The sequence below is a fragment of the Segatella copri genome (genome assembly GCF_009494395.1).
In the GTDB taxonomy this organism is placed as follows: domain Bacteria; phylum Bacteroidota; class Bacteroidia; order Bacteroidales; family Bacteroidaceae; genus Prevotella.
In genome coordinates this window covers 1-57,671 of sequence record NZ_VZCB01000083.1, presented here as the reverse complement: position 1 = coordinate 57,671, position 57,671 = coordinate 1, and the positions used below count along the sequence as shown (strand labels likewise).

Here is a 57,671-nt window from a genome sequence, read left to right as displayed (position 1 = left end):
GCTCTTTGCCAGCATCGCTACGGCTGGTCGTTTGCCGAGGCGCAGCAGATAGAGCAGGTTCGCAAGAGCACCAAACCGATGCTCTTTATCCATGGCGATAAGGATGCCTTCGTGCCCTACGCCATGCTTCATCCGCTTTATGAGGCAAAGACGAAGGGCAGAAAAGCTATTTTCATCGCCAAAGGTTCCGTTCATGCTATGGCATATCGCGACCATCACGAGGAATACACCCGCATCGTGAAAGATTTTGTTTCTAAAGAAGAATAGGCTATTCTCTAATATGCTGGCCTACCACATATCCTGTGGTCCAGGCAGCCTGCAGATTGAAGCCGCCGGTGATGGCATCGATGTCGAGCACTTCTCCGGCAAAGAAGAGGTGAGGGCACAGCTTGCTCTCCAGGGTATGCAGGTCGATGTTGTTGAGGCTGATGCCGCCGCAGGTAACAAACTCCTCCTTGAAGGCTCCCTTGCCGTTCACCTGATAGAGGTCGTTGGTGAGGGTTTCTATCAGCAGGTTGCAGCCCTTCTTTCCCATTTCGCTCCATTTCTTCTCGGGTGCATATCCCATCTTCTGAATCAGGAAGAGCCAGAGGCGGGATGGCAGATTGTAGGGGCGGATGCTTGCCAGCTGCTTCTGCGGGTTGGCGATGATGATGCCCTGGATGTTCTCTTCCACCAGCGAGCGGTTGCTCTCGTGTACCCAGTTCACGGAAATCTTAATCTGATAGTTGTTCTTGTGCAGATAGCGGGCTGCATGGGATGAGAGCTTCAGCACGGCAGGACCGCTCATGCCCCAATGGGTGATGAGGAGCGGACCCTCTGCCTTCAGCTTGGTGCCCGGAATGCTGGTATATACCGGCTCCACCACCGTGCCCATCAGGTTCTTGAAAGCCTTGTCGGCGATGTTGAAGGTGAAGAGCGATGGGATAGGCAGCTCTATCGCATGTCCCAGGTCTGAGAGATGCTTGAAACCCTCCTGCTTGGGATGACCGCCCGTGGTGATGGCTACCCGGTGGAAGGCAATCTGCCTGATTTCGGAAACGGGATGAGAGGTCTTGAAATCCAGGAGCAGGCGCTCATCCTCCAGTTCGGTGATGGCGGTGAGCTGGTGGTTGCATTGTATCTTCACGCCCAGTCGCTTGGCGGTATTCACCAGACAGTCGATGATGCTGTGCGAATCCTGCGATTGCGGAAACACGCACTGGTCTTCCTGCGTAACCAGTGGCACGCCGTTCTCCTCAAACCAGTCGAAGGCATGCTGGTAGTCGAATCTTTTGAAGAGTCGCTTCATCAGTTTATGTCCGCGAGGGTACGCCTGTTTCAGGTCGGAAATTTCGTCAAAGGAATTGGTAAGGTTACATCTTCCTCCTCCCGTGATTTCCACCTTGGCGAGAACCTTCGAATTCTTCTCGAAAATCGTGATGTCGGCGTGAGGGAAGTTGCGCTTGGCCTCTATCGCCGCAAAGAATCCTGCGGCACCCCCACCAATAATTGCAATATGTAGTGATTGTGGCATATCGTATTTTTTGGATGATTAGGGTGCAAAGGTACTGCTTTTCTTTGATAAAAGAAGAAAAGTTCCCCTTTTTCTTTTGCAGATACGATAGATTTTTGTAACTTTGCGCAAAAATCATAGTATATCAAGTATCAAATAGATTTATGGCAAAAAGAGAATATGTTGAGGCCAACAAGCGTTGGCTGGAGGAAAAGGCAAAGGAGGAGGGCGTTTTGGCGCTGCCTCGTGGTATATATTATAAGGTGTTGAAGCAGGGCGACCCGAAGGGAGCACAGCCTAGCCGACGCAGTATCGTGACGGCTCATTACACCGGTTGGACCATCAATGGCAAGAAGTTTGATTCCAGCCGTGGCGGTACGCCGTTCGCTATGCGATTGAGCGACCTGATTGATGGCTGGATTGTTGCCATGCAGCAGATGCACGTGGGCGACCAGTGGGAACTTTACATCCCTGCCGAGATGGGCTACGGCAAGTTCTCGCAGCCGGGCATCCCAGGCGGTTCTACCCTGATATTCGAAGTAGAACTGCTGGGAGTGGGATAACCCGGATACTTGAAATTATAAAGATCATTACGATAAGAGAGTCTTGTCCGGCTAAAGTCGGTTCAATTCATCTTCCGCACTGTTCATGCCGTTGTATCTTCCCTTGCGCTTGTTGAATTTCCAGGTTACGGTCAACTTGTAGCTCCATAGCTTGTAATCCTCAGTCTGGGAGAAGTCAACGGCATGCTCGTGGGTTCGCTCCTTGAAGAGCTGCTGATGGAAGAGGTCGTTGGCACTGAAGGCAACCTGTAATCTGCCGTCCATCCACGATTTGTTGGCACCAAGACTCCAGTTCTGAGTGGGGCTGAACTTCGTTTTGCCCACTTGTCCTCCGTTGTCAAAACTGTAGGAGAGCGACAGCTGATAGTCGTTTGGTAGCGTGAAGTAATTGTCAAACGATGCATCCCAAGTTATTCCGTTGTAACAGATTAGCTCTCCTTGATCGTTTGCGGAGAAGCGCTGGTAAGTGATGCTTGCATTGATATTCGGACGCCAGCAGCCGAAGACGTGTCCCCAGTTGAGATATGCCATGTATTTCTGCATCTTGTTGAAGTTCATGAATGTACTCACGTATCTTACGGGCTTGTCCTCCGGCACTTCATGAATGTACATGATGGAGTGTTCGGTACGGGTGTATCTCAGCATTCCCATGAAATCTTTCCACTGCACGGAGTAGGTCAGACGATAGGTGTTGACAGGCTGCAGCTTCGGATTACTGATCTGATACTGAAAGCGCGAGATATAGTAGATGTTCCCACTGAGCTGACTGAAAGAAGGTCGGGCGGTGGTAGTTCGGAAGCTGAGCGAGTGATGCCACGATGGTTCGTTGAGAGTGATACCGAACGATGGAAACCACTGGTCGTAATGGCGCTCCATATTGTCGGGAGATTCCTCCGACAGATTGGTGTATCGGGAGGTGAGATGCTCGTATCGGATGCCTGCCCACCAGCTCCATCTGCCAGCTTCACCCTGATATTGCAGGTAAGCAGCCGTCTTGGTATCGTGGTTTTTGTATTCCGTAGTTCCAAGCATATCGGCAGAACTTTCGGTTCTACCCTTGCCTTCCATCAGGCTCCATTCGCCACCATAGTTGATGGAATGTTTATCAGAGAAGAGTTGTTTGACTTCGATTCTTCCACTATAGATATCGTAGTTGGAATTAGAGCGGTTGAGGGTTTCCTGCATCTCGCTACCTTCTTTCTCCGTGATAGGCTGGCTGTCAGAATCCTTGTTCCTGGCATAGTCCAGATAAATCTGTGATGAGAGATGTTTCGACCATTTAGCCAGATGGAAGAGGTTGAAGTGGTGGCTGCGCTGGTGTCCCCATTGCTGGCTCTCCGCATCAAAATACTTCATTTCGCCATCCGCATCAGAAAGCTTCATCTCGCTATTTGTATCTTCTCCTGCTGGGTTAGGATAGCGATAGTACTGCTGCTGTTTCTCGCTTCTGCCGCCATTCAGCCAAAGCCCTTCCCATTGTATTCCCACTTCGTGCTGCTTGCTGATTAACCAGTCGAAGTTGAGTTCCGTAGCGTTATAATTTGCCTTGTTCTTGCCATGGCGGTCGGCTCCGAAGAGATATTCGCCATCATTAGCTCTTACGAGCGCTTCCTGTGGCTGATGCACATTGTAACGGTTGTCTGTGTAACCGTAAAATCCTGTGAGCGAAATTTTCTTCGTTACCCAACCCAGAGTCAATTCCTCGTGGTTGGTGTTCACCTCGCTCAATTCATCATACACCTGCATCTTGCCGAATATACCCTCGTCTGTTCTTCTCGTCAGGATTCTCAGTACGGCTCCCGTCGTTGCATCATATTTTGCACCAGGAGTGGTAATGAGTTCTATTTCATCTATCAGCTTCACATCGAGATGAGAGAGTTCGGCAGAAGTCGCCTTCTTGTCGTTGAGATAGATGATGGGTGCTCCCAGTCCGTTTACTTCCAGAGTTCCATCGGCGGTTTGTTTCATGCCGGGGATGTGCTTCAATACATCTTCCAGCGTTGGCTCCTTTGCCAAGGGAGTGTTGCGGATACGGGTAACCAGGGCATCGTTTCTCATCTTGTACATCGGGCGATGACCTGTTACGGTTACGGCTTGAATCTCGGCCTCCTTATCAGCTTTAATCTCAGCTTCTTGGTTAGCTTTGATCGAATCTTTTTCCGTCTGTACCGAGTCTGCGGAAACTCCAGATGTCGGGAATTTCCCATTTTGTGCAGTTGCACAGGTGGCGGTGGCTAGCATCGTCCATAAAACTGTTTCTTTCTTCATATTCTTCCTTGTTTTTTGTTTTCGTTTGCAAAGGAACAGCTTTTCGGGCTCAAAATCGCAAATAATCATTACTGAAACATTACGCTGGCAAAATAATAGGACTCCACCTTTTTATATATAGTGAAATCTTTGTACCTTTGCACTGAAAAAAGAAAAAATGATATGAATAGAAGAATCAAACAAGTCTGGCTGCTCGCCATCCTTTCCTCTTTCCTGCTGATAGGCTTGCAGACCTATTGGCTCTATAATAGCGTGACCTATTCGATGGGAGAGATGGGGAAGAAAAACGCCGAAAAGGCGGAACAGGCGATTATTGCCTATCTGACAAATATCGGAGCGGCGGTAAAAGAAAAATCACATATCGGTTATGTCGTCTCGGCATATTTTTCAGACTTCAAGGGTCCCTGTACTACGGTTTGCTCTCCGCTGGATACGGATACAATCATTGGTGGAGTGGTGTATAGCAAGCCGGGATTCGGCAATGTGATGGAGAAGAGAGATACTTTCGATTTGCGTGAGACGGATTCCAATAATTCTTTTGATTGCCTGAATACTTACATCACTTACCAGCTTACCCGCTTTGACAAGGCGCATTTTGATCGTTTCATCAGTAGGAAACTGGGCAATGATTTCATCGGGGCAGAGATGAAGACGGGCAAGCATCGTCTGTGGCAGACAAGAATCGTAGAGCCTCCTACCTTGTTTCATCACGAAATGCTGGTGGAAGTGCCTTTCAATCCTATCCAGTATCAGTCGATGCAGATGAGGATGCAGGTGCCGATGCTGCCCATCCTGAAGGGAATGATGTGGCAGATGATAGGAAGTCTGCTGGTTACCATCATGCTTCTCCTGAGTATAGCTTATCTCATCAAGGTGATGCTCCTGCAGAAGAAGGTGGATAAGATGCGAAGCGACTTCGTGCATACGATGATTCACGAGTTGAAGCGCCCCGTGCAGACGCTGAAGATGTGTGTATCCGTATTCTCTGCTCAAAAGACAGATGAGAAGGATGAGAATGCCCTTATTATGGAGACCGTAAGAGAGGAGAGCGATAACCTGACCGCCTATCTCGCCAAACTCCGTGAAGTAATCAGGGCAGAGGAACAAATCCCGCTCCAGATAACTTCTTTCGATATCTATGCCGCTTTGCTGAATCTGGTGGCAGTTTATCGAAAGAATAAGCAGAAGGAGGTGAATGTTTCGCTCGATTACCAGCGCACTTCCGATAGGATGATGGGAGATAGAGACCAGCTTCTGAATGTGGTCAGCAATCTGATGGAGAACTCGGTGAAGTATTCTGGCGACATTGTCAATATCCATGTTGCCTGCCGAGATACCGAGAAGGAGGAAGTCATGATTTCTGTATCAGATAATGGTATCGGAATTTCGCCCGACGAGCAGCAGAGAGTCTGGACGAAGTTCTATCGCAGCAATGCTTACCCGGATATGATGCAGCCGGGCATCGGCTTGGGTTTGAGTTTTGTTGATATGATTGTGAAGGCCCATGGGGGTAGAAAAATGATGCAGAGCGAAGTGGGCAAGGGAACCAGGATTTCGATCATCATCCCGCAGCACTCCTGATGCATCCGGTTTAACGCTATAAACAATAGAAAAAATGATCAAGATATTATTTGCAGACGATGACTTGAAATATTCCATGTTGCTGAAGAGTTTCCTGCAGCAGCATGGCTACGATGTGACTTATGCCGGCAATGGCAAGAAGGCATGGGAGCAGTTCCCGGAAGTGAAGCCCGACCTGGTATTGCTCGACATCAATATGCCGGAGATGGATGGCTATGAGGTGGCAGAACGCATCAGAACCATCGACCCGAAGGTGCTTATCTTCTTTCTCACCGACCGTACGGAGAAGAACGATCGACTGAAAGGTTTCTCCCTGAAGGCAAACGATTATCTTGCCAAACCCTTCTATCCGGAAGAGTTGCTGGCAAGAATAGAGGAGCGGTTCTCCATGAATGAGAGTGAGACGATAGAAGAGGAGGTGTATCATTTCGGAGAAACCACCTTCTGCTATAACAACAATGAGCTTCGTACCCGTTCCTCTCGTGTGCTCATCACCAGCCGACAAGCCGACATCCTCCGTCTGCTGGCGATGAATATCGGCAATGTGGTAAGCAAGGAGATGATACAGGAGGCGGTGTGGGGTACCGTGAGCTATGCCAACTCCCTGGCTGTGAATGTGCAGATGACGTATCTTCGCCATGCTCTTCAGCATGATGTGACCGTTAAGATTGAGTCGCTGAAGAAAAAGGGATATGTTTTGTCTGTTATTTCTTCAGAGTAACGATGATGTAGCTTCTGCCATCCTCTTTCAGACCTCTATCCTGAATGGCTTTGGTGCCCTCTTTCAAAATCTCGATGGCTTTGATCTTGCTGGGAGAAATCTTGTTGAATTCCTCTTTAGTCAGCTCCTGTTCTCTGCCCTTGATCAGATAGTGAGGGTCTGGCTTGGGGGCAGGAGGTGTGGTAGTGGTGATGATATGAATTTCTATCACATCGCTTTTGGGTGCCGGCAAGACGGTGGTGTTTACCCGGTAATTCTTGATGGTTTTACCGATAAGCTCCTTGCCGGTAAAGTTTGGGATGCGCTCACCGTCAATGCTGTAGATACGCAGGGTATCTGCCTTCGATGCCATACTGCTGGTTATGCCCAGCAGGGCAAATGCAATGGTGAAAATATACTTTTTCATAAGCGTGAAATGTTTTATCATTCGTTTAACTGTGCCAATGGAAGTAGTTGATAACTACCATCTTGCGTTTCTGCCATGTTGATGGTGTAATGCTGCATGTTGCCTTCGTTGTCCAGGGTTGAGATAACGATGTTATCGCCTTGGCGGTTGATGGTCAGCTGCTCGGCAGAAGGCAGCGCGGCAGAGGCTATTTCATAAATCTGATTAAAATCTTCATGAATGCTTCTTTCTGTTTCAGAAGAAGTCTTCCCCGTATTTTCTGAAGTCTTCTCCGTATTGCCAGAAGAGGTCTCTTCTGTATTTCCTATAGTCTTCCCTGCATGTTTCTCGCTTCTTTCTGCAATATTCTTTCTTTTGTCAAGGGCCATCTTGCTTGACTTCATTTCCTGCGGAGTCACGATATCCCGGGTTGCTGCCAGGAAGAGGGAGTCGGCACGTTCCATCTTTTCGTATGCGTTCAGGTTCCCGTCTTCATCCTCGGAAGATGGCTGCGAGCGAACCACCTGCTCTGTAGGAACCAGGTTGGCAAGACCAGGTTGTTGTTCAGAAGAGGATGAGAAATAATCCTTGATAGGGAAGAGCAGGAAGATGAGGCCTGCCAGCATCGCCGTAGCGAGAAGTATCGCAGAGAGGCGTACCCATCTTGTTTCGTGCTTCTTAGAAGCAGCAAGGGACATCTCTTTCATTTGCGGCTGTCCATCAGCTTCTTCCACCTGATGAATATTCGGAGTATAGTTCTCCATTCCCAGCATCAGGTTTCTGATGTCGAGATCCTCATCCGTTAAATCCTTATCCTCGCAATGGCGATAGAAATCAGCCAATGCCTGTTCTTCCTCCACGCTGGTATCAGCATCGAGGTAGCGCTCTATCAGCTCGTGGCGATAGGTTATATCTTCTAGTTTCTTCATTTCTTTCCTTTTTAGAGTTTATGACTTCATCATTTTCAACAATGATCTTCTTGCTGCAGAAATCATCGTCTTGGTGCTCGTCTTGTTGGCTCCGCAGATTTCGGCAATCTCATCGAGGCTCTTTCCCTCGCTTCTCAATAGCAGCATTCTTCTCTGCGTATCCGGAAGCCTGTCCATCGCCCTGTTGAGTCGCCTTTGCGTATCCTCGCCGATGATGGTCTGGTCGGTACGTTCGGTTGCCGTACAGATTTCTGCAGGATGCTTCATCTGTTCCAGCGATGCCGTTTGGGCTTTGTTGCGTCTCAGATGGTCGATACAGAGATTCCTGGCTATCGTCATTCCGAGCGCCTCGATGCTCTGGTATTCAGAGAGCCTTTCGCGCATCTTCCAGAGCTTCACCAGGGTTTCCTGCACGATGTCATCAGCTTCTTCGGCAAGGGTTCCTGCCGAGAGATAGCGTTGACAATGTGCCGTCAACCTAGGGCGCATTTCCTGGGCGATATGTTCAAATTCTGTTTCTTCCATTTGTTTCTTTTTATGTGTATGACGCAAGAAGAGGCGGAAGGTAAACAAAAAAATGCTACCTTCGCACATTTCTGTGCAAAGATAGCATAAAAACTTGAGATATTGACATATCTTTTATTTTATTTGTGGATGAAGTGGTTTATTCCTCTGTTTTTGCCATCATCTTCTCGTAGAGTCCATCCACGATGGAGTCGGCGAGCGAGATGTTGGGCACCATGATGCTTTCACACTTCAGGTATTCGCATGCCTTGAGGAAGATTTCTGCGGCAGGAATGATTACATCGGCACGGTCTTCCTTCAGAGAGAAGGAAATCTCGCGCTCCTCGATGCTCAGGGGCTGCATCATCGAGTAGAGACGCTTCAGCTCGGCAAGCGTCAGGTTCTTGGCGTCCTGCTTGCTGTGGCGTGCCAGTTTGTTCAACTTGTTGATGTTGCCACCCGAACCGATGATCCTGATGTCGCCGTATTGCTCGGCATATCTCGTAAGGTTCTCCTTGAAGAGCTTTTCGGTATCGGAAGTCACCTTGCCGCTCAGCATTCTCAGCGTACCCATGTTGTAGGAATAGCTCTCGGCGAGCACACCATCGTGGATGATGCTCACCTCCGTGGAACCACCGCCCACATCGATGTAGGCAAAGCTGCCCTCGTTGGAGTCTGTTTTCTCTACCAGGTTATTGTAGAGGAGCTGAGCCTCCTCCTGACCCTTGATGATTTCGAGTTTGATGCCGGTTTGCTTCTCTATCTTCTTGAGCACCTTCTTGCCGTTCTCGGCATCGCGCATTGCAGAAGTGGCACAGGCGCGAAATGCCTCTACGTCATTGAGTTTCATGAATTGCTTGAAGCCCTTCATCATGTGGAGCATCATCTTCTCACGCTCCTTGGAAACCTTTCCAAGGGTGAAAACATCCTTACCCAATCGCAGTGGGATGCGGATGAACATGAGTTTCTTGATGCGGTCTTCCTCACGGATAGCCTCGGGATCGAAGCGCTTGATGAGGAGTCGGGCTCCGTTGGAGCCGATATCTATGGATGCTAAATTCATCATTATTATAGTGTTTTATGTTTAGTGTTATCAATAATCATTAATCAATAATCATTAATTATTAATCATTATTTATATGCTTTATAAAGTTCTTCCTGACTGCGGAATGGCTCGCCTTCCACAAATTCCTTGCCGCCCTTGCCATCTACCACTCGGCCGTTCATCGTATCTCTCATACCATAGGAGATGGTGCGGAGCAGGTCTGCCTGCATATTCTCGTCATATACCGGGGTGAGTACCTCGATGCGGTTGATGAGGTTTCTAGGCATCCAGTCGGCTGAACCAATGAAGTATCTTGGCTTGCCTCCGTTGGCAAAGATGAGGATGCGGCTGTGCTCCAGATAGCGGTCGATGATGCCCACGCAGCGGATGTTGTCGCTGAGCTTGGCGATGCCTGGCACCAGCGAACAGTTGCCACGGATTACGATGTCGATCTTCACACCTGCCTTTGACGCCTGATAGAGCTTGGTTACCATATCGGTATCGGTGATGTGGTTGATCTTCATCTTCACCCAAGCCTCCTTGCCCTCGTTGGCATTCTTGATTTCGGTGTCGAGCATGCGCAGGATGCGGCTCTTCATGGAGTTAGGAGATACGAGGAGCTCGTTGAAGCGGAATGGTGAGAATGGACGGTCGATGAAATCGAATACCTTAGCCACCTCGTTTACCAGCTTAGTACGGGCGGTCATCATCAGATAGTCGGTATAGATCTTGGCATTGCCCTCGTGGAAGTTTCCGGTTCCCACGCAGGCGATGTTGCCCTTCTTTGACTCGATATAGAGCAGCTTGGAGTGAATCTTCAGTCCTTCTACACCGAAGATTACGTTCACGCCCTCTTCCTGCATGCGCTTGCTCCACTTGATGTTGCTCTCCTCGTCGAAACGTGCCAGAAGCTCTACCACGGCAGTCACCTTCTTGCCGTTGCGGGCAGCAGTGATGAGTGCCTTCACTACCTTTGAATCCTTGGCCAGGCGATAGAGGGTGGTCTTGATAGCCTTCACCTCGGGCTTGGTGGCAGCCTCACGGAGCACACGGATGTAGCCGTTGAAGCTATGGTAGGGTACATGGATAAAACGGTCTTTCTCACGAATCTGGTCGAGGATACTCTCGTTTGAGAGGAATTCCGGTTTCATGATAGGAGCCCATTTTTCGTACTTCAGTTCCTTGTGGCCGCAATCAGGGAACGACATCAGATCCTTGTGGTTCTGGTATCTTCCGCCAGCCAGAGAAGCATCCAACTCCTTGGTGTTCAATCGCTCACGCAGCTTCTTCTGAAGTTCCTTCGGCATCTCCTGGTCGTAGATTACGCGCACGGCTTCACCCTTTTTGCGGCTGCTTACACCCAGGGCAATCTTCTCCATGGTTCCGAAGTCGGCATCGTTGTCCATCTCCATCTCGGCATCCTTGGTAAACTTGAAACTGAAGGCACGGTAGGTGCTCTTCTTGAAACCGAGGAATACCAGTGGCAGACAGTATCTGATTACATCGTCCAGATACATGATGTTGTCGAAACCATCGCTTGCCGGTACCTTCACCCAGCGTCCATAGACTCTATCCGGTACCTTAACTACGGCATATTTCTTCTTCTTGTCATCCTCAGCCTTTTCTACGGCTAGGTAGATGCGGTTGTCCTCCAGTGTGGAGAGGTCGTCTATCTCGTTGAGCCAGATAGGGTTGACAGAACCATTGAGCTTGTCGTAGAAGAACTGCGTGAGGAACTCCTTCTGCTCGTCGTTGAGCAGGTCTTCGGTGAGCAGGCGAACCTTGTGTACTTCAAGTTCGTGGAAAACTGTATCCACCGCTTCAGTGTATTCTTTCGAATAAGATTCATTGAGCTTATTGATCGTTTTAAGAGATTTCTTAATCTGCTGTTCGGTATCCTTGTCGAGTTTCTGGTCGAGCATACGGTTGAGCGATGCCACACGGACACGGAAGAACTCGTCGAGGTTGTTGGAGTAAATACCGAGGAAAGAGAGGCGCTCCAACAGTGGCACATACTCTTTCTCTGCCTCCTGCAGAATGCGATGGTTGAAGTACATCCAACTGATGTCGCGTTCTACATAAGCTTTCTTCATCATATCTTCTTTAGTCATGATTGCACGAGTTGATTTTTTGAGTTACTTTACTTTTGCAGGCTCTTTCTTAGACTTGTTTCCAGAAGTTTCAGCCTTCTTCTCAGCCTTCTTTTCTGTCATTTCTGCTTTCTTCTCAGCCTTCTTGTCAGTCATCTCAGCTTTCTTTTCAGCCTTCTTTTCTGTCATTTCAGCTTTCTTGTCAGCCTTCTTTTCAGGAATCTCCAAAACCAAATAGTCGGTGTCTCCATCGATAAAGTGGAGTTCCTTGCGGAAGAACTTGCTGCTTCCTGCTGGCACGATGATGTCGTGCAACTGATCGCAGTCGTCAAAGGTATGACGGCCTATCTTTTCTGGGGTACCAGCGAAGGTAATCTTCTTCAACTTGTCGCATTCTGCAAAGGCATAGCTTCTTACGACCTTTACGCCCGCAGGTACATAAACGTTATTCAATTCATCACAATCGTAGAAAGCATCGTGCTCGATTTCCTTTACGCTGTTGGCGATGATCACGTTCTTGAGGACCTTCTTGCCACGGAATGCCATCTCGCCGATAATCTCCACTCCCTCTGGAATGGTGAAGCTTGTCTCCTGACTCATGCAATATACCAGGCGCTTCTTGTCGTTGGTATAAACTGCATCGCCATCGTACTCGAAACTGTCGCTGTCTATCTTCTGCAAAGCGAGATTGAGCACTAAGTTTTCAAACTTGCCGTCTTTCTTGGAGCTCTTCTTAAGAATCTCCAAGATTGCTTTCTTGTTTTCCTTCATCCTAATATATATTTTAATGTTGTTTACCTGAACTTGATTGTAAAGCTTTTGCCCTTCAGATGGCGTTCACTTTAAAGAAATACCTTTTTCTTTTCGGCTGCAAAGATACGGTGATATTTTCAGATGTGAAAGAAAAAGCGATTACGTGTTTGTGACGATGATGTTACGACCATATTACTGATATTACAGAAACATTACGGGTGTTACAAATGCGTGATGTAACATCTTTGTAATACTTATGTTTTACGGTAGAAATATCTTCTCCTTACCTTTGCAGTCGAAATGAAGAAGATGCCTTCCTATGTCAATGAGGAGGGTTTCATTCGGAATAAGCAAAATCAGATTTACGTGTATATATAATAAGGTAAGAAATGAAGAAGAAAACGTATTTGTTGATGGCACTCACGATGGTGTCGATGGGAATGAATGCCCAGAATTCAGGGAACAGCTCTTTTGAGAAGGGCATCGGGGAATTCACCAAGACCATGACCATTGGTGGAACCATCCGCTCTAAGTATGAGTACCAGACCGAAGAGGGGGAGGGACGATTCGAGGTGCGTACAGCCCGCATCAACGTGACTGGCAATGTAACACCTCAGGTAAGCTATAAGGCGGAAATCGATCTCTGCGACGAGGGTAAGATCAAGATGCTGGATGCCTATACACGCATCAAGCCTTGGAAGACCCTGCAGTTCACCATCGGTCAGGAGCGTGTGCCATTCACCATCGATGCTCACCGTTCTCCTCATCAGCAGTACTTTGCCAACCGTTCGTTTATCGCCAAGCAGGTAGGTAACGTTCGCGACGTGGGTGCAGAAATCGGATACACCTGGAATGTTGGCTTCCCTATCGTGGTGAATGCCGGTATCTTCAACGGTTCTGGCTTGACCAACCAGAAGGATTACTGGACCAAGGGTGTTAACTATTCTGCCAAGGCTCAGTTCCTCTTTCCGAATGTGAATCTGGTGTTGAGTACCCAGAAGATTAAGCCATCTGATGTTACGGTAACGATGTATGATGGCGGTATCACCTTCCACAAGGGTGGTTTCATAGCTGAGGCTGAGTATCTTTACAAGCACTACAGCAAGGATGCCTTCCACGATGTGCATGCGTTCGATGGTTTCGTATGCTATGATATTCCGGTGGCTAATCCTAAGAGCCTCATCAGAAAGGTTTCGCCATTGGCAAGATATGATTTCATGAGCGACCACAGTGATGGTACCCGATATGGCGGTTCTGATACAGAGCTTGGTGCCTTGAAGATCAATGATTACAAGCGCCATCGTGTTACGGGCGGTGTAACCCTGAGCCTTGCCAAGCCATTCATCTCGGATATCCGTATCAACTACGAGAAGTATTTCTATCGCAAGGGTGGCATAGCCAAGACTTCAGAAAAGGATAAGATTGTTGTTGAGTTCATGACAAAATTCTAAAATCCCATTGTGAGAAAGTTATATGTTTAGAAAAAAGCCCAGCAAGGTTCGTTGAATCCTGCTGGGCTTTCATCTTTATAATCACTAATAATTAATCACTAATAATTAATCACTATTACAGCATTCCCTTAGAGCTAGGAAGCTCGAAATGGTAGATGTCTCTCTTTACCGCCATTTTCAGCGAGCGGGCAAGCGCCTTGAAGATGCCTTCTATCTTGTGATGCTCGTTCTCGCCCTCAGCCTTGATGTTGAGGTTCATCTTTGCCGCATCACTCAGACTCTTGAAGAAATGCTTGAACATCTCGGTTGGCATTTCGCCCACCTTCTCTCTGTGGAACTCTGCATCCCAGATCAACCATGGACGGCCACCGAAATCCAATGCCACCTGACAGAGACAATCATCCATCGGCAGACTGTAGCCGTATCTTTCTATTCCACGCTTGTCGCCCAACGCCTGCAGCAGGCATTCGCCCAGGGCAATACCCGTATCTTCGATGGTGTGATGCTCATCCACATAGAGGTCGCCCTTGGTATGGATGGTGAGGTCCATCATGCCATGCTTGCCTATCTGCTCCAGCATGTGGTCGAAGAAACCAAGACCTGTAGAGATGTCGCATTTGCCTGAACCATCGAGATTTACCTTAATGTAGATGTCCGTTTCCTTGGTGGTGCGCTTCACTTCTGCGATGCGGTCGCCGGCAAAGAGAATCTCGGCTATCTTGTCCCAGTCCATACCGTCCTTTCCGAGAATCAGACTCTTGCAACCCAGGTTTTCAGCAAGCTGGGCATCGGTTTCACGGTCGCCAATCACATAACTGTTTGCCATATCGTATGCCGGGTTGTCGATGTATTCGGTCAGCATGCCTGTGCCTGGCTTTCTCATTGGCGAGTTATCCTCCGGGAAGTGGCGGTCGATGTGCTGCTTGGCGAAGTGGATGCCTTCGCTCTCCAGGGTCTGGATGATGAAGTTGTGGACAGGCCAGAAGGTATCTTCCGGAAAGGAGTCGGTGCCCAAGCCATCCTGGTTGCTCACCATCACCAGCTCGTAGTCAGTGTGCTGGGCAATGAAGGCGAGGTTGCGGAACACGCCCTTGGTAAATACCAGCTTCTCGAAGCTGTCAATCTGCTCATCTTCTGGTTCCTGAATCAGAGTTCCATCGCGGTCGATGAAGAGTAATCTTGTCTGTTTCATTTTCTCTTAGTGTTTTATGCTAATATGATTAATACTTTTCTATTTCTGTGGTTGTCATCTGTTGGCTGTCCTTCTGTTTCTGCTTTTCTTCATCTGTTACCTTGTACGAACCATAAAGGTAGGCCAAGGATATGCCAAGCCAGCTCAGTGCATAGATGATAAGAAGGCTGGTGATGGTGAAGACGAGGAAGAGGAGTGGGGTGAAGTACCCTGGTACTCCCAGTGGGTCGCCATCAAGTGCACCTAGCTGTGAGTAGAACTGGGCGATGATGAGGATGATGGAAGGCAAGGCTGCGATAAAGGTGGCAATGCCTACAATCATGATGCCGAGGAAGCAAGTCATGAAGAAACCTCCGAAATGGCGGAGAATACGTATCAAAGACTTGCCAATCTTGCGCTTTTCGCCTTTCGCACACAGTTGCTTTCGTGGCATGAGGTGCCAGAACGAAATGACTGCCATGACGATGGTGGCTAAGTAAATGATGGTTTGCAGAATGAATGATGCCATCGGATTTACTACTCCCCAATCGTGAAGCGACTTGTTGGGGAGGAGAAAGTAGAGTACGATAGCCAACAATACCGCAAACGGAACATGTGTAGCCCAAGTTTGCTTGACAAACGATTTAATGTCGCTCGTCACTGTATTGTAGGATGCTTTCATACAAGCAGTTATGCTGCGCTGCTTAAATAATTCATTTACTTCCATAACTATCTTGTTTTAATTTCTAATTATCGCTTTTTACTTTTTACCCTTAAAAGTTTCTTCTGAATTCTGAACAAGTGATGGCTGTTGCGATAGCCACGTTCAGGCTATCAGCAGTGGCCCTTCCTTCAGGGAAGTTCGGGATAAGCAATTTGTGGTTCACCTTTTTTGCCAAAGCAGGCGAAATGCCCTTACCTTCGTTTCCCATCACGATGAGTCCACGGTTTTCGAGCGTTTGCTGATAGATGTTGTCACCGTCCAATAATGTTCCGTATACGGGAACATCATCTGGAAGAGATTCTACCAGACCCAGCAAATCGCCATATTCTACCTTTACTCTTGCAATGCTGCCCATCGTAGCCTGCACCACCTTTGGGTTGTATACATCGGCAGTATCCTGACTGCAATAGATATGGGTGATGCCAAACCAGTCGGCAATGCGGATGATGGTACCCAGGTTGCCTGGGTCTTGTACGCCATCAAGAGCCAGATTCAGTTCATTGGTGTTGATGCTGTAATCTCCTGATGTTGCCTGTTTGAATACGGCAAGAACCTGTTGCGGATGCTGCAGGAAACTTACTTTCTTCAGCTCCTCTTCAGTAACCTCTATCACCTCTGTTTGAACAGGGAAATGTTTGCCTTTGAGCCATTCACCTGTTGCCACAATGAGGTCGGCAGGTTGCAGAACGAGTAAGTCGTCTACCACCTTATGACCTTCGGCAACAAACTTGCCTTCCTTATTACGATTCTTCTTCAGTTCAAGTGAACGAATGTATTTTATCTTATTCTTGCTTATCATTATGCGTGCAAAGATACAGCAAAAAGCAGACAATACAAAATAAATTAAGATTTCTTTTCGCATTTAATTTTGTATTGTCTGTGATTTGCATTATCTTTGCAGTCTAAAATGGATATTTACATTGTCTTATTAGGCAAATAACGAATAAGATTAGTGAAGAAACAAACGATTTTCATCCTTTCTTTGCCGTTGCTCCTGGGGGCTTGTTCTTCCAGCAAATACGTGCCAGAGGGAGAGTATATATTAAATAAGGTAGAGATGGAGAGCGACTCAGATGATTATGATGCTGGGGCGCTCAAGCAGTATGTGCGCCAGAAAGAGAAGCCGAAACTCTTTTCGCTCTTTAAGAACCCTTTCAGCAGGAAGCCGGTCATCTACGATACCTTGCAGGCTCGGCTTACTTGTCAGGACCTTGTCAAGGCGATGCAGAACCAGGGATTCATGCATGCTGGCGTTTCGCTCAATACCACCACTGAAGGCAAGAAACTGGATGCAAAGTATATTTTGCATCCCGGCATTCCGTATGTGATGGGTAAGGTGGAGTATGATGTTGAGGATGAGAACATACAGAACATTCTGCATCTCGATGACCCCGACAACCAGAACCTCAAGCCAGGGATGCGATTCTCGGTAGAGGCGCTTGATAATGAGCGCAAACGCATTGCCAACCTGCTGATGGATGACGGTTATTTTAGGTTTAACAAAGACTTTATCTATTTTAGTGCCGATACGATAGCTGGACAGAATGATATTGCTTTAACCTTGCATCTTACGAAGTATAAGGCTAGCAGCAATGCACCCGAAACCGATCATCCCCGTTATCAGATTCGCAATATCAACTATCTCAGCAATGATAGCGACCGTATTCACCTTCGCCGTCAGGTATTGCTCAATGCTACAGCCTTGAAGGAGGGCAGACCTTATAGTGCCTCTGCTTTGCAGCGCACCTATAATAATTTTGCCCGTTTGCAAGCGGTGAAGTATACCAATATCCGATTTGCTGAAGTTCCGGATAGTAACAGAATTGCTTATGTAGGAGAAAGTCAGAATACTGGTGATGATGATTCCAACCGTCTGCTGGATTGTAATATTCAGGTTAGCACTAATAAGCCTTCTACTATTTCTTTCCAGCCTGAAGGAACCAATACGGCAGGCGATTTTGGTGCAGCTGCATCGCTCACTTATACCAACAGAAATCTATTCCGTGGCAGTGAACAGTTAAGCATCGAACTCCGTGGAGCCTACGAGGCTATAACCGGTCTGGAGGGATACCAGGACCAGAACTATACCGAGTATTCGGTAGAGGGAAAGCTGGTGTTTCCACGATTCGTGGCACCTTTCCTTTCCAAGAATTTCCGCCGCAGACAGACGGCAAACAGCGAGTTGTCGGTAAGTTGGGATTTACAGAACCGTCCGGAATTCCATCGCCGCGTCTTCTCAACGGCATGGCGTTATCGCTGGGCTGAACCACGTCATCATCTGGCTTGGCGTTTCGACCTGCTCGATCTCAACTATGTGTATATGCCTTGGATTTCGGAGACTTTCAAGAAGGATTATCTCGACAATGTCGATAACAGAAATGCCATCTTGCGCTATAATTACGAAGATATCTTTATCATGAAGATGGGATTTGGACTGACCTATAGCAATGGTGTGGATGCTTTCCGATTGAATGTGGAGTCGGCAGGTAATCTGCTTGATGGTTTCTCTAAGACTCTGGGATTCAGAACCAATTCGCAGGGACAGCATACGTTCCTGAACATCGCATACGCTCAGTATGCCAAGTTTGATTTCGATTATACCCATCTCCTGCAGTTGGATAAGCGTAATGCCCTGGCGCTGCATGCCGGTCTTGGTGTGGCGTATCCGTATGGCAACAGCACCGTGCTGCCTTTTGAGAAGCGATACTTTTCCGGTGGTGCCAACTCGGTGAGAGGATGGGGAGTCAGAGAATTGGGTCCTGGTAAATATAAGGGAAATGATGGCAGAATCGACTTCATCAACCAGACGGGAGATTTTAAGCTGGATTTGAATGCCGAGTATCGCACCGCTCTTTTCTGGAAGTTTGAAGGAGCGCTGTTCCTGGATGCCGGTAATATCTGGACGCTCCGCAATTATGCAGAACAGCCAGGAGGACAGTTCAAGATAAATGAGTTCTATAAGCAGATAGCTGCAGCGTATGGTTTGGGACTCCGATTGAATTTCGATTATTTCATCCTACGTCTGGATATGGGTATGAAGGCTATTAATCCTGCCTATGAGAGTGGAGATGAGCATTGGGCGATTATTCACCCAAAGCTTAGTCGTGATTTTTCTTTCCACTTTGCGGTAGGCTTGCCATTCTAACCTTCCATACCCCTTCTTCCATACACATTGGCAACAGGAAGTCGGCCTCTTCTACGAGGTGGGCTTCCTCGCCAATGCTATCCATCTGCAGGAAGTTCCGCACGGTGATGTCTGCGATGGCGCTTACTTCGTCATCACCGAAATCGATGTCGTTGATTTCTACCGTAGCATCCGTTTCCTTGTTCCTTAAAAGTTCTACATCTGCCTCGTGTACATTGCTGGCAGCATACTTCAGCCATGGTTCTGAACTGGCAGTACAGAATTTGACAGCCTTTGGAAATTGCCAGTTATAATAATAGGTGGCAAATGAATCCAGGTTGTTTTCCAACTGTTCTTCGCTACCTTCGTGTGCCTGACATCCAGTAAGGGTGTAAAGGCTTGTAGTTATGGCTACTACAGCCATTCCTATGGCAATTATATGTTTTTTTATCATGATTCCTATTTCTTAAAATATCTATTTATTTGCTTATTTTGTGCACAAAGATAGTAAAAAACTTTGTAATAAGAATCTTTTTTGCTAACTTTGCAGTAAAATAACAATTAAAATGCTAAGATTTATATCCTTTGGCAGTGGAAGTAGTGGCAATAGCTACTATCTTTACACTGATACGGATTCGATATTGATAGACGTAGGAGTAGGAATCAGAACACTGAAGAAGCACTTCCATAACTATGGATTACGCTTCGAGGATGTACATCATATCCTCATCACTCATGACCACGCCGACCATGTAAAGTCGGTGGGCAGCTTGAGTACTGATTATAAACTACCAGTATATACAACCCGTAAAGTTCATGTAGGTATCGAGCGCAATTATTGCGTCCGAAAGAAAATTGCGCCCAATCATGTGCATGTCATCGAGAAAAATGTACCTTTCTATGTGGGGGAATTTAAGGTGACTCCTTTTGGGGTGCCTCATGACAGTACTGATAATGTGGGCTATTTTGTAGAGTGTGGAGGCGTAACCTTCTGTCTCATTACTGATGTGGGGCATATCACCGAGGAGATGCACGATTTTATCAGTCGTTCCAACTATCTGGTGATAGAGGCAAACCATAGCGTGGAGATGCTTCAGCAGGGACCTTATCCTCAGTATCTGAAGGATCGCATTCTGGGACCTAACGGTCATCTCAGCAATGATGACTGTGCCAATGCATTGGCCGATTATGCCACACCAATCCTTCGCCATGTCTGGCTCTGCCATCTCAGCGAGGAGAACAATCATCCCGAACTGGCGAGAAAGACCGTGGAGCAGATTCTGAGAAGCAAAGGCATCGTAGCCGGAAAGGACTTCGAACTCGAAGTGCTGAAGCGGAAGACGCCTAGTGAAATTTATAAATTGGTATAAATACCCCCTAAGCCAATGTTCATCGGCTTAAGAGAAAGGAACGGAGGTTCTATTCCCGTCACGCCCTGAAAGGGCAGAAGCTTGTAGCCCAGGGTAACACCCTGGGGGCTTATGACCATTTGCAAAGACGCCCTGTAAGGGCAAAAGCTTTAATTTTGAATGCTTTTGCGCTTACAGGGCGATTTTTTTATTTTTTCTAGATCTTATCCAGTGCCTGCTTGATATCATCCAGAATATCTTCAACATCCTCGATACCTACTGACAAACGAATCAAATCTGGGGCAATACCTGCCTCTTTCAACTGCTCGTCTGAAAGCTGACGGTGGGTATGGCTGGCTGGATGGAGCACGCAAGTACGGGCATCAGCCACATGAGTCACGATATTAATCATATCGAGCGAATCCATGAACTTGATTGCTGTTTCGCGGTCACCCTTTAGTCCGAATGCGATAACACCGCAGGTGCCGTTTGGCATGTACTTCTGGGCAAGATCATAATATTTATCACCCTTCAGTCCACTATAGTGAACCCAAGCCACACGCTCATCGTTCTGCAGGAATTCTGCTACCTTCTGGGCATTCTCGCAATGCTGACGCATACGGAGATGCAGACTCTGAAGACCTAAGTTCAGGATGAACGAATTCATTGGTGCTGGGATAGAACCCAGGTCGCGCATCAACTGAGCCACCAGTTTGGTAGTATATCCCATCTTGCCGAAAGCCTTTACGTAGGTCAATCCGTGGTAGCTCTCATCCGGTGTGCAGAGACCAGGGAACTTATCGGCATTCGCCATCCAGTCGAAGTTGCCGCTATCCACAACAACGCCACCTACCTGAGAGGCTGTACCATCCATATATTTAGTGGTAGAGTGAGTAACGATGTCGGCTCCCCATTCAAATGGACGACAGTTGATAGGTGTGGCAAAGGTGTTGTCTACGATGAGAGGTACACCGTTCTTATGAGCAATTCGTGCAAACTTCTCAATATCGAGTACGGCACAGCCAGGATTACTGATGGTTTCACCAAAAACTACCTTGGTATTTGGACGGAAAGCCTTCTGGATTTCCTCCTCGCTGTCGTTAGGATTTACGAAGGTGCACTCGATACCGAGTTTCTTCAAGGTTACACCGAAGAGATTGAAGGTGCCACCGTAAATCTCGTTAGAGGTGACGATGTGGTCGCCTGCCTCGCAGATGTTGAACACAGCGTAGAAGTTGGCAGCCTGACCGCTGGAAGTCAACACTGCGCCCACGCCACCTTCGAGCTGAGCGATTTTCTTAGCCACGGCATCGTTGGTAGGGTTCTGGAGTCGGGTATAGAAATATCCCTCTTTCTTCAAATCGAAGAGCATCGCCATCTCCTCAGAGTTGTCATATTTAAATGTAGTACTCTGAATGATAGGCACTTCGATCGGCTCTCCGTTCTTTGGTTCATAGCCTCCCTGCACGCAGAGGGAAGCAACACGTAATTTCTTTTCCATTGTCGGTTATGTTTTTTATGTTGTTATTATATGTTTATTTCATAAATACGAAATATACTGCCGCTATCAGGCAGACGAATGCTGCCAGGTGATTCCAATGCAATCCCTGTCCCTGGAAGAGGATGTTGGCAATGATGGCAAAGACGATAAGCGATACGCATTCTTGTATCACTTTCAGCTGTACCAGATTGAAAGGACCGCCATTGTCTATGAATCCGATGCGGTTGGCTGGTACCTGACAGCAATATTCAAAGAAGGCTATGGCCCAACTGAAGGCGATGACTCCTATCAGAGGCCAGTTGCTGCTCACCCCTGTCTGCTGAAGTTTGAGATGCCCGTACCAAGCCAAAGTCATGAAAATATTGCTCAGTACCAATAATAATATAGTATATATACCATTCATAACAATAATTGTTTAATGTGTGCAAAGGTACTACAAAACATCGAAAATACGAAGGATTTGTCCGAAAACATCGTGTTTTAGATGAAAAAAAGTCTATTTTGAGCGTTTTATACTATTTTTTTGCATAAAAAGTGAAAATAATTGAGAAAAAATTTGGTGGTTTCAAAAAATAGTAGTACCTTTGCACTCGCTTTTACGAAATGGATGCACCCTTAGCTCAGTTGGTAGAGCAACTGACTCTTAATCAGTGGGTCTAGGGTTCGAATCCCTAAGGGTGTACAAGAGAAAACTCCGAGGAACTTTTGTTCTTCGGAGTTTTTTTATTTTCAGCGATGCTTATTGTTTTGAATAAGCATTGCTTCTTGTTTTGAATAAGCATTGCTTTCAGCGATGCTTCTTCCTACACTCAGGGCATTCCCCCTTGATGACGAAAGAGATGGAGTGGGGGAAGAAACCTTCGGGCAGTTGGAAAGTCGGAATATGGATGTCTTCCATACAGAAAGAACGCTGGCAGGATTCGCAATAAAAATGAATATGACCATCGTGATGATCACATGCACCTTCCTCTTCGCATATCTCATAATTCAGGATACCTCGTCCGTCCTCAAAAGCATGAACCACGTCATGCTCCAGAAAAAGCGTAAGCACACGGAAGATGCTCGATTTGTCCATCGTCACCATCTTTCGTTCCAGCATGCTGAGGCTCTGGGGATGAGAGTCGCTCTTCAAAGCTTTCATCACGAGTATACGGTTGGCTGTCGGTTTGATACCCTTTGCCTCCAATTTTTGGATAATATCTTCTGTTTCCACCTTATTATATATGTATTTGTTATTATTCTATCTATCTAGGTGCAAAGATACGAAATATAATAAGATATTTGCGCTTTTTTATTATAAATATTTGCTTTTTTCTTCTTTATGTTCTCTATTCTCTATTTTTTGAAGTACCTTTGCACTTCAGAACGCAGAATAAGAATTTATAAAAGAGATAACAATGAATCAGAAAACTTTTAGAAACCGAATGAGCAGCGTGAAGTCTGCCTTCGGACTGATGCTGCTTTTGTTGATTCTGCCTTTGCAGATATTGGCGGCAGAATTAGGAGAGGCTGGTAAGCGATTGGCAGCTTTGCCAGGAGTAAGTGATGTGGAAACACTGAAGAGTACACATTTCCCGGAGAAATATGTGTTCTTCATCAAGCAGCAATTGGATGGCAAGGATGCTTCCAGGGGTACCTTTGAACAGAGAGTAGTTCTGTGCCATCGTGGATTCGACCGTCCTACCGTTCTCGTGACAGAAGGATATGATGCCAACTATGCCTTGCGTGAGGGATATATCGAGGAACTTTCCAAACTCTTCGATACCAATATCATCACCGTGGAGTATCGCTATTTCGATAAGTCGATGCCTAATCCTTGCAACTGGGATTACCTTACCGTAGAAAATTCGCTTTACGACCTGCATCATGTGAACAAAACCTTGCATGCGATGTATAAGGGCAAGTGGATTGCTACCGGTATCAGCAAGGGTGGACAGACAACAATGTTCTATCGTTCTTATTTTCCTGATGATGTAGATATCTCAGTACCATACGTAGCACCGCTCAATAAGGGTGTAGAGGATGGCAGACATGAAAAGTTCCTGCAGTATCAGGTATCCACAAAGGAGAACAGACAGAAGGTGCTCAATTTCCAGTTGCTTCTCTTTAAGCGCAAGGCAGCCTTGTTGCCAATGTTCGAGAAGTATTGCAATGAGAAGAAGTATGTCTTTAATGCTTCATTGCCAGAGATTTTCGACTTCTCGGTATTTGAATATGCTTTTGCTTTCTGGCAGTGGGGTGAGGATATCAATCAGATTCCTGCAAGTGATACGGATGACAAAAAGGTGTTTGATTACTGGATCAATATGTGTGAGCCAAGCTATTTCACCAATTATAATGCTACCGCTTCGTTTGACGTGCAGGCTGCAAGAGAGTTGGGATATTATGGCTATTATACCAAACCGTTCAAGAAATATCTCAGCATCAAGACGGCTAAGGGATATCTGAAGCGATTGATGGTACCAAAGGGTGCTGAGAATGTGAAGTTCTCGCCAGCGCTTTACAATCATACTGTCGACTTCCTGACCAAGAACGATCCGAAGATGGTATATATCTATGGTGACATTGACCCATGGGGAGCATCCGGTATCTACGGTTTGCCGTTCACCAAGAACAAGAAGAACCTGCATGTATATATGTGTCCTGGTGGTTCGCACAAGGCTCGCATCCTTTCATTCCCTGAGCCAACAAGACAGGAAATCATCAACTTGATTAGTGGATGGTTAAAGGAATAAGTCTTACGCGAAAAAGTTTTTTTCTCGAAAAAAGTCTCATAGTCTCATTTTCTGTTGAAAATATTGACTTAAAGGCTTGATGGATAGAGAAATAACAAAATGATACTTCTCGGTTTTAGAGCCGAGAAGTATCATTAAAGTATCATAGAAGTATCATGATTTTCACTTTTTCTTTACAAGATACTTCGTTTTTTATTCTTTTTTACTTCGTTTTTTATTCTTTTTTAATTCGTTTTTAATGTTTAAAATCAAAATGACAATCAATCAACTCACTGGCATTGAGTGCCCAAATTTAGGCTCTCAATTTGGGCACTCGACGCCCGCTGTACGGGCAATCAGTGCCCATCACTTGTTCTCTCGATGCCCACCACTTGGTCTCTGAGTGTCCGTCTGATGGGCACAGATAGACCGCTTAACGGGCTGTAACAGACCTCTTTATGGTCATTATTCCTAGTCCTACTTGTCAGTTTTTTACCTTATTCCTAGTTTGTATTGACATGCTTTATAAACTGGAAAAGTAGACACTATCGGTTTTATAAAACTGAAATACTAGACACTTCTAGAAAGGTTAGATTTTAGTGAAGTCAATCTCATCAGAGAAGTGCTCGAACTCAACATCCTTATATCCGTATCGAGCGAAGAGTTGCTTGATATATTTCTGCTGTTCCGGCAAGAGTTTGAGTTGTCCCAGTTTGTATCGATAGTATTGTCCTTTGCTGCCGAGGTAGTCTCTCATTTCAGCGCGCAAGGCAGGAGCGTCTTTCACTTTCATTTCAGCAAAGAGTTTGTCGAATCCCCATGCCATTTTCACGACACGGAGTGGTGCGAAGTACTTGCATTTCCCGTTTTTGAGAGCATTAGGGAAGATGGCATCTCCTCTATCAGTCTCCTCGTTTTTGTAGAGGGCAGAGAGATAGTGTATGCATTTGTCTTTCATCGGACATGGTTCGGTGAAGCAATAGGTGATGTTGCTAGGTACGTTTCCGTACTTAAAAGCCTTTTTCAATAATTCCTTTTCATCCATGTTTCGTAAGTATTTAAATAAATAACTTTCTCTCTTAACGCAGAAAAAGTGTATTTATTGCCTTGAGCATGAGTGTTTTGTCTTTTTTCTATTTCCCATGAGCATAAGTATTTTATCTTTTTCCCCATGAGCATGAGTATTTTATCTTTTTTCATGCTTATTTTAAACACATTTCGGCATATTTTTCTAGCACCAAGCCCGATTTTGATGATACTTCTCCTTGATTTATGATACTTCTATGATACTTCTCCCTCCATTTTTTAGAGAAGTCTCATTTTGCTAAAGTGTTGAATATTAATGATATAATCCTATATTTTTGTCGAAGAATGATACTTTGAGACTTTTTTCGAGAAAAAACTTTTTTGCGTGAGCGTCTTAGTCTTTCTTTTGTTCCACAATTTTCTGCTGAAAGAATGTGATGCCCATCCCATATCAAGTATGGTTGTTACTGATATCTATATAAAAACAAAATCCCCCAACCCACTAGAGTAAGTAGGTTGGGGGATATTTATATTATATCTTATTGATTCTTGAGTATTATCCATTGCCCATTTTTATCACTTCCTCTACGTGAAATGTAGCCTTTCTTTCTTAACGAAGTAAGCTCTCTTTTTAATGTTGCAATCGAAACGTCTAGCTTATTAGCCAAATTCTCTCTTGTTATAGATGGATTTAGTTTCATTGTAGAAAGAATGGCTTGCTGTCGCTCATTTACCGGCTCATTTACCGGCTCATTTACTGGCTCATTTACTGGCTCATTTACTGGCTCATTTTGTATATGCAAAGTTAATCTAACTTGCAAAAGATCAGTCTGTTCTAATAATTCTGGCTTGAGCCAATGCTTCTCATTCCAAGCACTGAGTATGAGAGGAAAGCCGGAACCCAGGTTCTCGCCAAAGCCTATCATGCGGAACATATTCTGTATGCGCTGATTACGTGCTTTAGACTCTCCACCTTTATAAATTTGCTCGATTGGTAATTTCAAAAGTCCTGGATTGGTCAGTATAAAACTGTCGTCAAATTTCTCAACCTTCAGAACTCCATTTACCATGAAATCAGAGTGGATAACCATGTTTGTAACAGCTTCACGTACAGCCTTAGCCTGGAGAGTATCGTCTCTCCGAATTACACCATTCATACTGAAAGGATGAGGCAAATCACGTGTCAGTTTCGGAATGACTATACGGATGAAGTTGAACAGGTTATTTTCCCACGTACCGTCGTATGTCAAGCGGTCACTATAACGTTGGTCTCCAATCAGATTAGACTTGTCGATATAATCCATACGCAGATTGTCAAAACGCTCACGAATAGGAAGTCCCTTTCCAAACATCAAAAGTCCAGCCATAGTCAATCCCTCTTTTCCTGTTCTACGATCTTTCGCATAACCACCAAAGTTTATCAAGAACTCCTTATGTTCAGACGAGTTCCATTGGTGTTCAGGATGTAAATTCTGAAACATTTGGCGAAATCGCTCCAAGGTTGGAATATCAATATCATCCATCGTATAGTATTCCAACAACAAACCATCATTGCCAGCTTCATTGGCATCACGAAGCATCATCTTTAGTTCTTGTTCCGTACAATGATAGTCTCCTTCATGATTGCGTTTGAAAGTACCTTTTGACAGGTTGTTATTGATATATATAGGGCGAACAGTATAGTCTGCACGAGGCACATTAATAGCAATAACTTTTCTGCCGTTAATATCTATAGTCTGAATATCATCATCATATAGGAGATTGATATTGACTTTTTCTCTACTATTGACAGTATTCCACAAGTCCTTGCGAATCTTGTCGGCATCCTCAACACCAACTATTTCAAAACGTTTGTTATTGTCTTGTTCGTTCATGTGTTCTACCACACCCAAGAGAATAATTCCGCCATAAGTGTTGGCGAAAGCTGAATAAGTGTCCCAAAGCGAAGTTGGCACACCCTTGGTACCTTTTTTACATTCTAAGGTGACACGCTCACCTCCAGAAAGAATTTCGTATATGTTATTTATTTTGTTCATTTCGTTTTATCTTCTGCAACATTCCAATAAACAATATCGTCCTGTTTCAAATCATATTTATGTGTTTGGACTTTCACATAGGAATATATCACCTTGAACCAATCAGACACAGACATTGCTGAATATTCTTTGCCAAACCTCTCTATACATTCTTTTTCCAAAAGAAGTACAGATATGCCATTATGCATCGTCATTAAAGTGTTAGCAAACTCCACGATATGGATATCATCATTTATGTCTGTCAACTTGCGGCCAAACTCAGGAATATCCATGTTGCCATTGCTTAATATAAAATCTTGCAAAAACAATTCCGCTTTTGGTTTTACCTTAAATGGAAGCAGTTTTGCACCTTCTGTCATTTCAAAGAATTGTTTTGCCTTAGCCTTGTCTATAGTTGCAGTTAACTTTGAAAAACGATTATACGAGTTCAAGTTGTCTGCTGTAACGGCTGAAGACATGATTTCTTTTAGTAACAGTTCGTTGATACCAAAGAGTTCTGCCACTTGGTGAAGTTTCGTATTCTTAGCCTGGTTCATATACTCCACGACATAGTCATAAAATCTCTTACCAGTGTCAAGAACAGCATCACCACTTTCTACGTCATGCAAGAAGATGTTGGCATACTTTTGCTCTTCTTGAGATAACAGAGCAAATGACTTGTGGAGTTCCTGCATTACCATCTGTCGTTCCTCTTCAGAAGCATTTCCCTTGTTAATTAACTTCAGATAAACATCAAAACGCTCATTTATATAGTCTGCATCTATCTGACCTGTATCTATTTCTGTAAGATAAGTCTCAATGTCGTATGGTGGTTCTTCCACGCCACCACCTCCTACACCTGAAGGCAACAACTCTTGGTATCGCTTTAGCAACACATTGTAAGTTTCTTCATTTATCAACATATCAATATCCGCATAGTTGCCTTGTGGTTGTTTTAGATGATAATGATTTTTCTCCCAAACAAAGCCTTGTATGCGAGCTGCCTCAAAATGCTTATTAAACAGGTTGAAAAGTTTTACGAAACGTTTCCTTTCTGCTTCCAATTCTGGTAACTTCTCGAAGTTCTTAACACCAGCATGAACAAACAAATATTCTATTTCTTCATAGATGCTATTCATTTGATGCAAGTTATGGGTCAATGGATCTGCAAAGAGTTTCAGAGGTTTGTTGTCTGAATACATTGCTACAGCCTTATCTATGTAACATTTCATCGTATGTGGATAACGATAATAGCGTATCACTCCAAATGGTTTGTCTGGTCCAAACAAGCGGTTTGTACGGCTAAAAGCTTGGATAATATTTTCATACTCCATCAACTTATCCACATAGAGCGTATTAATCCATTTGGAATCAAAGCCTGTAAGCATCTGATTCACCACTATGAGAAGATTGATTTGCTTGTCCTCCGTAAAATCCTTTCCATTATAAGGCTTTTTATGGGCAAGACGCAAAGCTACATCTTTCTTGAAAGCTGCATGAGTTGACATCGTAAATTCTTTGCCAAACTGCTCTTTGTAGCCTTCTAACACCTCAATAAGTCCCTCTTCCTTAAACTGTTGACCACCTGTGTTGTCAATGTTTGGATCAAAAAGCGCCGTCACTTTCAATGCTGGCATTTCCTTGCGCAACAATCTATAATAAGCTATAGCTTCTGGAATACTGTCCGTAGCAAGCAAGGCATGGAACTTATTGTTCAAACTGAGCGTAATCCAATTTTCCTTAATATCTTCCACAACTTTCAGATGATGCTTTTTACAGTTATATTGTGAAGAAGGTATGAAATCCTCTATACCTTTTATATATGAACCATTTGGTAGTGTCTTTCCTGCCATAGACACCTTGCTTGGATTCATATAGTGCTGGTATACTTTCTTTTTAGCCTCATCAGCCATAGCTTCCTCATCCGTCTGTGCTTTTGCTTTTTCCAAAGCCACACAACGACGCAAAGCCTTATCCTTATATGTTGGACACATATATGGGTCAAAACCTAACACATTCTTGTCTATGATACCATTAGCAATGGAATACGTATGCAATCTTTCCCCAAAGATCGTTTGCGTGGTATTCGATTTCTTTTGATTTTCATCATTGATTGGAGTACCCGTAAAACCAAAGAATACCGCATGAGGAAAAGTTCGCTTAATGTCGATTAGCATGTCACCAAAAGTAGAACGATGGCATTCGTCTATGATAAACACCACTCGCTTGGATACAATCTTCTCAATTTCGGTTTTTTTCTTAGGGAACTCCTTGGTATTCACCTTGCTCATTTTCTGTATGGAAGTCACTATCAGAAGATTTTTTCTTGGAGTATCGTCATATAATTTACCTATTAAATCATCCGTGTCTTCAGTTGCCTGTACATCATCCACGGAATCTGCAAAAGAACGGTATTCATCCAAGGACTGTGTTCCAAGTTCTATTCTATCGACAAGAAACACCACCTTGTCCGCATCACCCGACTGTGCAATCAACTGGGCAGACTTAAAACTGGTCATAGTCTTTCCGCTACCTGTCGTATGCCAGATATAGCCACCTTTCTGCTCCGTACTCTTCCAATCCCATTTTGCAACAATGGAACTAATCTTACTGGCAGCATAATATTGATAGCTTCGCAATACTTTTAATATACCATCTGCTTGGTCGGCAACAGTATAAAACCCAATGAGCATATGTGCCATCGGTATAGAGAGGAATGTAGATGCTATTTGTTGCCAATCATTTATCGGGTTATTATTAGCATCAGCCCAATGAAAACAAAAGGCTTTGTTAAATTTAATATCAATGCCAGGATTGGCAAAATACATCATCTCCTCAGGATTCATAGCCACAAATATTTGAACCAATGAGAAAATGCTGTCTGTAAATACTCCTTCTGGAATATATTTATCTGTAATTTGATTAACAGCATGCATAGCTGGAATCTTGCTGCTTTTCAACTCAATATGTATAACAGGCATACCGTTGATGAGTAAGACCAAATCGCCCCTACGTTTTGGCAAAATATAAGAATGATGTTCAAACTTTGGTTGGCGAGCTATCTGATAAAAACTTTTACCGCTTGCTATTTCCAAACGGTTATAGATAGTTAGTGATACATCCTTACCAAAATGTAATTTGTCGGCTGGATTATCACGAGTGATGGTCACCGACTTGCCATTAATGAAACCATTGAGCGCAAGGGGAGTACGTAACTCCTTTACTTTATCAAGAAGTTGCTGCATTTCTCCTTTTGTCAAAGGCTGACCATTCAAGCGGTCTATTCCCTTATTGTTATTAAAAAGGATGTCAGCCCAATTTTTAATGAGCTGTTCCTCTGTAGGATAGTTAAGCATCTTGCCAGACCACCCATTATTTTTTAACAATTTGATGAGGGCATCCTCAAATTCTGGTTCATAGTCGAATCCCATATCGTTTTATATTTACTTGTTATACAAACATTTTTTGAAGCAAAGATTGCTTCATTGTGCGGAGTTTGGTAAGTTTAGAGGAAGTTCCCTCTACCAATCTATCTAATGCCGACACATACCCAGCGATTAGGTTTTGTTCATTTTTAGACTTTGGAGTTAAAATTTTCAAGTCTAAAAAGTCTTCGGATGATATATTCAACAAACCATGATTTCTTGCACCTTCTGCAGCACGTTGACTTATATGTTCATACCATTTATCCGTTTCGAAGAAAATAGACAAAAAATCGCTATCTATTTTATCTTTATTCAATGCAAAAATTATATATAATGTGGAAAGAACTCCCATTTTATATCTGTCTAATCTTTTAACTGCACCAAAAGGATAACCATCTGAAGAACTTTTGTTGTAAGCAAACTCCCCATTTTTTATCAAATAATATCCAGACACGTCTTTACTCGCTATACGACTATTGAAAAAATCATTTTGATTTATCAATCCATATTGAGCAGAGACAGTTAGAGGCAAAGAAGATTCATTATTAGTATTCTTCCTTGTTATTCTTTCTGATATATCATTCAACGTCAACATTATCCACTTATTATTATATCCATTAAATCTAATTAGCGGAGCGTACCCCCCCCTATTAACATTTACAAACATCTGATTAAGAAGTGATTGCTTGATATTGCGCAACTTCTCTAACTTCTGTTCTAATTTGCTGATGAGATTGTCAATATGCAAGAATAACTCCGCAATTCGCTTTTGTTCAGGCTCTTTTGGAACCATACAATTAATTTTAGAAAAACATGGATATTTTAAATTCCAAGTATCAGAAGTCAAACCTTGCGAATTGATTCTAAATTGATAAAGAGAATCTGTTCTTTTAAACAGATAATAATAAAACTTCACATCAACCCCATTAGTTGGAGTTACTACAGTATAAGCAGGGCTCAATATACCACTATACGAGGAATAGCCACACGCTCCTTGCCACATACGCATAGAATTATAAGCTATATCACCAACTTCAACTCTTTTATAGTTAGATTTATCTGCACTTGAGCTGTCTGCGCGTCCCGTATCAGCAGCTTTTACTACACCATTGTTAATTGTAATAGAAATTAGTTCGCCTATTGCAGATCTCTCAACACGTTCAAGAAAGCAGTCACCTAATTTACTCTGTACCCATTCCTCCTCAAATTCTTTAAATCGTATCTCTGGAACTTTCTTCATTTTATCCATATTTATTCCTCCTTAAACATTTACCAAAACTTTCTTTAATTCCTGCAAAGCAGCCATATCAAACTCGTTGCCCGTCAATTCATCTATCATATCAGCAAGCTGTATGGAAGCATTGTGAATGTCGTGTTCCAAGTTCACAAGCGTTGTTGCGTACTTTTTCTGCAAAGCCATAAGTTTGCCAATAAACTCATCTATGATAGTCTGAGGCAATGTTGCCAAATGGGCACAAAGTCCCTCTATCCATTTGATGGATAGTAACTTCATCACATCTTCATCGGATAATTCTTGCTCTATCGTTAGCTTAGTATGCTCATGCAAGGCTACGGCAGCAAGTTTAATCTCAGCCTTCAAGGTTTTAGTCTCATTCATCAGACGACTAATCCTTATCAGATGTGCCTCATAAGAGTTTTCTGGGAAATCAAAGTTAGCACGATAATGACCAATGAGCGCATTAGCAGCAGCCTTGCCGTATGTGCCATCCTTACCAGCAGTTACGTTTTCCCAGCTTATCTCATCATGAGCAGCAATAAAAGCCAACTTATCTTTCTTTTTTGAAAGTAGGAGGTATTCATTGAGTGAAGAAATCTCAGGAGTTTCCACTTCTTCCAAAGCTTCAGAAAGTTTTCCGTCAAGAGCCTTCTTGTCAAGTACCCCATCATCATTGGTAATACCATCACGCTCATCATCAGCTAATTCTCCCAATGTTTCCTCTGTCTCGGAAGCAGCCATTTCTAGGCGTTCTTCCTTATCGTGAAGAGCTTGCCATTCTGATTTCAAATAAGTAGTCTGTACAAGTTCAAAGGGTAGTACATGACCAATCCAGCCATCTTGCACCTCATATTCCTTATCATCCTTCTTTTTGATAACCCAGTTGGCATCTACCATGCGAGTAGCCTCAAATCCTTCCGATTGAATGATTTCCAAATCCTGCGAAATTGTCTGCCATTTATCTGCAAACAATTGGTAAGCCTCAAAGCGGTCAACAAGTGGCATTTGCTCGAGCTGATTAAATATATATGAAGTAATTGCATCCTCTTCTGCGGCAATATTCAGAGACTGCATATTGTCGAGCAAACGATGATGTAATATTTCGCTAAAGCCACCAAACTTTTCAGAGAACATGTTCTTGAAACCAACTACAGAAGGATGATTCTCCACTGTCTTTTGAATATCTGTCACCTTAAATTCGGTTTGTGGAGTATCTGTCTGCTTGAAAAGAGAATTTTTCAATCCCGCAAAAGCATCCCAATATCTATCCATTGCAGAAAGTTCCACCTTTGGTACACCACCAAACATCGTTGCATATAAATCCCATGTTTCTGCATCATCCGAAGAATTGACATATCGAGGAATGTTGAGGTTATAACCATTAGCACGAATCTCTTCTTTAGTTACCAATCGGGAGAACTTTGGTTCTTCCCTCTTAGAAATATAGGTATCCACTATACGCTTAATGTCAGAAGCACGCAACTTGTTCTTCTTTCCTTCCTTTTTAAATCCCTTGGAGGCATCTACGATAAGTACATCACTTGTTGGACGAGACTTGCGTAGCACCATGACTATAGTAGGAATACCCGTACCAAAGAAGATGTCAGCAGGTAAACCGATGATAGCCTCTATGTTGTCATTTTCAATCAACTGTCTGCGAATACTTCCTTCAGAGCCATCACCTACGCTACTTTCTGTTCCATCACCAGCATCTCCACGGAAAAGCACACCATGAGGCAAGACGATGGTCATTATGCCATCGGTCTTCAAATGATATAAGTCATGAAGCAAGAAAGCATAGTCTGCCTTACCTTTAGGCGCAATGCCGTAATCGTCAAATCGTGGGTCAACCTCTCCCAAATCTCCATTCTTCGATTTACGAGGAGGAGTCCAACTCTGAGAATATGGTGGATTGCTAACCACTGCATCTACATGCAGAGGGTGATAAGTATTTTCCTTGTCATTCTCGTCAAAATAAGGCCAATCATCCTTCAATGTGTCACCATTTCTTGCTATAATGTTATCTGGTATGATGCCTCTCATAACGAGATTCATACGAGTGAGGTTGAAAGTATTCTGCTTTAATTCTTGTGCATAATACTTAATACAGTTATCTTGCTGGATATGACGAGCCACCGACTTACCGATATTGATAAGAAGAGAACCTGAACCGCTTGTCGGGTCATAAATTTCTATTTGAGAACGGTCTTTAAGATTATAAGCCACAATTTCTGACATCAGTAAAGAAACCTCATGAGGAGTATAGAACTCACCAGCTTTCTTGCCGGCATTGGCTGCAAACTGACTTATAAGATATTCATAAATAAAGCCAAGTACATCATAGTCTTGCCTTCCACTCATAGGAATATCTTTAATCAAAGAAAGCAGGTCACTTACAGCACGTGTTTGTTCCGCATCAGATGTTCCCAACTTTTTCAATCCTGTCTGCAAAGTATCAAATATGCCAGAGAAGACCTTCTTATGAGTTGGTGAAATCAAACGTGTAAAAGCAGACAGAGCGTCACGTACATTGGTTATTCGAAAACCAAAATCCTTATCCATCCATGTAGAATAAAGGTTTTCGTATGCTATAAAATAGCCTAATTTACTTTGTGCCCACTTGACGATTTCCTCATTTTCCTCATTGAGTTGAGGTAAATCTGCATCAGTAAAATCATATTCCTTAGCAACTCTTACTTCTTGCTCGGAAAGGAACTTGTAAAAAATGAATCCAAGAATATAATCCTTGTATTCATTTGCTTCTATTTTAGAGCGCATCTTATTTGCAGATGCCCATATTTTATTTGCGAGTTGTTGCTTGTTCATAATAGTATTTTTATTCTTTTAAATGAAATTCACTACCAAATAATAAATTCAACTTTGATAGGTATTTAATTTGGCTTTCATACAAAGCCTCCTTTTTGTCGCTTATATTATTTTCAAATTCTTTTCTTGTTTGTTCGACACCATTTTGACTTTTTATAGCCTCGTTCAGTAGCTGAGTTGCATTATTATGTTTTTCTGCTAAATCAAGGAAATCTTCCCAATTAGTTAAATGGCTGGCAGCGTTACTTGCTATATAGCACATATAACCTGCATAAGCTTGAGCATCTTTTATTAAATCCGTTACTCGTGAAGTCAAATCTTTATCTTCAACCGTCACATAGATAATTCTGCATTCATGTAGGAATGATAATAGCGTACCATTTATTTGCTCAATCAAAGAAAGAAGACGTTTAGAGGAATGTTTGTCGTACAAAGCATATAACAAGATTCCTTGTTGCTCATTCAATTTCTCAGTAAGATACAAAATTTTCAACAAACGTTCCGTCCGTTGATTTATAAACTCATGTCTGCGTTGTTTTTCAAACGAGATTTCATTCTTTACTGTTTCAATCTGTGATGTTATCTCCTTAATATCTTCTTTTGTTGCGATATTTTCACCTTTTTTTGATTCGTATTGAATATCACGAACATCTTCTTTTTGAGCAGCATTTTTCCCCTTTTGTGAAAAATACTGTTCAATATATTTAAATATAAAAGGATAGCAAATCGCTATTATTAATAAAATTATGTCAATATACATTTATTATTAATTTATTTATTGACTAAAAATATCTTGAATTAAAACATCTAATCTTCGAATCTTTAACGGTTCGCAAATGTCTTCATTATCGTTCATAATCAATTTACGAATAAACTCATTATATAATTGTAGTCACGATTGATTTCTTCCATCTTTTCGCAGCTTTCCTTTGGAGGATTTTTCATCCTAGCCTCAAATACTCTGGCATCTTCACCATGAAGTATGGGTGTTTCTTTTATAGGTCTTGCCATATTTTTAATTATTTATTAATTAATATCTTTTGCGAAGACAGTGCCAGCGAGCGCAATGAAAGATTGCCTTCAGATCGCTGAGTGCTGCCTATCTTCTGCAAAGATAAGACTTTTATTCGAATTAAGCAAGAAAAATCTGGATTTTTTCGCTAAAAGTTTTGTTGTTTCGAATAAAAATAATCCTTTGCAACAATATACTACTCACCCCGCTTCCCGTTAGAACAGCGCGTTCAGGGTGAGTCTTTTTTATGCTTGTGTATTTCGAAGATGAAGTACGGACGGTATTTTATAATTCCAGCCAGTCGGTATCTATGTCGAATAATTCGAATAATCTTCTGCAGGATTTGATTGGCAAGGATTCTTCGGCTTGACCGATGAAGTCATCTTTGTGGTTTCTGATATAAGCATCCATATCTTCTTCCTTAACAAGGATTGGACCTTTGATGTTTGTGAAAATGAATGGGTAGCAGTCGTCCTGGGTATGAAGCTCGTCTTTGTCTTCTTAGAATGGCTCGCACTCCATGCCTGTTGCCACCAACCGCCCCAATGGAATTGGATGAAACCCTTGAGGCAAAGGTCTTCCTCCAATTCGCTTGTTTCCCAGTCGCTCATGTTTACTGCTCTCAGAGAAAGCTTGGCTTGTTCTTCCTCCTCTGCCAACAGTTCGTCTTTTTGGCGAACATAAACCTTGATGCTTAAGTTCTACCTGGCATTTCCAATTTGTGGGACAGTGTCCCACAAATCCTTCATATAGCGTTACACTTTTTGATGTTTCTATTAAACTTTAGTTTATTGACGATAGTGCTGTATCGTTACCAAGCGTAGCTGTGTAATCGGTACCATGCTATCGTCACATTTTATGCTGAAACAAATCTTCGAATCTTTAACGGTTCGCAAATGTTTTCATTATCGTTCATAATCAATTTACGAATAAACTCATTATATAATTGTAGTCACGATTGATTTCTTCCATCTTTTCGCGGCTTTCCTTTGGAGGATTTTTCATCCTAGCCTCAAATGCTCTGGCATCTTCACAATGAAGTTTGGGCGTTTCTTTTATAGGTCTTGCCATATTTTTTATTAATTAATATCTTCTGCAAAGATAAGACTTTTATTCGAATAAAGCAAGAAAATTCTGGATTTTTCGCTAAAAGTTTTTGGCGTTTCGAATAAAAATATACCTTTGCAGCAACATACTCACCCCTCTTCCCGTTAGTACAGCGCGCTCAGGGTGAGTCATTTACAGGCTCATTTATCGGCTCATTTTGTATATGCAACGTTAATTTAGCTGACGATAGCGCTGTATCGGTACCATGCTATTGTCACATTTTATACTGGAACAAAATTCCCCAACCCGCTAGAGTAAGTAGGTTGGGGTATATTTTTGTTATGTCTTACCTCTGAGATATTATCTTATTTCAATTTTTCGATTTGTTCCTGGGAAAGTCCGGAATACTTCATAATCAGATTGATGTCAACACCATCTGCCAGCATATTCTTGGCAATATCCAGGGCTTTTTGGTTCTTGCCTTTTTCCATACCTAATTCCATACCCTCAGCAAGTCCTTCTTGCTTAGCCGTATCAATAGAGTTCTTGATATCCCGATATGCCATCTTGCTTGCTTCATACTCCCTCAGTTCCTGAGGTGTGAACTTAGCAATCTCGGCTTCCTCAAAGAGACGGTCGAAAACCTTGTCGCACAACTCCTTTGGGCGTTGGGTAAGCTTATAGAGGTTCTTCAGTGCATATAGCCATTTATCATACAATGTTTCCAGTTCATCCAAACTTTTATTGAACTTGGCAATCTCTACATAGATAAACTCCAGCTTATCGTAGAAAATCTTGTGGGTAGCGGTATCGCACAACTGTACATGATGGCGAATCTTCTCCTTGTCGAAGGCATCCTCATTCATGTTGAAGTTGAGCAGCGCAACAGTATAGACATGATTGAGCTTGAAATCCCATTCACTCCCCTTTGGTGCCTGCTCGCGAATCGGGAAAGTGGAGTAGAAGAGAGAGCGGTCCTTGAAATACGTCTGGTAGGCATTCTGCATTTCAACGATGAACTTCTCGCCGTTTTCTCCTTCGCAATACACGTCGAAGATTGCTTTGCGGTCGGTATAAACATCACCGACGTGCTCCGGGTTCAGATACGACACGTCCTTCACAACCTGTCTGCCATTAAACAAGCTGTTGAGGAAGCAGATGAGCAAATCCTTGTTCATTGCCGTACCAAAAATGCGCTTGAAGCCGAAATCGGTCAGCAAGCTGATGTATCGTTCTTCTACCTGTTTCATACGATATTCATTTTATATTATATGCAAAGATAAACTTAATATTTGTAACATCCAAACTTTTAGGCTGTTTTTTAAGAAAATATAGTTTAAATTGTTTCTGTGGACAAGAGGCCCTCTGTTTTTTGCTTTTATTGAAGAAATTGTCAAGGAATCCTCGGTTTGCCCTGAAGTCATCTTCATATCTGAAGCTGCAATAGCTTTATTGGAAAATTTGTATAAAATAGTTTAATTTATAACGGTTATTGTAACATTTAATGTATATTTGCAATAAAATTCGGCGAATAACAAAGTGGGAATGTTCGTGCAGAATATGGGAAGCGGGTCTTGCAAGAATTATCCAAGAGTTTTACTGTGCGGTTTGGGGTGGTCATATCCTAATCTCCGCAATATTAGGCAGTTCTATATAGTATATGCCAAAAGGTTAAATAGTGGTTATCCTTTTGATGTCAAAAATGCTAACCAGTGGTTAGCAAATTCAAAAAGAACTATTATGTAGATTTGGTTTTCTATAATAGATTGCTACAGTGCTATGTTCTTATTGATTTGAAGACAGATAAGCTTTCTCATCAAGATCTAGGACAGATGCAGATGTATGTCAACTATTACGACCGCTTTATAAAACAGGATTTTGAAAAGCCAACCATTGGCATATTACTTTGTGAGAGCAAGAATGATGCACTTGTAGAATTGACTTTGCCAAAAGACTCTCATGTCTATGCTTCGGCATATCAATTATACTTGCCAGATAAAGCTTTGTTGCAAGCTAAGGTTAGGGAATGGATTGCAGAGTTTGAGGAAAACAACATCGAATAATATTTTTAATTTGTGAGACAGCGTCTCACAAATTTGCCACTAAGTTTGTAAAGAATTAAAGACTCTACAAAATTTAAGGAGTTATTTGATGAGTGCAGCAAGATAATTTAAGCCTGAATAGGGTTGATAGAAAGAAATCATCCTATCCAGGCTTAATTTTTTATCTTCTTCTTCCTCTGCCTTCGTTTCTTCCCTGATTTCCACGATTGCCTCCACGCTCGTTCTTGTCACCGCTGTTATAACGGTTCTTGCGATTGTGGTTGTCGTTATCGAAATTAGGATTGAAACTCTTTTTCTTCTTATCCTTGAAGAAACCGGCATTTGGGTCTTTCTGATTACGGAGTTCGGCTCTTGCTGCTGCTACCGCATCGCGGATGTTTGCATTCGTGGGTTTGCCTGACTTGAGAGATTTTCCGTTATTGAGGTATTTCTCTTCGTCATAGCATCCTACATTGCCGTAACCCTTTGGGGCAAAGCGGTCTGAAGTATTTCTTCCACGACCTCTGCCAGCGTTTGCTTCTGGAACATTTCTGCCGGCTCCACGCTTGCCTTTAGCTCCTCTGCCAACCCCCGGATTATCATAGGTAGATCCAATAGCCTTGTCATCGTAATTGGTTTTCTTTCCCTTGAATCCGCGGTCAAAACTCTTCTTGTCGTAGAGCTTGTCGATGAGGTCGGCTCTGCCGATGCGGCGAAGTTCACTTTCGATGGCACGGCGCTCCTCAGGCTTATACCAGAAGAAGAACATGCGCTGGGCAAGCTTTTCCTTCTGTGTCTTGGCACTGAATACTGGTTCCAATGTATATGGATCATATCCCGTGTACCAGGTTTCCGTAGATATCGTCATTGGGGTAGGAGTGAAGTCCTGCACCTGCTCCAGATGGAAGTCGAGACCCTTGGTGATGACCGCCAGTTCCGCCATATCCTCTTCATGACAGCCCGGATGCGAACTGATGAAGTATGGAATGATCTGCTGGTTGAGTCCTTCTTCCTTGTTGATCTTGTCGAAGATGCGCTTGAACTCGTAGAACAGGTCGAACGATGGTTTGCGCATGAACTTCAGAACCTCTGGACTGGTATGCTCTGGTGCTACCTTCAATCGGCCGCTCACGTGCTTGGTAATCAGCTCGCGGGTATATTCCCTTGCTGCCTGGTTCACCTTCTCGTCCTTGCTCTTGTGCAGGAGCAGGTCGTAGCGCACACCACTACCGATGAAGCTCTTCTTGATGCCTGGCAGGGCATCTACGGCATGGTAAATCTCCAGCAGCTTGCTGTGGTCGGTATTCAGGTTCGGACAAATCTGTGGGTTCACACATGATGGTCGTTTACATACCTCGCAAGCTTTCTGATTCTTGCCATGCATGCCATACATATTAGCCGAAGGACCGCCCAGGTCGCTCAGATATCCCTTGAAATCAGGCATTTCGATGATTTTCTTTACCTCTTTCAGGATACTCTCCTTGCTTCGGCAAACCACGAACTTGCCCTGATGCGCCGAAATGGTACAGAACGAGCAACCGCCGAAGCAGCCGCGATGCAGGTTTACGGAGAACTTGATCATCTCGTATGCCGGAATGGTCTTGCCTTTGTACTTAGGATGAGGCAAACGGGTATAAGGCAGGTCGAAGGCGGCATCCAGTTCCTCAGTGGTCATCAGCGGGAACGGTGGATTCACCACCACATACTTGCCGTCGGTCTCCTGAATCATGCGCTGGGCATGCATCTTGTTGGCTTCTTCCTCCAGATGGCGCACGTTCTCTGCCTGTCCCTTCTTGTTGTGAAGGCACTCCTCATGACTGTGCAGGATGATGTCATCGTCCTTGAATCCGCCCGGAATGTCCTTCTCCTTGCAGTAGAAAGCCACCTGCGGCATCTCGTGAATCTGGTCCATGGTCTTGCCTTCGGCGAAGGCGTTGGCAAGTTCCACGATAGAGCGTTCGCCCATACCATAGAGGATGAGGTCGGCACCCGAATCGCAGAGGATGCACTTGCGGAGCTCATCCTTCCAGTAGTCGTAGTGACTGATGCGGCGCAACGAAGCCTCAATACCGCCCAGTGCTACAGGTACGTCGGGATAGAGTTTCTTCAGTATCTGTGTATAGACGATAGACGGATAGTCGGGGCGCATGTCGTGACGGGAGTCGGGGCTGAAAGCATCTTCGCTGCGCATTCGGCGGTTTGCCGTGTAGCGATTCACCATCGAGTCCATAGCTCCCGGAGATACACCGAAGAAGAGGCGAGGACGACCGAGCTTCTTGAAGTCACGGAAGTCGCCATGCCAGTCGGGCTGTGGAACGATGGCTATACGATAGCCGTTTGCCTCCAGGATTCTTCCGAGGATAGCCGGTCCGAAGGATGGATGATCTACGTAGGCATCTCCCGAAAAGAGGATGACGTCCAGTTCATCCCATCCTCTGAGTTCGCACTCCTTCTTGGTGGTTGGTAGGAAGTCTGTTAACTTATAATCCATTCAAAATTATTTAATCATTTACTGCATCAGGTTCTGCTCCTGCAGCTTCTTCTGCTGCCTTCTTGTCCTTCCAGTCTACGTAGAGCAATACGAGATTGTGGAGACCGAGAGCCTTCATGTTCTGATGGAAGATTACGTCGAGGCAGAGGTCGAGCAACGCCTTGTCCTTGATGTCGCTGCTCTCCAGGAGAGAACGAACATTGAACTTCAACTTGTCGAGCACTTCCTCGTCGATGATACCATTGCTATCTACGAGGTTGCGGAGCAACTGATACTTGTCAATAGTCTCTAAATGCTGGTCGCTCACTTCGATAGAGCGTGTGCCAGACTGGTTTGCTTGAATTTTATACATATCCTTTTTTACTTTGAACTTTGAACCTTGAACTTTGAACTTTATGATTTGCAAAGTTTGCTCAAATTGTTATTATTATGTTTATTCTTTTATTCTCCTATTCCGTTAAGAAATTGATTATTCTGTCAGGAACTTGAGGATTCCCAGCATGATGCTGTTGCGGGTTTTCTCATCGATGATACATTCCAATGGGAATCCCATGACGAAGGTTCGATAGCTGGAACTCTTGTATGCTACGGCAGCACTGGTTCCTGAGGTATATTGCATCGCAGTGAAGGCTTTGGAGCCAGCTGGATTTAATATCTCGGGATGGGTGGTGGCGTAGTGGCGATCATTCAACTGACTGTAATAGTTGAACTCCATCCCCATGCCTGCCACACTATCCGTAGTATACACGATACTATCTCGTTCCGTGATGGTGGAATCTTCCGGGTTGATGTCCTGTACGATGAATTTGGTGCCCGTAGGCTCATAATTCACCTTGAGAATGTCATTCATGAAGGTTTGCTCCTCTTCAGTCTGCATGTCGCTTCCGTTATACGAACCGCTGATGAGCATCTTGCCTCCACTGAGTGCATAATAGGTGATGCGTTTCTGCAGGGCAGGGGTGAATGTCTTGTAATATTCACGGGTATAACCATCATTTCGCTCCAGACCGTTGATAAGGTCTACTGCCTGATAGTTTTCCATCCTAACCTTGCCATTGGCGACTGCTTCGCTGGAACAGCTGGCAATGTTGTATTTGTTTGCCAAAGCGATGCTCTGGGCATGGCTTACTACATAGTTGAAATCATTGCCAGCCACAAACTTTCCTATCATCTCATTGCCGCAATAACCTAGTCCGTTGGTGGTTTCCTGTCCCATCCTGTTAATATCGAAGCTGGTCTGCTTTCCGCTCCATCCGGCTGTAAGTCCATAGCTGACACCTGGGTCTTTGTCGAAATCGAAACCTTGGATATAATCATTGTCTTCTACTTGTGGTGAAGCGAGACGATGAAAGTTGTTGACAACCAATACCGACTTCGTAGCTGTTGGATTGTAGAGTGCCGAGAGCGTTTCGGTTGGGAAGCTCTCGCCACCAGCGTTAAGGGCAGCCACCTTGAAACTATATAGTTTGCCTGGTTCCATCTTGATTTGACAGTTGGGACGTCTTACAACGGTTCCGTTGTCAAAACCTCCCTTGCCTTCAGCCTTATATACAATATATCGGGTAGGGCGTGCAGAAGGTTCGATGGAATCGAGCTGTGGAGTCCAGGAAAGATTTGCAAAATTATCATCCAGTTCTACGCTGAAGTTCTTGGGAGCCAGCGGCTGAACCACGTATGGCTTGTCATGATTGCTGTTTATATATCTCAAGATGGTCTTGTAGATAGACCGGGCAATGGCAAATTTTCCCATCGGGTCCTGTGCGATACGCATGTCCGGGAAACTCTGATGAGAGAGCATCTCGAGGATGGCGGAAGGAACCTCGGGCAGGCGAGTCTCCGAATAGTTGCGGTCCCATAGATAGCGCTTGCCAAACTCGCCATAGATAGCACTGATATCTGTTACCAGATTATCACGCAGTGCTCTGGCAAAATCCTTGGAAGCCATTCTGGATACACCGCTGTTCAGCATACCATCGTTGAAATCGGTGGTGCAGATAGAGAGTGCGCCCCAGGTTGACTTACCGTCCCTGTTATATCCTGCATCGCTATGTAGTGCCAGCGAGAGTTCGATAGGAACTTTTTTTCCTTCCAAAGCAGGCATGTATACACTGCCGCCACCCAGCCAGTTGGTCATCAGAGAGCGGGTGTTGATGTCATCTGCATAGTCGTTCTTGCCTTCTCTTCCACTGTAAACCTTGTAGGGTGCTCCGGCCCACTGAGCGTAATATCTCGCTCCTTCCAGGCAGCGGGGCAGTTCGCTCAGATTGCCTTCGCGTTCTATATTGCCCATACCGCCACCAAAGCGTACGGCATCTGTGGTTACTATGCCTCTCTTGGAAGACTGGTTGGTACATACCACCCGGTTGAACTCATTGCATCCACGGTCGAAATCGAAGGTGCCGAGGTATACCCAGGTTCCGCCACCCATCTTCTGGTTGACGGTGAATTCTGTTTTTTCTCCCTTATGATAGACGATGTATCTTGCATCGCTCACGCTCTTGGGTACCGTCTGGTAACTGACATAAACCGCATATTTTCCTTCTTCAGGGAAACGGGGCTGATAGCTGACCTGGCTGAATTTCTTCCGCTTGGTAGCTTTGGCTTTTCTTGCCGTACCCATGCGGAAAGGATTCTCGCCATCGCTGTATACGTTCTGCTTGTTGGCAAAGCCTACAGAGTCGCAATTGGTCCATTTCCTGCCGGTAGCCGATTCTTTGTAGCATACTGATTTTTCTGCATCATCGTTGTCTACAATGATTTCGTTCTTTTGCCAGTCTCTTTCGCGGGGTGTAAATACCACGGCACCTGCATTTTGCAACATTGGGATGAGATAAGGCACCACAATGGTTTGGGTGAAGAGGTCTTCCGTTGTACAAAAGAGGTTGGGGCGTTGCCATTTCCAACGGCGGAGGTCATTGCAATAATAGCGGCCGTGGGAAGCCCATAAAGAGATATGCCGGTTGGACAGACCTGCTGTTGGGAAATAAGGACGGGAGGCATTGAATACCCATGGGTCGTCATCGTAATCTATACCTTCCCAAGCCAGGCTGTTGCCTTCATCGTAGGTAGCAAAAGACGATTTGCCGTTAGCTTGGAATATAATTCCGGTAGCCAACAGCAAACTGCTTACTAAACAATATGTTATATGTTGATGTTTCACTTTTCTTTTTAACCCTCTTTTTTTAGTCTACTTCGCCAATGGTGAACTTCTCTGGCTTCTTGCCTTTAAAGTCCTTGAAGTAGAGTTTTATCTCGCGCATGTCTTTATCTACATCTCCAGAAGGAATGACGACTTTGTTGCACTGGATAAGGCGACGCTGGAAGTCAACCCCGTAGAGATAGATAGGCAGACCAGCCTTGAGGGCAATGAAGTAAAAGCCCTTTTTCCAGTCTGGATTCAGTGAGCGGGTGCCCTCTGGAGTAATGCAAAGTCCAAAGCTTTCGCGCTTCTTGGCTTCTTCTGCAAGGTTGTCGGTCATGCTGGTGTGCTTGCTGCGCCAAACCGGAATGCCTCCCATTCTGCGGAAGATGGGACCTAGAGGCCAGAAAAACCATTCTTTCTTCATGAGGAAATTGCACTTCATACCCTCTGCGTGTTCGAACAGCTGACCGAGAATCAAATCCCAGTTGCTGGTATGAGGAGCCAAGCAGATGATATACTTTTCAGGAAGTTCGAAGGCTACATCCTTTTTCCATCCCAAACGCTTGTACAATACCCACTGACAGATGTTTCTTATCATTATTTTTTATGTTATATATAAAATAGGTGAAAAGAGGAGTCTTGGAAAGAAACTCCTCTTATTCCCTTATTTCTTTTAATTCTTTTCTCTTTCTACCGTGTCGCTATCACAAATTAGCGATTTGATCCACCACTTCGCTTACCTGCTTGTTGAAATCCTTAATCAAGTTCTGGTAATAGACGCCAGCCTTGATGCCAGGTTCCGGGTGAGAAACTCGGCTGATGAAATCGTTGTTAATCATCACCACTGAAGACAGAATTCCATCTACGTCTTCCTGACTCGGTTTGCCGTTATACAATGAGGCAGCTACAGTCTCAGCGAAAAGCTCGCTGGTGATGTAGTTAATAGTGCGTTTTAAATCTCTTTTGTTAGCCATATTATAATCTTTTAGTTAATAAATGATTCGAAATATTGGTCAAAGATAATCATTTTCTTTGTAAATCCAATATTTTTTCAGAAAAAATCTTCTTATTAACGCATTTTTAGCATTTTTCTTTCCGTATCTCGCAGAAAAACCTTAAATTTGCAGTGTTTTTGAAGTTTCAACTAATTAAATATTAATAAAAGAATTATGGAAAAAAGTGCATTGCAGATTGCAAGAGCTGCTTATCAGCCAAAGTTGCCAAAGGCGCTTCAGGGTCCTGTTAAGGCAGTTGAGGGTGCAGCAACTCAGTCAGTAGGTAACCAGGAAGAAATCAAGGCTCTCTTCCCTAACACATACGGTATGCCTGTTATTACTTTCGAGGCTGGCGAGGCTAAGGAACTCCCTGCTTTCAACGTAGGTGTTATCCTTTCTGGCGGTCAGGCTCCTGGCGGTCACAACGTTATCTCTGGTCTCTTCGACGGCGTGAAGTCTCTCAACCCAGCTAACAAGCTCTATGGCTTCATCCTCGGTCCTGGTGGTCTCGTTGATCACAAGTATATGGAGATTACTTCTGAGCTCATGGACGAGTACCGCAACACTGGTGGTTTCGATATCATCGGTTCTGGCCGTACCAAGTTGGAGAAGGAAGACCAGTTTGAGAAGGGTATCGAGATCCTCCGTGAGCTCGGTATCAAGGCGCTCGTTATCATCGGTGGTGACGATTCTAACACCAATGCTTGCGTTCTCGCTGAGTACTATGCTGCCAAGAAGTATGGCGTTCAGGTAATCGGTTGTCCTAAGACTATCGACGGTGACTTGAAGAACGAGCAGATTGAGACTTCTTTCGGTTTCGATACAGCATGTAAGACATATTCTGAGCTCATCGGTAACATCGAGCGCGACTGTAACTCTGCACGCAAGTACTGGCACTTCATCAAGTTGATGGGTCGTTCAGCTTCTCACATCGCTCTTGAGTGCGCACTCCAGACTCAGCCAAACATCTGCTTGATTTCTGAGGAGGTAGAGGCTAAGGAAATGTCACTTGACGATGTTGTTACTTATATTGCAACTGCAGTAGCTAACCGTGCTGCTGAGGGCAACAACTTCGGTACTGTTCTCATCCCAGAGGGCTTGATCGAGTTCATCCCAGCTATCAAGAAGCTTATCGCAGAATTGAACGAGGTTCTTACAGACCCTGCAACAGGCGAGAGCCGTGAGTTTGCAAGTGCTGAGGAGCAGATTGCATTCGTTAAGGGTGCCATCGCTAAGGACAACCTCGCTGTATTGGAGTCTTTGCCAGCTGACGTAGCTCGCCAGCTCTGCCTCGACCGTGACCCTCACGGAAACGTACAGGTTTCTCTCATCGAGACAGAGAAGTTGCTCTCTCGTATGGTAGCTGAGAAGTTGGCTGCTTGGAAGAAGGAGGGTAAGTTCGTTGGTAAGTTCTCAGCTCAGCACCACTTCTTCGGTTACGAGGGACGTTGCGCAGCTCCTTCTAACTACGATGCAGACTACTGCTACTCACTCGGTTTCAACGCATCTCGCCTCATCGCTAACGGCAAGACTGGTTACATGTCAGTTATCAAGAACACAACAGCTCCTGCTGCTGAGTGGATTGCTGGTGGTGTGCCTATCACAATGATGATGAACATCGAGCGTCGTAACGGTGCCAACAAGCCAGTTATCCGCAAGGCTCTCGTAGAGCTCGACGGTGCTCCATTCAAGTTCTTCGCTTCTAAGCGTGAGCAGTGGGCTAAGGAGACAGCTTATGTATATCCAGGTCCTATCCAGTACTGGGGTCCATCTGAGGTTTGCGACCAGACCACAAAGACTCTCCAGTTGGAGCAGGCTAAGTAAGAAATATGTTTCTGATGATTCAGGAATAAACATTCTTATATAGGTGCTAGATTCTTCTAGCCGACCTTTAGGGAGGGGATGTCTTGCCGTAGGCTGTATAGCCATGCATGCACCTCCTCCCTCTTTTTTATATATAATTCATTATCATGGTAAACAAACAAACTAGCAACAACAACAAACGTGGTGGAGCGAAGAAAACTTCTTCTTCCCCGGTCAGAACCACGACGAAGCGACCTGCCCGTAGACGTAGGTCCAGACGTTCGTCGGGGCTTTGGAGCCGTTATCCCCGTTGGGCTTGGTGGATTGGCGGAATAGCAGTTGTTGTACTGTATGTTTTTTTGTTTTACCATTTCTTCGTAGGTCCTACCGGTTTTAGATGGCGTGCGCTTTATGGTGATGAGGTATATCCTGAAGGATATGAAATTCATGGCATAGATATCTCTCATTATCAGGGAGATATAGATTGGGAGCAGCTTAAGAATGCAATGATTAAGGGATGCCCTGTGCGTTTTGTCATCATTAAGAGCACTGAGGGCTCCAGCAGGTTGGATGAGAATTTCCGTTCTAATTTCAATCAGGCTCGCGATTTTGGTTTTATCCGTGGTGTATATCATTTCTGGAGCAATAAATCTACGGCTCGTGAACAGGCTTATTATTTCCTGCAGCAAGTGCATCTTACCGATGGAGATTTGCCGCCGGTGCTTGACATCGAGCACAAACCGGATGATAAGAGCGTGGAGGATTTTCAGCGTGATGTACTTACGTGGTTGCATATCGTAGAAGACAGGTATCATGTGAAGCCTATCATCTATACTTATTATAAGTTTAAGGAGCAATACCTAAGTGCGCCGGTTTTTGATGATTATCCTTATTGGATAGCCCATTATTATGTGGACAAGGTGCAATACAAGGGCAAATGGAAGTTCTGGCAGCATACGGATGCTGGTAAGTTGCCAGGCATCAAGGGATATGTAGATTTTGATATCTACAATGGAAGTTATTACGACTTGAAGCAATTGTGCATAGGAAGTAATAACAATGAGAAAATATTTAACGAGTAACGGAATGTGTAAGGTGTAATTCATCATGTACAATGAAAAATGTACTTTATGAATTACACCTTATATTTTTACTGTTGATAGGGTAATCTGATGCTCTGGCTTTTCTATTCCCCAAGTACCAGGCATGCCCAGTTGTTGTCAACATGACGGTTGGTTTCGTGAAGTCCAAGCTCTGCAGCATTTTCCAGCAAAACAGGAATGTCCTCTTCGTAGAATCCGCTGAGTATCAGAGAGCCACCAATGTTCATGACACTGCGGAACAGTTTCATGTCTTCAAGCAGGATGTTGCGGTTGATGTTTGCCATCACCACATCAAATACACCGCTGACATGGTTGAGAACGCTGCTGTTTCCGAAGAATACTTCCATATTGTCAACACCATTGAGGACAGCATTATGTTTGGCATTCTCAACGCTCCATTCGTCGATGTCATATCCTACAACATCTTTGGCTCCCAGTTTGGAAGAGGTGAGTCCCAAAATGCCGGTTCCGGTACCGCAATCCAGAATGCGTTTGGTCTTGATAGGCATCTGGAGTAATTGCGAGATAATCATACGGGTAGTCTCATGATTTCCTGTACCGAAGGCAAGTTTTGCTTCAATACCAATCTCGATGATGTCAGGGCGGTTACTTGTGTCCGGATAGAGTTCTGGATGCTTGGCATCGTATATAACAACCTGGTCGTCCACAAAAATAGGAGCGAATCCTTGTTCCTCCCATTCCTGATTCCAGTCTTTGTCCTCGGCATCCTGGATGTCATAGGTGATTTGGGTATCCATGATAGGAAAATCAGAGAGATAGGCATCAAGCGCCTCCTTATCGAAAAGGTCTTTCTGTACGTATGCCTCCATGCCTGTTTCCGTTTCCTCGAACGATTCGAATCCAGCCTCGGCAGCTCCGTCGGCAAGGAGGTCGCGAGCTGCTTCCATCAGGTCGGGAGCGGTCTCAATATTGAATGATGCTACTAAGTATTTCATGCCTTTTTTATGTGTATAAATGTTGAAAAACGTTTGAATTCATTTAATTTTTCTGCAAAATTATAAAAAATAGGGGAAATCCTACCATTATTTAGGGTTTTTCTGTACTTTTGCAGTAAGATATGCAATATTTTTGCATTATGATTATTATATTTATATAAATAATAACCCAAAATGGAGCAAAAACTCCATATCAAAATAGGAGAATAGTAAAATGAAAAAGATGTATCTTCTAGCAGTCCTCATGGCAGCAACCATGCCTTTTACGGCAATGGCGCAGGACGATGACCTCTACTTCAATCCAAAGGAAGAGGCCAAGAAGCAAGCTGAGCATCGTGCGCAATTACAGCGTGCTTATGCCGAGCAGAAAGCACGTAGAGACAGTATATATGCCTTGTACTGGAGTGGAAGCAACCGAAGCGTGGATGAATATAACCGCGGTGGTAGATTCTTGAGTCATTATGAGAATGTAGGGAAAGATTCCCTGGGTAATGATATCATCCAGTTTCATGTAGGAAAGGGGGTTGCTCCTGACAGTATCTATGATGATGCTTATTTTGCACAGAAATATGCTGACCCGGAAGAAGACTTCAGCCGTACTCGGGAAATGAGCCGTTGGGATGGATATTATGATCCTTGGTTCTATGACTATTACGGCTATGGTCCTTATTACTGGCGCAGCCGTATGTGGGGATGGCACAATCCTTGGCGTTACGGATATTATGCCGGCTGGTATGATCCTTGGTTTGACCCTTGGTACGATCCATGGTATTATGGCTATGCTGGTTGGTATGGTGGCTGGTACAGTCCATGGTATTATGGCTGGTGTGGATATTACAATCCATGGTATTGGGGTGGCCCTATGATAGGTCATGTAAGTTATGGCGGATTTGCTGGCAATAAGCGTTATAACAACCCGGGCCGTATCGATGGTTCTAATCATCAGTTTACTGGCATTGCTGGTAATAAGCGCAATACTTATTCGCGCCGAAGTGGTTCTAATCGCAGCTTTGGTCAGCACCAGAATAACGGCAACTACAACAATAACAACTCTTCTTGGGGTAGTCGCGGCAATTCAGGCTTTGGTAACAGTGGTGGTAGCTTCGGAGGTGGTAGCTTCAGTGGCGGTGGCCGTTCCGGTGGCGGTAGCTTCGGTGGCGGTGGCGGTCACTCTGGTGGCGGCAGCTTCGGTGGAAGAAGATAAAATGATAACAATAATTAGTATTTGAGAAGATTATGAATAATTTAAAACATATATTCTTTGCCAGTATGCTCATGGCTAGCATGACTGCTGCTGCGCAAGAAACTTATCAGGACGCTAAGTTGGCTGCACCCCAGCTTACTGGTACTGCCCGCTATGTGGGTATGGGTGGTGCTATGGAAGCTTTGGGTGCCGATATTTCCACTATCAGCAGTAACCCTGCTGGTGTTGGTCTTTTCCGTAGAAGTCAAGTGACTCTTACTGCAGGAGTTATTGCTCAGACAGACGCAGAGAATTATACGGAATACAATGCTTCTACTATTACCTTTAATGGTAAGAAGAGTCATCCTACCTTTGATCAGGTGGGTATCGTATGGAGTCCGAAAAACAAAGGTACCAATTGGCTGAATCTGGCTTTCAATTATCATAAGAGTGCTGATTTTGGACAAATTCTGAATGCTGCCGGAGCATTGAAGGATGTTTCTCTTAATAAGATAACCGCAGCTAAGAATTTCAAGGAGTATGCGGGGTGGACCAGTCAGGACGCCAACCTTGGTGGATATAAGGATAATTCCGGAAAATATCAGCCTGGTTTGTTTACTGTTCCTACCGATGGTGGCTTGGCTTATGCTGAGGCTAATCAGTATTTGTTTGGTCAGTATCAGCATGGTTATATCGGTACCTATGATTTCAATATCAGTGGATCGCTTAATAATCAGGTTTGGCTGGGTCTGACCATCGGTCTTCATGACGTTCATTACAACAGTAATTCCTTTTATTCCGAAAACTTCGTTGACGGCAATATAATGGATTCTTTTGAACAGCTGAAGATTACAGGTACTGGATTTGATGTGAAGGCAGGTGTTATCTTCCGTCCTGTCAAGGATTCTCCTTTCCGTATTGGTGCTTATTTCAATAGCCCTATCTTCTATGATCTTACGGTTAGTGGTGATAATGATATTAGTATTTGGGGAAACAATGATCCTGCTACCTATGAGGAAAAAGATGGAAGTCAGCAGCCTTGTTATGTCAAGGGTGATAGAGGTCAGAGTATAGATTATGATTTCCGTCTCAATACACCATGGAAGGTGGGTGCCAGCTTGGGCCATACAGTAAGTAATTATCTGGCTCTTGGTGCAACTTATGAGTATGCATGGTACGACCATATGGATAACCGTGTAAAAGATGGCGGTTATTATGATGCTTATTGGGGAGACTATTATGAGAGCAGTAGCAGTGACGAGGCTATGAATAACGATACCCGGTTGAATCTGCAAGGTGTAAGCACCTTGAAGTTGGGTGCAGAGATCAAGCCTGTTGACATGTTGTCTGTCCGATTGGGTTATAATTACGTATCGCCAATGTATAAGGATAATGCCTTGCGTGATCAGACATTTGATAGCAATGGTGTTTATATAGCTTCTTCTGCCGATTATACCAACTGGAAGGCGATGAATCGTTTCACTTTGGGTGTAGGTTTCAATTACCAGAATCTGGCTATAGATGTAGCTTATCAGTATTCTACTCAGAAGGGAGATTTCTATCCATTCGAAAGTTTCTCAGATATGGGTTGTTCTGTTAAGGCTACTCAGGTAGAGAATAATCGTCATCAATTATTGATGACAGTAGGCTATAAGTTTTAAATAATGTAAAATTTAGAGATATTTTGGACAAACCGATAAAAAAAAGTATAATTTATTTGGTTGTTTCAAATATTTGTTCTATCTTTGCATTGCAATTAGGATAAGAGGCGGTTCTTATCCGGTGTTTAAATTACAAAAGACTTTTGAGGTTCTCTATGTAGAGTTTCTCATAAGAAAATGATATTAGTTTTTTTAGTGGTTAATTTAGTTTTAGTAAGTATGTGATAGGATCTGTTGTGAAACAGGTCCTATTTTTTGTTGCTGGTAGTCGTGTATGTATATAGTGAAAGCAGCGGGGTGAAGTGAGGGGATGATATAAAACAAAAAAGCATTTCCAAAAAGGAAACGCTTCTCTTTGTACACCCTTAGGGATTCGAACCCTAGACCCACTGATTAAGAGTCAGTTGCTCTACCAACTGAGCTAAGGGTGCAACTTTTAATGATTGCTTGTGTAATCAAAAGAAGTGATTCCGCAAGGATTCAAACCTTGAACCTCTTGATCCGTAGTCAAGTGCTCTATTCAGTTGAGCTACGGAACCATTTCTTTAGCTTATTCTCAAGTTGTACACCCTTAGGGATTCGAACCCTAGACCCACTGATTAAGAGTCAGTTGCTCTACCAACTGAGCTAAGGGTGCATCTTCTTGATAGCCTCATTTCTGAATTGCGAGTGCAAAGGTACTACATTTTTTTGATTCCACCAAATTTTTTCGCAACTTTTTTCTATTTTTTTTATTTTCTTTCTTAGTGAAGGTACCCAGTAGGTGTTTACAACCCTTATGATTGACCCCTGACAGTCGGTAGGTGCCGGAAGGTAATGTGCTGATATTTACCTGGTTATTGTTAATGAAGTATCTCTTGATTACCGTTCCTTGGAGCGTTTCAACCTCTGCAATCTTTGCATCCATTATTTTTGTAGTTTCTCCGAGGATTATCTTGTTGTCGTTGCAAACTAAGATTTTGGCTGCACCATAATGTTGGTGATTTCTTAGGATGTCGGCCTGATATTCTTGGGTTGCAGTGCTCTCTATGCCATATCCATCAGCAGAAGTGACGGCAAAATAGAGAGGATGTTCATCGGTATCTACATTTCCGGTGATGCTGATATGGGTTCCTTGATGTCGTGCAGCTATCAGATTACGGGCATCAGTGATGTCTACGGGGTAGGTTCTACTCGCATATACATTATTATATATATAAGGTGTAGTGATTTTGCTGCCATCCGTATATGTATTTACATTGCTCCATGATAAGCATAACTTTTCGCCAGCCTTAGCAACTTTGAACTGTTGAGGCTGTGAAGGCTGTTTGTTGCTTGCCCATGTCATCGGTGGAACGAGTGCAGGATATGGATTAAACTGAGTCGTGAAATCCAGGATGCCTTGTCTGTTGTCGAGCAGGAATTTGTTGCGGAAGAATGCGTAGCCCATTCCCAGGTTGCGGGTATGCTGCATTTCTGCCGTGATGTCTTTGATATTCCATTTGCCTTCACGTGGGTCAAGGAAGTAGATACCAAGGCCTGGAACCACAATCTTGCCGTGGCTCTGTTCCTGCCAGTCGATAGCAAAAGGATAGAAATGCTCATCTCTAAAGTACATCATAGGGAAGAGTTCATCCATCAAGCCATCCCGTAACCAGCCTTGCGCATCTTGGCAAACTTTGGTGTTGGCATTCCAGCCGTGGCTCCAATATCTGCTCAAGTCATCATATTTACCCACAGGTGAACAGCTCATCTTGATCCAGGGTTTCTGTGATTTGACTGCGTCGTTGATCTTTTGTACGATATTGGTTATATACCGTCTGCCTTGTTCTCTGCTTACCTTGATGTTCCAGGTTTCTGGATAACGGATATAATCTAGGTGGATTCCATCTACATTATATCTGTTAGAGATTTCTCGGCATATTTGAGCAAGATAGTTGCCGGTACGACTGTCTTCTGGATTCATGTAGCCGTCGGCACCAATTTTGCGAATCAGGCCGGGAAACTTGGTTCGGAGTTTTTTGCAACCCAATGCATTCCATTTACCGACAGGGATAGTTACTATCCAAGCGTGAAGTTCCATGCCACGTTTGTGACATTCGTCGATGGCAAACTGTAATGCATCGTAGCCTGGACTTCTGCCGGGAAATCCGGAAAGGCAACCATCCCATGGCTCGTAGTCGGAGGGATATATCATGGTTCCTCTTATGCGGGTTTGCAGAAGCACGGTATTGATATGTGCTTTTTGCAGGCGGTCAAGGATAGAACGAAGCTCTTGCTTCTGTTTCTCTGCTGATAGAGATGACTGAGCGTATGAATGCGGCCAGTCTATGCCGCCGATAGTTGTGAGCCATACGGCACGCACTTCGTGCTTGGGAGCTTGGTCGTTGAATACGATGCTAGTTGCTTTTTGTGTAGGTTCCTTGTATGTGTAGCTCTGTGCTTTTGAAGGCAAAACAGAGCACAAAAGGAAGAAAAATATCTTAATTCTGTGCATAATCTTACAATTTGGCAACAAAGATACAGATATTTTTCCGTATTTCAAATAAAAATAGTACTTTTGCCATTGAATAATTAAAAAACATGTGATTTAATCACAAAATAGGAGAGAATTTTAAAAAAAATAAAAGAAAATGGTCAGTTTTATCATTAGTTTAGTGGCTCTTGTCTTGGGCTACATGCTTTATGGAAAATTTGTGGCGAAAGTGTTCGGTCCTGACGACCGTCCTACGCCAGCAGTGACCAAAGCCGATGGTGTCGACTTCATGGTACTGCCAAGTTGGAAAATCTTTATGATTCAGTTCCTCAATATTGCGGGAACGGGACCAATTTTTGGCGCCATCATGGGTGCGTGGTATGGACCGGTGGCTTATCTGTGGATCATCTTCGGATGTATCTTTGCAGGAGCCATGCACGATTATATGAGTGGTATGCTCAGTATCCGTAATGGCGGTGCTGGATTGCCAGAGTTGGTGGGCAAGTATCTCGGCGGAACCACCAAGAAGGTGATGCTGGTATTCTCTGTATTGCTTTTGATGATGGTGGGTGCTGTATTTGTGTACAGCCCTGCTGTGATATTGAAAGATATATGGGGCAGTCAGATGATGTGGATATTGGTTATCTTCCTTTATTATATCATAGCAACATTGTTGCCTATTGATAAGATTATCGGTAAGGTATATCCTCTCTTCGCTTTTTCGCTTCTGTTTATGGCAGGAGCGTTGATGATCGGTTTGTTCTTGAAATGGCCTACATTGCCAGAACTTTGGAGCAATTTGAGTGATTCCAATCTGAACGAGAATCCGGCATGGTTGGGTGCCGAGGGATATATGGCTGTCAATCCGTTGTTCCCTTGCCTCTTCATTACCATTGCATGTGGCGCCATCAGTGGTTTCCATGCTACTCAGAGTCCGTTGATGGCTCGTTGCATGAAGAATGAGAAGATGGGACGTCCTATATTCTACGGAGCGATGATTACCGAGGGTGTTGTTGCTTTGATTTGGGCTACGGTCTCCATGTACTTCTTCTACTATGGAGGATGGCGTGAATGCGTATCTCCTGAGGTGGCTCAAGAGTTTATTGCGCAGGCTGATGGAGGTAAGTCTCTCCTTCAGAATTTCACAGCTCCACAAGTGGTAAAGCTGGTTTGTTCCAGTTGGCTTGGTGTAGCTGGTGGTATCCTTGCACTGTTGGGAGTTGTAGCCGCTCCTATCACGAGTGGTGATACAGCTTTGAGAAGTGCACGCCTTATCATTGCTGAGTTTATCGGATTGGAACAGCGCTCTATGCGTAAGCGATTATATGTCTGCATACCATTGTTTGCTGCTACAGTGGGCATTCTGGTATGGCAGATGGAGAATCCGGATGGATTCAATATCATTTGGCAGTATTTCGGATGGGCTAATCAGACTTTGTCTGTGTTCACCCTTTGGACTATAACTGTTTATCTGGTACAGCAGAAGAAACCGTTTATTATCACCTTGGTACCTGCCCTGTTTATGACAGTGGTTTGCTCTACCTTCCTGTTGATATCTCCACAGGCGTTAGGACTTGATGGTACTCTCGGCTATTCGGGTAGTGTCATTATCCTGGTGGTAGCATTGGTATGGTTCTTCTCTTGGTTTAAGAAAAGAAATAAATAATATTAACTAATACACATTATTATGCGTATAAAAAAAATAGCTGTTGTGGCATTGGGTCTGATGGTATCTGTTGGAGCTCATGCCCAGTTTGAAAGTGGAAAACAATATTGTGGTGCGTCATTGACGGGCTTGAATTTGAGTTATAATGGCTCAGAGGAACTCAGCCTTGGTATTCAGGCTAAGGCTGGTTATTTTTTCGAAGACGATATGATGCTTCTGGCACAGGCTGAGTATAAGCATTCTGGCTTGGAGGGCGTGAAGGATTATTGGGCCTTGGGCGCTCAGGGCAGATATTATATCGAGCAGAATGGTATTTATCTGGGGGCTGGCGTGAAGTTGATTCATACCGGCAGTTATAATGATGTGATGCCTGGTGTTGAGGTAGGATATGCATTCTTCGTGAGTAAGCAGGTTACCATAGAACCTGCAGTGTATTATGATCAGAGTTTTAAGAATCATTCCGATTATTCTACTGTAGGCGTGAAGGTCGGAATAGGTATTTATTTGTAATAGAATATGCAGCAACAGTTTTCATCGGCATTGCTGGAGAAGGCGGTGGCTGAGTTTGCTAAGCTACCGGGCGTAGGGCGTAAGACCGCCTTGCGCCTTGTGCTTTTTATGCTCCGCCAGAGTGGGGAAGAGGTTGAACAGTTTGTCAATTCTATCTCCAAAATGAAGCGTGAAGTAAAGTATTGTCGCGTATGCCATAATATCAGTGATACGGATGTATGTCCAATCTGCTCTGATTCACGTCGGGATACTACTACGGTTTGTGTGGTAGAGAATGTGCAGGATGTATTGGCTGTAGAAAATACACAGCAGTTCCATGGTCTCTATCATGTGTTGGGAGGGATTATTTCACCGATGGATGGTATTGGACCTTCTGATATAGAAATAGAATCATTGGTGCAGCGTGTGGCAGCTGGAGGTATCAAGGAAGTAATCTTTGCGTTGAGCAGTACAATGGAGGGTGATACCACCAATTTCTACATTTCCCGTAAACTTGCTGATTTTCCGGTAAAACTATCGGTTATCGCCCGTGGTATCTCTGTGGGTGATGAATTGGAATACACGGATGAGGTTACGCTGGGTAGAAGCATTCTCAATCGTACTCCTTTCGAAAGATAGTTATATATAAAAGGTAATCAAATATTAAACTCTACCACTGCTGTCCCGTTTAGAAATCATCGGGCCTGAAAAGGCTAGGATATAGCCAAT

The 57,671-nt window shown here is 44.0% G+C and carries 49 protein-coding genes and 4 tRNA genes (1 of these 53 running past the window's edge); 18 read left to right on the top strand and 35 right to left on the bottom strand.

Going from position 1 to position 57,671, the window contains the following annotated elements; translation table 11 throughout:
* Positions 1-267, top strand: partial view of an alpha/beta hydrolase gene (locus F7D73_RS11875; RefSeq protein ID WP_228117732.1) — the final stretch only. The gene continues 753 nt to the left of window position 1, outside the view; only the last 267 of its 1,020 coding nucleotides appear in the window; the start codon falls outside the window, past its left edge; it ends in the stop codon at positions 265-267.
* Between the two features lies 1 nt (position 268).
* On the opposite strand, the gene F7D73_RS11870 is transcribed toward F7D73_RS11875, so the two are convergent.
* Positions 269-1,516 (bottom strand): NAD(P)/FAD-dependent oxidoreductase, encoded by a 1,248-nt coding sequence (locus F7D73_RS11870; protein WP_153124964.1) that lies wholly within the window; start codon positions 1,514-1,516, stop codon positions 269-271.
* A gap of 143 nt (positions 1,517-1,659) precedes the next feature.
* On the opposite strand from F7D73_RS11870, the gene F7D73_RS11865 reads away from it, so the two are divergent.
* On the top strand, positions 1,660-2,058 hold the full coding sequence (locus F7D73_RS11865) for an FKBP-type peptidyl-prolyl cis-trans isomerase (protein WP_118312361.1): 399 nt from the start codon (positions 1,660-1,662) through the stop codon (positions 2,056-2,058).
* 51 nt (positions 2,059-2,109) lie between these two features.
* On the opposite strand, the gene F7D73_RS11860 is transcribed toward F7D73_RS11865, so the two are convergent.
* Positions 2,110-4,326, bottom strand: coding sequence for an outer membrane beta-barrel protein (locus F7D73_RS11860; protein WP_194256909.1), 2,217 nt, complete (start codon positions 4,324-4,326; stop codon positions 2,110-2,112).
* Positions 4,327-4,488: 162 nt separating this feature from the next.
* On the opposite strand from F7D73_RS11860, the gene F7D73_RS11855 reads away from it, so the two are divergent.
* Positions 4,489-5,907 carry a sensor histidine kinase gene (locus F7D73_RS11855; RefSeq protein ID WP_153124960.1) on the top strand — a complete coding sequence of 473 codons (1,419 nt, stop codon included), beginning with the start codon at positions 4,489-4,491 and terminating at the stop codon, positions 5,905-5,907.
* Between the two features lie 34 nt (positions 5,908-5,941).
* Positions 5,942-6,628 carry a response regulator transcription factor gene (locus F7D73_RS11850; RefSeq protein ID WP_153124958.1) on the top strand — a complete coding sequence of 229 codons (687 nt, stop codon included), beginning with the start codon at positions 5,942-5,944 and terminating at the stop codon, positions 6,626-6,628.
* Here F7D73_RS11850 and F7D73_RS11845 read toward each other — a convergent pair.
* The 6 genes from F7D73_RS11845 to F7D73_RS11820 all read right to left on the bottom strand — a co-directional run bounded on the left by F7D73_RS11845 (position 6,612) and on the right by F7D73_RS11820 (position 12,352).
* Positions 6,612-7,034: a hypothetical protein gene (locus F7D73_RS11845; protein WP_153124957.1), complete on the bottom strand. Its 423-nt coding sequence runs from the start codon at positions 7,032-7,034 to the stop codon at positions 6,612-6,614. The genes F7D73_RS11850 and F7D73_RS11845 overlap by 17 nt on opposite strands.
* 17 nt (positions 7,035-7,051) lie before the next feature.
* Complete coding sequence (locus tag F7D73_RS11840; RefSeq protein ID WP_153124954.1) at positions 7,052-7,942, bottom strand: hypothetical protein; 891 nt, start codon at positions 7,940-7,942, stop codon at positions 7,052-7,054.
* A gap of 18 nt (positions 7,943-7,960) precedes the next feature.
* The gene (locus F7D73_RS11835; protein ID WP_181993595.1) at positions 7,961-8,467 is read right to left on the bottom strand and encodes an RNA polymerase sigma factor; all 507 of its coding nucleotides are present in this window, start codon (positions 8,465-8,467) and stop codon (positions 7,961-7,963) included.
* Positions 8,468-8,606: 139 nt separating this feature from the next.
* Positions 8,607-9,512, bottom strand: coding sequence for a Ppx/GppA phosphatase family protein (locus F7D73_RS11830; protein ID WP_153124952.1), 906 nt, complete (start codon positions 9,510-9,512; stop codon positions 8,607-8,609).
* A gap of 65 nt (positions 9,513-9,577) precedes the next feature.
* Complete coding sequence (locus F7D73_RS11825) at positions 9,578-11,602, bottom strand: RNA degradosome polyphosphate kinase (RefSeq protein WP_153124950.1); 2,025 nt, start codon at positions 11,600-11,602, stop codon at positions 9,578-9,580.
* A gap of 24 nt (positions 11,603-11,626) precedes the next feature.
* Entirely contained in the window at positions 11,627-12,352 is a 726-nt protein-coding gene (locus F7D73_RS11820) for a leucine-rich repeat domain-containing protein (protein ID WP_153124949.1), read from the bottom strand.
* A gap of 371 nt (positions 12,353-12,723) precedes the next feature.
* Between F7D73_RS11820 and F7D73_RS11815 the strand changes: the two genes are divergently transcribed.
* Positions 12,724-13,785, top strand: coding sequence for a porin (locus tag F7D73_RS11815; protein WP_153124947.1), 1,062 nt, complete (start codon positions 12,724-12,726; stop codon positions 13,783-13,785).
* A 115-nt stretch (positions 13,786-13,900) separates the two neighbouring features.
* Here the strand turns inward: F7D73_RS11815 and hisB are convergent, their stop codons facing one another.
* The 3 genes from hisB to F7D73_RS11800 are packed head-to-tail and all read right to left on the bottom strand — an operon-like array spanning position 13,901 to position 16,479.
* Positions 13,901-14,977: a bifunctional histidinol-phosphatase/imidazoleglycerol-phosphate dehydratase HisB gene (hisB, locus tag F7D73_RS11810; protein WP_006849292.1), complete on the bottom strand. Its 1,077-nt coding sequence runs from the start codon at positions 14,975-14,977 to the stop codon at positions 13,901-13,903.
* A 28-nt stretch (positions 14,978-15,005) separates the two neighbouring features.
* Positions 15,006-15,683 (bottom strand): hypothetical protein, encoded by a 678-nt coding sequence (locus F7D73_RS11805; RefSeq protein ID WP_153124944.1) that lies wholly within the window; start codon positions 15,681-15,683, stop codon positions 15,006-15,008.
* Between the two features lie 46 nt (positions 15,684-15,729).
* Positions 15,730-16,479, bottom strand: coding sequence for an RNA methyltransferase (locus F7D73_RS11800; protein ID WP_153124942.1), 750 nt, complete (start codon positions 16,477-16,479; stop codon positions 15,730-15,732).
* A 153-nt stretch (positions 16,480-16,632) separates the two neighbouring features.
* On the opposite strand from F7D73_RS11800, the gene F7D73_RS11795 reads away from it, so the two are divergent.
* Complete coding sequence (locus F7D73_RS11795) at positions 16,633-18,825, top strand: BamA/TamA family outer membrane protein (protein WP_367383719.1); 2,193 nt, start codon at positions 16,633-16,635, stop codon at positions 18,823-18,825.
* On the opposite strand, the gene F7D73_RS11790 is transcribed toward F7D73_RS11795, so the two are convergent.
* Entirely contained in the window at positions 18,779-19,258 is a 480-nt protein-coding gene (locus F7D73_RS11790) for a hypothetical protein (protein WP_153124940.1), read from the bottom strand. The two genes, F7D73_RS11795 and F7D73_RS11790, sit on opposite strands and share 47 nt — an antisense overlap.
* 112 nt (positions 19,259-19,370) lie before the next feature.
* On the opposite strand from F7D73_RS11790, the gene F7D73_RS11785 reads away from it, so the two are divergent.
* Complete coding sequence (locus F7D73_RS11785) at positions 19,371-20,174, top strand: MBL fold metallo-hydrolase (RefSeq protein WP_153124938.1); 804 nt, start codon at positions 19,371-19,373, stop codon at positions 20,172-20,174.
* Positions 20,175-20,370: 196 nt separating this feature from the next.
* Here F7D73_RS11785 and F7D73_RS11780 read toward each other — a convergent pair whose 3' ends face one another.
* Positions 20,371-21,654 (bottom strand): O-acetylhomoserine aminocarboxypropyltransferase/cysteine synthase family protein, encoded by a 1,284-nt coding sequence (locus tag F7D73_RS11780; protein WP_153124936.1) that lies wholly within the window; start codon positions 21,652-21,654, stop codon positions 20,371-20,373.
* A gap of 34 nt (positions 21,655-21,688) precedes the next feature.
* Positions 21,689-22,057: a DMT family protein gene (locus F7D73_RS11775; protein WP_153124934.1), complete on the bottom strand. Its 369-nt coding sequence runs from the start codon at positions 22,055-22,057 to the stop codon at positions 21,689-21,691.
* A gap of 206 nt (positions 22,058-22,263) precedes the next feature.
* On the opposite strand from F7D73_RS11775, the gene F7D73_RS11770 reads away from it, so the two are divergent.
* Positions 22,264-22,336 (top strand) — tRNA-Lys (locus F7D73_RS11770).
* Positions 22,337-22,441: 105 nt separating this feature from the next.
* On the opposite strand, the gene F7D73_RS11765 is transcribed toward F7D73_RS11770, so the two are convergent.
* A complete protein-coding gene (locus F7D73_RS11765; protein ID WP_367383718.1) occupies positions 22,442-22,867 on the bottom strand; it encodes a Fur family transcriptional regulator in 426 nt (141 codons plus the stop codon).
* Positions 22,868-23,078: 211 nt separating this feature from the next.
* Here F7D73_RS11765 and F7D73_RS11760 point away from each other — a divergent pair, with 211 nt between their 5' ends.
* Positions 23,079-24,389 carry a S28 family serine protease gene (locus F7D73_RS11760; RefSeq protein ID WP_437182321.1) on the top strand — a complete coding sequence of 437 codons (1,311 nt, stop codon included), beginning with the start codon at positions 23,079-23,081 and terminating at the stop codon, positions 24,387-24,389.
* 568 nt (positions 24,390-24,957) lie between these two features.
* Here the strand turns inward: F7D73_RS11760 and F7D73_RS11755 are convergent.
* From F7D73_RS11755 to F7D73_RS16090, 8 genes are all read right to left on the bottom strand, one after another.
* On the bottom strand, positions 24,958-25,413 hold the full coding sequence (locus tag F7D73_RS11755) for a DUF6078 family protein (RefSeq protein WP_153124932.1): 456 nt from the start codon (positions 25,411-25,413) through the stop codon (positions 24,958-24,960).
* Entirely contained in the window at positions 25,392-25,568 is a 177-nt protein-coding gene (locus F7D73_RS11750; protein WP_153124930.1) for a hypothetical protein, read from the bottom strand. The genes F7D73_RS11755 and F7D73_RS11750 overlap by 22 nt, the downstream gene beginning before the upstream one ends.
* Before the next feature lie 365 nt (positions 25,569-25,933).
* Complete coding sequence (locus F7D73_RS11745; RefSeq protein WP_153124928.1) at positions 25,934-27,430, bottom strand: RNA-binding domain-containing protein; 1,497 nt, start codon at positions 27,428-27,430, stop codon at positions 25,934-25,936.
* Positions 27,427-30,840: a type I restriction endonuclease subunit R gene (locus F7D73_RS11740; RefSeq protein ID WP_153124926.1), complete on the bottom strand. Its 3,414-nt coding sequence runs from the start codon at positions 30,838-30,840 to the stop codon at positions 27,427-27,429. Before F7D73_RS11740 ends, F7D73_RS11745 begins: the two co-directional genes overlap by 4 nt.
* 19 nt (positions 30,841-30,859) lie before the next feature.
* The gene (locus F7D73_RS16245) at positions 30,860-32,083 is read right to left on the bottom strand and encodes a restriction endonuclease subunit S (protein ID WP_228117730.1); all 1,224 of its coding nucleotides are present in this window, start codon (positions 32,081-32,083) and stop codon (positions 30,860-30,862) included.
* Between the two features lie 12 nt (positions 32,084-32,095).
* Positions 32,096-34,897, bottom strand: a complete 2,802-nt coding sequence (locus F7D73_RS11730) for a type I restriction-modification system subunit M (RefSeq protein ID WP_153124924.1) — start codon at positions 34,895-34,897, stop codon at positions 32,096-32,098.
* 10 nt (positions 34,898-34,907) lie between these two features.
* The gene (locus F7D73_RS11725) at positions 34,908-35,657 is read right to left on the bottom strand and encodes a hypothetical protein (protein ID WP_118079755.1); all 750 of its coding nucleotides are present in this window, start codon (positions 35,655-35,657) and stop codon (positions 34,908-34,910) included.
* Between the two features lie 98 nt (positions 35,658-35,755).
* Positions 35,756-35,908 (bottom strand): hypothetical protein, encoded by a 153-nt coding sequence (locus tag F7D73_RS16090; protein ID WP_194251953.1) that lies wholly within the window; start codon positions 35,906-35,908, stop codon positions 35,756-35,758.
* Positions 35,909-36,367: 459 nt separating this feature from the next.
* On the opposite strand from F7D73_RS16090, the gene F7D73_RS11720 reads away from it, so the two are divergent.
* The gene (locus tag F7D73_RS11720) at positions 36,368-36,607 is read left to right on the top strand and encodes a hypothetical protein (protein ID WP_153124922.1); all 240 of its coding nucleotides are present in this window, start codon (positions 36,368-36,370) and stop codon (positions 36,605-36,607) included.
* Between the two features lie 220 nt (positions 36,608-36,827).
* Here F7D73_RS11720 and F7D73_RS16085 read toward each other — a convergent pair whose 3' ends face one another.
* Positions 36,828-36,980: a hypothetical protein gene (locus tag F7D73_RS16085; RefSeq protein WP_194256908.1), complete on the bottom strand. Its 153-nt coding sequence runs from the start codon at positions 36,978-36,980 to the stop codon at positions 36,828-36,830.
* A 341-nt stretch (positions 36,981-37,321) separates the two neighbouring features.
* Positions 37,322-38,206 (bottom strand): Rpn family recombination-promoting nuclease/putative transposase, encoded by an 885-nt coding sequence (locus F7D73_RS11715; RefSeq protein WP_153124920.1) that lies wholly within the window; start codon positions 38,204-38,206, stop codon positions 37,322-37,324.
* Between the two features lie 462 nt (positions 38,207-38,668).
* Between F7D73_RS11715 and F7D73_RS16240 the strand changes: the two genes are divergently transcribed.
* On the top strand, positions 38,669-39,019 hold the full coding sequence (locus F7D73_RS16240; RefSeq protein WP_367383717.1) for a PDDEXK nuclease domain-containing protein: 351 nt from the start codon (positions 38,669-38,671) through the stop codon (positions 39,017-39,019).
* A 160-nt stretch (positions 39,020-39,179) separates the two neighbouring features.
* Here the strand turns inward: F7D73_RS16240 and F7D73_RS11705 are convergent, their stop codons facing one another.
* The 5 genes from F7D73_RS11705 to F7D73_RS11685 form a co-directional block, all read right to left on the bottom strand.
* Entirely contained in the window at positions 39,180-41,489 is a 2,310-nt protein-coding gene (locus tag F7D73_RS11705; RefSeq protein WP_153124918.1) for a YgiQ family radical SAM protein, read from the bottom strand.
* 10 nt (positions 41,490-41,499) lie between these two features.
* The gene (locus F7D73_RS11700) at positions 41,500-41,841 is read right to left on the bottom strand and encodes a hypothetical protein (RefSeq protein WP_153124916.1); all 342 of its coding nucleotides are present in this window, start codon (positions 41,839-41,841) and stop codon (positions 41,500-41,502) included.
* A 117-nt stretch (positions 41,842-41,958) separates the two neighbouring features.
* The gene (locus F7D73_RS11695) at positions 41,959-44,649 is read right to left on the bottom strand and encodes a fibronectin type III domain-containing protein (protein WP_367383716.1); all 2,691 of its coding nucleotides are present in this window, start codon (positions 44,647-44,649) and stop codon (positions 41,959-41,961) included.
* Between the two features lie 22 nt (positions 44,650-44,671).
* A complete protein-coding gene (locus tag F7D73_RS11690) occupies positions 44,672-45,229 on the bottom strand; it encodes a 1-acyl-sn-glycerol-3-phosphate acyltransferase (protein WP_153124915.1) in 558 nt (185 codons plus the stop codon).
* A gap of 106 nt (positions 45,230-45,335) precedes the next feature.
* Complete coding sequence (locus tag F7D73_RS11685) at positions 45,336-45,605, bottom strand: hypothetical protein (RefSeq protein WP_153124913.1); 270 nt, start codon at positions 45,603-45,605, stop codon at positions 45,336-45,338.
* Between the two features lie 195 nt (positions 45,606-45,800).
* Here F7D73_RS11685 and F7D73_RS11680 point away from each other — a divergent pair, with 195 nt between their 5' ends.
* The gene (locus F7D73_RS11680; RefSeq protein ID WP_153124911.1) at positions 45,801-47,450 is read left to right on the top strand and encodes a diphosphate--fructose-6-phosphate 1-phosphotransferase; all 1,650 of its coding nucleotides are present in this window, start codon (positions 45,801-45,803) and stop codon (positions 47,448-47,450) included.
* A 146-nt stretch (positions 47,451-47,596) separates the two neighbouring features.
* On the top strand, positions 47,597-48,511 hold the full coding sequence (locus F7D73_RS11675) for a glycoside hydrolase family 25 protein (protein ID WP_153124909.1): 915 nt from the start codon (positions 47,597-47,599) through the stop codon (positions 48,509-48,511).
* A gap of 104 nt (positions 48,512-48,615) precedes the next feature.
* Here F7D73_RS11675 and prmA read toward each other — a convergent pair whose 3' ends face one another.
* A complete protein-coding gene (gene prmA, locus F7D73_RS11670; protein WP_153124907.1) occupies positions 48,616-49,488 on the bottom strand; it encodes a 50S ribosomal protein L11 methyltransferase in 873 nt (290 codons plus the stop codon).
* Between the two features lie 214 nt (positions 49,489-49,702).
* Here prmA and F7D73_RS11665 point away from each other — a divergent pair, with 214 nt between their 5' ends.
* A complete protein-coding gene (locus F7D73_RS11665) occupies positions 49,703-50,692 on the top strand; it encodes a hypothetical protein (protein WP_153124905.1) in 990 nt (329 codons plus the stop codon).
* Positions 50,693-50,724: 32 nt separating this feature from the next.
* A complete protein-coding gene (locus F7D73_RS11660) occupies positions 50,725-52,332 on the top strand; it encodes an OmpP1/FadL family transporter (RefSeq protein WP_153124903.1) in 1,608 nt (535 codons plus the stop codon).
* Between the two features lie 358 nt (positions 52,333-52,690).
* Here the strand turns inward: F7D73_RS11660 and F7D73_RS11655 are convergent.
* The 4 genes from F7D73_RS11655 to F7D73_RS11640 all read right to left on the bottom strand — a co-directional run bounded on the left by F7D73_RS11655 (position 52,691) and on the right by F7D73_RS11640 (position 54,808).
* Positions 52,691-52,763, bottom strand: a tRNA-Lys gene (locus F7D73_RS11655).
* Positions 52,764-52,797: 34 nt separating this feature from the next.
* Positions 52,798-52,871: transfer RNA gene (locus F7D73_RS11650), tRNA-Arg, on the bottom strand.
* Between the two features lie 25 nt (positions 52,872-52,896).
* Positions 52,897-52,969: transfer RNA gene (locus F7D73_RS11645), tRNA-Lys, on the bottom strand.
* A gap of 15 nt (positions 52,970-52,984) precedes the next feature.
* Positions 52,985-54,808 carry a glycoside hydrolase family 10 protein gene (locus tag F7D73_RS11640; RefSeq protein WP_153124902.1) on the bottom strand — a complete coding sequence of 608 codons (1,824 nt, stop codon included), beginning with the start codon at positions 54,806-54,808 and terminating at the stop codon, positions 52,985-52,987.
* 136 nt (positions 54,809-54,944) lie between these two features.
* On the opposite strand from F7D73_RS11640, the gene F7D73_RS11635 reads away from it, so the two are divergent.
* Genes F7D73_RS11635 through recR form a run of 3 tightly spaced genes read left to right on the top strand, consistent with a single transcriptional unit; the run spans position 54,945 to position 57,581 of the window.
* Complete coding sequence (locus F7D73_RS11635; protein ID WP_153124900.1) at positions 54,945-56,453, top strand: carbon starvation CstA family protein; 1,509 nt, start codon at positions 54,945-54,947, stop codon at positions 56,451-56,453.
* A 21-nt stretch (positions 56,454-56,474) separates the two neighbouring features.
* Positions 56,475-56,963 carry an outer membrane beta-barrel protein gene (locus F7D73_RS11630; protein WP_153124898.1) on the top strand — a complete coding sequence of 163 codons (489 nt, stop codon included), beginning with the start codon at positions 56,475-56,477 and terminating at the stop codon, positions 56,961-56,963.
* 6 nt (positions 56,964-56,969) lie between these two features.
* Complete coding sequence (recR, locus tag F7D73_RS11625; RefSeq protein ID WP_153124896.1) at positions 56,970-57,581, top strand: recombination mediator RecR; 612 nt, start codon at positions 56,970-56,972, stop codon at positions 57,579-57,581.
* The last annotated feature ends 90 nt before the right edge of the window (positions 57,582-57,671 follow it).

What these genes read in the sequence shown, in the direction of transcription:
- F7D73_RS11750 (WP_153124930.1), bottom strand. Translation starts at nt 25,568, where the DNA reads ATGAAAAAAGATAAAATACTCATGCTCATGGGGAAAAAGATAAAATAC.
- F7D73_RS11835 (WP_181993595.1), bottom strand. Translation starts at nt 8,467, where the DNA reads ATGGAAGAAACAGAATTTGAACATATCGCCCAGGAAATGCGCCCTAGG.
- F7D73_RS11715 (WP_153124920.1), bottom strand. Translation starts at nt 38,206, where the DNA reads ATGAAACAGGTAGAAGAACGATACATCAGCTTGCTGACCGATTTCGGC.
- recR (WP_153124896.1), top strand. Translation starts at nt 56,970, where the DNA reads ATGCAGCAACAGTTTTCATCGGCATTGCTGGAGAAGGCGGTGGCTGAG.
- F7D73_RS11690 (WP_153124915.1), bottom strand. Translation starts at nt 45,229, where the DNA reads ATGATAAGAAACATCTGTCAGTGGGTATTGTACAAGCGTTTGGGATGG.
- F7D73_RS11685 (WP_153124913.1), bottom strand. Translation starts at nt 45,605, where the DNA reads ATGGCTAACAAAAGAGATTTAAAACGCACTATTAACTACATCACCAGC.
- F7D73_RS11740 (WP_153124926.1), bottom strand. Translation starts at nt 30,840, where the DNA reads ATGGGATTCGACTATGAACCAGAATTTGAGGATGCCCTCATCAAATTG.
- F7D73_RS11725 (WP_118079755.1), bottom strand. Translation starts at nt 35,657, where the DNA reads ATGTATATTGACATAATTTTATTAATAATAGCGATTTGCTATCCTTTT.
- F7D73_RS11860 (WP_194256909.1), bottom strand. Translation starts at nt 4,326, where the DNA reads ATGAAGAAAGAAACAGTTTTATGGACGATGCTAGCCACCGCCACCTGT.
- F7D73_RS11785 (WP_153124938.1), top strand. Translation starts at nt 19,371, where the DNA reads ATGCTAAGATTTATATCCTTTGGCAGTGGAAGTAGTGGCAATAGCTAC.
- F7D73_RS11790 (WP_153124940.1), bottom strand. Translation starts at nt 19,258, where the DNA reads ATGATAAAAAAACATATAATTGCCATAGGAATGGCTGTAGTAGCCATA.
- F7D73_RS11805 (WP_153124944.1), bottom strand. Translation starts at nt 15,683, where the DNA reads ATGGAAGTAAATGAATTATTTAAGCAGCGCAGCATAACTGCTTGTATG.
- F7D73_RS16245 (WP_228117730.1), bottom strand. Translation starts at nt 32,083, where the DNA reads ATGGATAAAATGAAGAAAGTTCCAGAGATACGATTTAAAGAATTTGAG.
- F7D73_RS11705 (WP_153124918.1), bottom strand. Translation starts at nt 41,489, where the DNA reads ATGGATTATAAGTTAACAGACTTCCTACCAACCACCAAGAAGGAGTGC.
- F7D73_RS11760 (WP_437182321.1), top strand. Translation starts at nt 23,079, where the DNA reads ATGAGCAGCGTGAAGTCTGCCTTCGGACTGATGCTGCTTTTGTTGATT.
- F7D73_RS11630 (WP_153124898.1), top strand. Translation starts at nt 56,475, where the DNA reads ATGCGTATAAAAAAAATAGCTGTTGTGGCATTGGGTCTGATGGTATCT.
- hisB (WP_006849292.1), bottom strand. Translation starts at nt 14,977, where the DNA reads ATGAAACAGACAAGATTACTCTTCATCGACCGCGATGGAACTCTGATT.
- F7D73_RS11820 (WP_153124949.1), bottom strand. Translation starts at nt 12,352, where the DNA reads ATGAAGGAAAACAAGAAAGCAATCTTGGAGATTCTTAAGAAGAGCTCC.
- F7D73_RS11720 (WP_153124922.1), top strand. Translation starts at nt 36,368, where the DNA reads ATGGGTAGCAGTCGTCCTGGGTATGAAGCTCGTCTTTGTCTTCTTAGA.
- F7D73_RS11825 (WP_153124950.1), bottom strand. Translation starts at nt 11,602, where the DNA reads ATGACTAAAGAAGATATGATGAAGAAAGCTTATGTAGAACGCGACATC.
- F7D73_RS11830 (WP_153124952.1), bottom strand. Translation starts at nt 9,512, where the DNA reads ATGATGAATTTAGCATCCATAGATATCGGCTCCAACGGAGCCCGACTC.
- F7D73_RS11665 (WP_153124905.1), top strand. Translation starts at nt 49,703, where the DNA reads ATGAAAAAGATGTATCTTCTAGCAGTCCTCATGGCAGCAACCATGCCT.
- F7D73_RS11865 (WP_118312361.1), top strand. Translation starts at nt 1,660, where the DNA reads ATGGCAAAAAGAGAATATGTTGAGGCCAACAAGCGTTGGCTGGAGGAA.
- F7D73_RS11680 (WP_153124911.1), top strand. Translation starts at nt 45,801, where the DNA reads ATGGAAAAAAGTGCATTGCAGATTGCAAGAGCTGCTTATCAGCCAAAG.
- F7D73_RS11815 (WP_153124947.1), top strand. Translation starts at nt 12,724, where the DNA reads ATGAAGAAGAAAACGTATTTGTTGATGGCACTCACGATGGTGTCGATG.
- F7D73_RS11850 (WP_153124958.1), top strand. Translation starts at nt 5,942, where the DNA reads ATGATCAAGATATTATTTGCAGACGATGACTTGAAATATTCCATGTTG.
- F7D73_RS11870 (WP_153124964.1), bottom strand. Translation starts at nt 1,516, where the DNA reads ATGCCACAATCACTACATATTGCAATTATTGGTGGGGGTGCCGCAGGA.
- F7D73_RS11800 (WP_153124942.1), bottom strand. Translation starts at nt 16,479, where the DNA reads ATGATAAGCAAGAATAAGATAAAATACATTCGTTCACTTGAACTGAAG.
- F7D73_RS11635 (WP_153124900.1), top strand. Translation starts at nt 54,945, where the DNA reads ATGGTCAGTTTTATCATTAGTTTAGTGGCTCTTGTCTTGGGCTACATG.
- F7D73_RS11700 (WP_153124916.1), bottom strand. Translation starts at nt 41,841, where the DNA reads ATGTATAAAATTCAAGCAAACCAGTCTGGCACACGCTCTATCGAAGTG.
- F7D73_RS11755 (WP_153124932.1), bottom strand. Translation starts at nt 25,413, where the DNA reads ATGGATGAAAAGGAATTATTGAAAAAGGCTTTTAAGTACGGAAACGTA.
- F7D73_RS11780 (WP_153124936.1), bottom strand. Translation starts at nt 21,654, where the DNA reads ATGGAAAAGAAATTACGTGTTGCTTCCCTCTGCGTGCAGGGAGGCTAT.
- prmA (WP_153124907.1), bottom strand. Translation starts at nt 49,488, where the DNA reads ATGAAATACTTAGTAGCATCATTCAATATTGAGACCGCTCCCGACCTG.
- F7D73_RS11730 (WP_153124924.1), bottom strand. Translation starts at nt 34,897, where the DNA reads ATGAACAAGCAACAACTCGCAAATAAAATATGGGCATCTGCAAATAAG.
- F7D73_RS11775 (WP_153124934.1), bottom strand. Translation starts at nt 22,057, where the DNA reads ATGAATGGTATATATACTATATTATTATTGGTACTGAGCAATATTTTC.
- F7D73_RS11840 (WP_153124954.1), bottom strand. Translation starts at nt 7,942, where the DNA reads ATGAAGAAACTAGAAGATATAACCTATCGCCACGAGCTGATAGAGCGC.
- F7D73_RS16085 (WP_194256908.1), bottom strand. Translation starts at nt 36,980, where the DNA reads ATGGCAAGACCTATAAAAGAAACGCCCAAACTTCATTGTGAAGATGCC.
- F7D73_RS11745 (WP_153124928.1), bottom strand. Translation starts at nt 27,430, where the DNA reads ATGAACAAAATAAATAACATATACGAAATTCTTTCTGGAGGTGAGCGT.
- F7D73_RS11855 (WP_153124960.1), top strand. Translation starts at nt 4,489, where the DNA reads ATGAATAGAAGAATCAAACAAGTCTGGCTGCTCGCCATCCTTTCCTCT.
- F7D73_RS11640 (WP_153124902.1), bottom strand. Translation starts at nt 54,808, where the DNA reads ATGCACAGAATTAAGATATTTTTCTTCCTTTTGTGCTCTGTTTTGCCT.
- F7D73_RS11675 (WP_153124909.1), top strand. Translation starts at nt 47,597, where the DNA reads ATGGTAAACAAACAAACTAGCAACAACAACAAACGTGGTGGAGCGAAG.
- F7D73_RS11660 (WP_153124903.1), top strand. Translation starts at nt 50,725, where the DNA reads ATGAATAATTTAAAACATATATTCTTTGCCAGTATGCTCATGGCTAGC.
- F7D73_RS16090 (WP_194251953.1), bottom strand. Translation starts at nt 35,908, where the DNA reads ATGGCAAGACCTATAAAAGAAACACCCATACTTCATGGTGAAGATGCC.
- F7D73_RS11845 (WP_153124957.1), bottom strand. Translation starts at nt 7,034, where the DNA reads ATGAAAAAGTATATTTTCACCATTGCATTTGCCCTGCTGGGCATAACC.